The organism is Mesorhizobium sp. M0106, from assembly GCF_040322715.1.
GTDB lineage: Bacteria > Pseudomonadota > Alphaproteobacteria > Rhizobiales > Rhizobiaceae > Mesorhizobium.
The window spans coordinates 1-50,621 of sequence record NZ_JAMYUA010000043.1; the positions used below are offsets into that span (position 1 = coordinate 1).

A 50,621-nucleotide genomic window follows, 5' to 3' on the forward strand; every position below is an offset into this window, starting at 1 on the left:
TTCGGGCAGCACTTCGCGGATTGCCGCCCTGAGCCCCGGATGGTCGTCGGAGACGACGAACTCGACGCCGGCGAGCCCGCGATTCTTGAGCCCCGTCACGAACTCGCGCCAGCTCGAATGGCTCTCCCGGTTGGCCAGCTCCACGCCCAGGACCTGGCGCCGGCCCTCCCAATCCACGCCGATCGCCACCAGCACCGCCTGGCTGGCGATCACGCCCGCCTCGCGAGCCCGTTCATAGCGCGCGTCCAAGATGAGATACGGATAGCTTTCCTCGAGCCGCTGCGTGAAGAACGCCTTGAGCGCCTCATCCAGCCGCATCGTCGCCTCGCTCACCGTCGAGGCCGAGAAAGAGTGGCCCCACAATTCCTCCGTCACCGCCTTCACCTTGCGGGTCGAAACGCCTTGTACGTACATCTCGACCAGCGCCGACACCAAGGCCTTCTCCGAACGCTGATAGCGCTCAAACAACTCCGTCGAGAACCGGCCTGTCCGATCCTGCGGAACGCGAAGTTCCAGCACCCCAACCCGCGTCACCAGCTTGCGCTCGTAATACCCGGACCGGTAACTCACCCGCTCCGCCGTCCGCTCGCCTTTCTCGGCCCCGATCGCCTCCGTCATCTCGGCTTCCAGAGCCTCCTGCACGACAGTCTGCAATACCTGGCGAAAGCCGTCCTCATCCGACAGCAGCAACGCTTTCAACTCGCCCCTGCTCAGTTTAACTTCTCGATTGGTCATGGCACTTCCCCTTCCACGGGAATCGGTGATTGCAACGTCACCACCGTGCCATGGCCGCTCGCCCTTCAGAGCAAGCGCCGTTCTCTCTCCAAAACTTTTTGCAGAACCTTCAGCACACTATCAGATCGTACTTTCTGTCAAGTCGGGGCCCGCTGTTTGCTTCACCTCGTCCGAAACGCCGACCGATGTGCGCACCGCAGAGCCGGAGCTGTCATTCGCCTGGTCCTCATCGCGCGCCGCGATGTCGCAAGCGACATCATCCTGACCAAACGCCGGCAGCCGGTTTCAAGCGCCCGCTTTGCGGGCGATCCTGCTTTTAAGGCCGTCAAGGTTTTGCCACCGATCGTGTGCCTGAGCGTCTCCAACTTGCCGTCTCGAAGGAGGCCCTGTAGCTCACGGAGGCGGGTCCTGCTTTTCCTTCCGCCGTCGCAGCGAACTCTATTTTGCACATGTTAGGTTTTTTCAGCGACAGGTCGCATCAACCCGAAAATGGCCGTGGCGTATGTGAACTTGGCCACGGTTCGAAAGGGCGCAGAGGTCGAAGTACAGCACTCGTTGGACGGAAACCCGGTCGTCTGCGTGCACCGAAGCGGTTACGATTTGCCGCGCCATGCACAGGTTCAAAGCGCATTCTGAACAGAGCTCAGCATCGCCGTGATCGCCTGTTTGTACTTTGCGAACTCGGGCGACGTCTGCCGGACCTCCGTGGTGGTCGTCGTCTGCTGGCCCGCCGTGGTTGTGGCTGGGCTCAGCTTGCGACCCATCTTTCTTTCGGCCCAGTCCGCGACATAGCTGGCGGTCTTGCCCGTCAGAAAGGGATTGGCCTGAATGACGGCTGACCCGAGCACGGCGCTCAATTGCGCCGAACCCGATGCCGACAGCACCTGATGCGCGCCCTCCATGCCGAGAAAGTGGCAGAGATAGAGCCGGCCGGCTGTGATCTGGTGGCCGCGCGCCCGAAGATAGGCTTCGCCTTCTCGCGCCAGATTGCGAACCATCTCGCGCGAGATCGTGGCGTCGTATCGCAGGGCGAGCAGGTCGGCAGTCGAGAGTGTGCGTGCAAGTTCGGGGCGGTAAGTGTTCATCATCCGGATCCAGGTCTTTGTGATGAATTGGCCGGCGCCGGTCGCTGAAGAATTTGGGTTCTTGGCACGGGCGCTGCCGCCACTTTCGACATGAACGATACGGTCGGTGAGCGTTTCCACGGCGGAAAGATCCGAAGCGACCGCGGTAACCGTGCCCAGTGGGTCGATCGCCGCGCCATTCTGATAGAGTTCGAAATGCAAATGCGGTCCGGTCGAAAGGCCGGTGGTGCCGATATAGCCAATGATATCGCCAGCCTTCACCTTGGTGCCGACGCCGCCCTCGATTGCGAATTTCTGCATATGAGCGTAGCGCGTCTCGCGCCCGTTTCCGTGCGAAATCTTGACCAGATTGCCATAGCCGCCCCCATCGCCCTGGAAGCTGATTTCGCCATCGAAGGCGGCTGCGATCGGCGTGCCGACCGGCGCCGCCCAATCGACGCCCTTGTGGATGCGAACGGTGCCTAGAATTGGATGCTTGCGCGGCCCGAAGGTCGAGGTCAAGACCCCGTTGACCGGTGTGACCATGCCGTTGGTGACCGTCAGCGAGCGGACCTGATCGTCGCCTGTCACGCATGCAAACTGGCCATCGCCCTGCTGGAAGACGAAACAGTCGAGACTTTTTGTCGTGCCCTGGACACCCACATATAGCACCCGCCCGGCGCCTTCGTCCTTGCCGCGCGGCGTCTGCGAATAGATCAGTACAAGACGCTGGTCCTCGCTTGCGAAAGCGTCCAGATCCTGTCCTCTCGACAGATACATGATCGCTTCGCCGATCACGCCGGTCGGAACGCTGTTGCGTGCCGCTGTCGAGTAAATCGCGTCGAGCAAACGATACTGCCTTTTGTGTGCGCCTTCTTCCGGCGCACCCGAGTAGTTGAACAAATCTTCGCGTACCCAGGGATCAGCCCCCGAGACGAACACGCCTGCGGCATCACGCGTCAGCGTCCCGACAAAAACGTTCTTGGCGTAGATCGACACCTGCATGAGGGACATTGTTGTCGTCTCGCGGTTGGGTCGGTATCCACGCAGGGCGACGACATAACCCGGTTCCAGGCCGTCCCGGCTAAAGAGCGCCTTCAGGGCCTCGCCTGCCAGCCTGGCATCGTCGGCGGAGAAATGCGCATCGAGCGCAACGCTGTCCAGACTGCGACTGTTGAGGATCTTCACGAAAGTGTCTTCGGTGGCCTCGAACCGCTGATATTCATTCGTGACAGTTGCGACGCTGGTGTTGTTTTCGATCTGGGTCTTCTGGAATGCGGGAAGGGCTGCGTCGCCTGCATCGATTGTTTCACCCCAGCCGGCTTCGGGATCATCGGTGTCGGCCTGTTGATCCGAAGCCGGCGCGAGCTCACCCGCGCCAGGAGATGGCTCAAGATCGTTCTGCAGATCGCTGGAGGGCGCGGGGGCGGTCTTTCGTTGCGCCTGGAAGAATGCAAAATCCTCCTGCGTCGACGGTATCGTCGTCATGAATTTTTCGCTGGCGCTAAGCATGACGTCGGACAGGAACTCGATCTGTGGCGAAACCCCTGCCGGGTCGAGTTCTGCCGGACGCGGAATCACGCGGCCTTTCGTTGCTGCGCCGTTATCGGGTGCGAGCGTGATCCACATAGGATCCCCCGCCAAGCCGATAATCGCAGGCACATAGACAGATGCATCGGCCGGCACATCGTCGGCTCCTTCTACCGCGCGCAACTCCTCGTCTTCGTCGCCAAATGACCAATAGTCCGCGGTGAGGTAGAAGCCGACGGCGATCGAACACAGGAAAATCAAGGCCAAGCCTGCAATGAGCCGGCGCCAAAGTGCGCGCCGGCGAAGGGCGGCGCGCGCCTGCTTTTTCGCCTTGAAGCTGGTGTCGATGGCGTGCGTCACGGACTGCTTCCGGTCAGGAAAAACGTCCACCGCACCTGTTCAAGCGTATCGACTTCAACAAATCGCGCCGCGATATGGCCGCGCTGCCAGCACTCGTCGATGCCGCGTATCGAGAACCGTCGACGCTCGATGCACATTTCGGTCGACCCGGTCAGGATCGCGTGGCCAAAAACGTCCGTGGCGTAGATGTAGATGAAGCGGTTCGTCAGTTCGTCTCGAACGACGTTTACGCACTGATTCGCGCCGATCGTCCACCAGCCATCGGTCTGGTCGGCATTGTCGATTGTCTGGCCGACGGCGAGGTTGACGACGTCGAGTGTCTGATTGCAGACCGTGAATTCGGCGCGCGCTTCATTGCATGAGAGCACGGCCAGGAGTGCCGCGCCCGAAACGACCGCAAGCCTCATGCGGCCTGTCAAGATAAACAAGGCTCGAAACCGATCGCGCTGCTTTACGGGCAGGCCGTCAGACGAGCGGGGCAAACGCGAGCGGCAGAGTTCCATTGCACGCCATACTACCCGCCGAGTCGGAAATATTTGGCATTGGCCGAGAACTGAGATCCGTTGGTCTCGATTTCTTCGAGAATTTTGGGCAACAGTTGCGAGGCCGGCATTGGCGTAGAAAACGCAGCCGCCTGAATGTCCTGGGGGCCGGTGATCACCATAATGATCTGCGGTACGGCCTTGCCTGCAGCCCTGTCGGCGGCGCCGAGGCCGATCGGGATGCTGAAGGTGGCCTTGTCCGACTGTACGACCATGCGGTCGTCGAGGTTGAACATCATGCCTTTGTGGTCGATCAACAGCACGCTGGAAATGAGCCCGCCATGCGTCACCAGCGTGCCGCTGATCGGCGTACCGTTCGGCACCGATGTTCGATCGAGAACCAGCTGCGGCTTGACGACTGCAGTCTGGCCCAGAAAGCGCAGGAAGTTGGTGACTTCGCACTGGGGCGGCTCGATGAGGCGCACGCTTATGTCCGGCTCAACGTGGAACTTTGCCTGGAAATCAGTCAACATTTGTTCGAATGGATGAACCGCCGTTCCAAATCCTTCGATGGCCGCCGTCTTGTCGGTTATCGACGTGACGGCCGCATAGAAACAGTCGCCGCCGCTGAAGTCGCGAACCCACGAGACCCGTTGCGCTACGTCGTCGATGACCGGAGGAACTTCCAGCTTGGGCACGTTCAAGGCGACCGTGGCCTGGTCTGGCTGTCTGGCGGCCGGCTCGTCGGCCTGCTGCCCCTTTTCGCTCATCGCATCTGCCTGGCCTGCAGCCGGCTCGGGAAAGGGCGCGGCCGATTTCGCCTCCGCCGGCTGGCTTGCCTGTCGTTCAGGCTTTTGGCTCACCGCGACATCGGGCTGGGGGGCTGGCGGCGTTAAAGCTTTTTCGGCTGGTGGAGCGATTGGAGCGATCTTGCCAAGCGGGGGAGGCGTCTTCGGGCTGCCGCCGGCCGCGATGTCGGGCTGAACTGCCGGCGACATCTTTTCGGCCGGCGGCTGTGCCGCGCTTGCTGATGATTTCGGTGTTTCCCTGGCTTGCAGGGGGATCTTGGTCTCTTCCGGCTGCGGCTTTTGGCTCTCCGCGACGTCGGTGCGCGGCGCTGACGGCGATGACGTTTTTTCGGCTGGTGTTGGGGCTGGAACGAGCTTGTCAGGCGGCGGAAGCGTTGTCGGGCTGGCGTTGGCAGCGGTATCGGGCTGAATTGCCGGCGCTACGTTTTCGGCCGGCGGCAGCGCTGCGCTAGCTGATGGCTTCGGGGCTTCCCCGGTTTGTGGGAGCATCTTGGGCGACGCTGCCGACTGCTTTTGAGGCACAGCCGCCTCTGCCTGATTTTCAGTTGGCGAAGCGGTGGTCTGCGTTTGCGGCTGCGCGGGTGGAGCTACCTCTGGCGGCACATTGTCCGTCGCGACCGGCTTTGATGCCTCTGGTGCGGGCTCTGATGGTTCTGGGGCGGACAACGATGTCGTGCCTGCGCTCGGCGTGGTAGGCGTCATAAAACCGCTGACATAGAGGCCAGCAACCGCGCCGAGAGCCAGTGTCGCGAAGGCAGAAATCGCGATGGTTCGGGTCTTTGTGGATTTTCCAGGCCCGCCACGCGCGCCCGCGCGGGGGGGGGGGGGGCCGGGTGAAGCCCGCGGTTCCGACAACACCGCAGGCCGGAAATGCGGGACGACGCGCTGCCCACCTGAACATGCCGTCACAGGCGCGTCACGCCCCAAATCATAAGAAGGCTGGGCCTTGAACTCAGGCGCAAGGGTTTGCCCCGCTCGTGGCAAACCCGGCCGATCGCGGATCGGGACGAACGTTGGTGGCGTTGTCCCTTCGTCCTCGTCACGCGTCATTCTGGCGATTTCCGCCATGCTCACCGGGCGGTCTCGCGGATCCGGCTGCAGCATGGCTTCAACAATGCCACGAAAATCGTCCTCGATGTCGGACAGGTCGGGCACGGTCCGGCGCTTTTCGATGATCTCGAATTGCGACCCGCTCATGTCGATCGGCTTCCCGCGCAGAGCGGCAACCAGCACCAGCCCCAGGCTGTAGATATCGGATTGCTCGCTGACGTCGCCGCTGTACAGCCCCAGCTGTTCGGGCGAAACGTAGTTGTACTTTCCCGCGAATTTTCCGCCGATCAGTGTCTCCCCGCCGACGGTCGCCGATCGCGCAATACCGAAATCGATGATCTTGGCGTGGTCGACTCTACCTCCTGGCAAGATGATGTTATCGGGCGAGAGGTCGCGGTGAATTGCTCCCGCTTGATGCACGGCGCTCAGACCCGACGTGAGGCGATGGCAGAGCTTGCGTACCTCTTCAGTCGCCATCGGGCCACGTCGCATGATGTCGTACAGCGACTCGCCGTCGACAAATTCCATGGCAAGGTAGGGACGGCCGATGCCTGGATCGATGGTAAAGACGTGATATCGCACGACCGCATCATGCGACAGGTGATTGAGGATTGACGCTTCCTTGCGGAACAAGGACAAGATCGTCGGGTCGCGGGCAAATTCGGGCAGGACGATCTTGATCGCGACGTGGTCGCCAGTCTGGATGTTGTGGCCACGGTAGACCTCGCCCATGCCACCGAATGCGATCCGCTCGTCAAGTTCGTAGATGCCGCTGAGTTGCGTGCCGACGGCGGTATTGGCCAGCTGCGGCGATATTCGCGTCTTGTCGTCGGCGCTCATCAGCCTCAACCCTCCGCTCTGGACAGATCAGGGTAGGGGGGGTGTCCGTTGTGCCCGTTTGCGAACTTCACCAGCACAATGGTGACATTGTCTGTTCCGCCCCGCGCCAGCACCATTTGCAGCAGATTTTCGCAAGCCGCCTGAGGCGTCGCAGACACCACCACGGCCCCGATCTCGGCGTCGGTCAAATGCGCCGTCAGCCCATCTGTGCACAACACGAAGATGTCTCCCGGCATAATTTCGCCTTGCTGGAAATCGATGACGATTTCGTCGCTGACGCCGACCGCATGCGTGATGACATTGCGGCGCGGCCAGGTGAGCGCCTCGGCTGCGCTGATCATGCCGCGATCGAGAAGTTCCTGAACTTCGGTGTGGTCCCTCGAGATCTGCGAGATCGAGGCATTACGGACCAGATAAACCCGGCTGTCGCCCGCCCACAGGCAGGCAAATCGCCCATCCATCGCCAACAGGGCGGCAACGGTGGAGCCGATGGTTATGCCGCGAGATTCGGAGATCCTGCGGATCTCGGCGTTGGCGCGGCTCAGCCTGTCTTCGAAGCGCGCACGAAGATCCGGGGCGGAACTAGCAATGCCGATCGTGGCCAGATGATCGACAATGCTGGCTGAAGCGACCTCTCCGGCTTCATGTCCACCCATTCCGTCGGCCACCACCCACAGGCCGGTTCGTGGCTCGACTAGATAGTTGTCTTCATTGTGCTCACGGACACAGCCATTGTGGCTCACGCCGAAGCTTTCAAAGGAAAGGGCGACATCGCTCACCTTGCCACCAAGCGCTTCTCAAAGCGTCCTCTGCGGCGCACCTTCAGGCGCTCGCTGCTGCCACTTTGCCACAGGCTGGAATATTAAAGTATCGAAATTTAGCTTTGAGCCCGTGACGCGGGATCGCAGCAGCTTTGGCGCCCTAGTTGCACCAGGTGAGGCTCAAATCCTCTCAAAACGCCTTCGGGCAGCTGAATGCGGAAAGTGCGGGAAGTAAGAAGGGGCTGGGTCCGGAACCGGTCTGGATCGTGTAGCTGACGTCGCGTCCGCCGATTACGAAGCGCGCCTCAACAGTGCCGTGTTTGCTGGTGATCGTGGCCTTGTCCAGCAACCTCTTGAGCGACCACGGCCCTTCGAAGCTGATAGCGGATTCGCGGCCCGGCATTTCCGGCATCAGTCTCAGACTGGCGGATGCCGAGGCCGCACCGCTCGGCCAGGACACAGTGCTTGGCGTGTTACCCGCCTGATTGCTCTGGACGATCTGGCCATCGACGTCGAGCACCGCAGTATCTGCATCACCGTTCAGCGAGAACGGGGTAAAGGTCAGGTTGGCCGACGGCATTGACCCACCCGACGGGAAAAATGCGCCGCGGATTTCAGCAGCCAGCTGAAAGTTTTTCAGCGTCGACTTCGACAGGTCGCGCCCAAAGCGCGCATCCCGTTTCCAGCTCCAGTCCTGGCCGCTCATGTCGATCAAGGAAGCAAGGTTTTGTGCGAAGAACCGGTCCATCAGGCCGCCTGGAGAGAACAACTTGGCGAAGTCCGCCATCGCAACATCCTGGGTACCATCGCCGGCGAAGGGGTAGCGGCCGTTGACCGCCTCCTCGCAGGGCTGCGTGACGGCCTGGTCGAGCATCTCGTTCAAATTCGTCAAGGAAATTTCAGCCGCGTTGCCCTCAAATTCGTCTGCAGTTGCGTTGACCATTCTGCCGAGTTGCTTGGGCAGACGCGATGCATTGGCGCGAAGAGTGGCTATCTGCAGCTGCAGGTTGGCGTTGACACGTTCCGTCTGCAAGGGGACCTCGGTTGCCAGTTGCAGACTCTGATGGATGTCGCGAAAATTCTGGGTCAGCGCATCGATGGGTCGGTGTCCAAAAGGACCGCTTACCAGAGCCTGGAAGGACCTGAACTGCGCTTCGATGTTTGCCCCAGGGCTCTGGCGAAATTTCGCGGACCCCGTACCGGCACGGCTTTGCGACTTTGCGGAGCTAATTTGAATGCCGATGCGAGCCAGGCCCTTGGCCATGTCCGCGACATCCTGGTACTGGCGCATGAGGGTGCCGGCTATCACCCCAGTGCCCGAGTCTTCGCCGGAGACAGGGTCGCGCGCCAGGGCTGTTTCCTCGGCAATCGCGGTAAAAAGCTGTTCGATCGGCGAGCTTGGTGAGGCAACGGCGGAAAGCGCGACATAGTTCGGCTTGTCGTTCAGCATGGCTTTGAATTTCAAAGCATCGAGAACGCTGTTCCACGCGGCTGCGAACTCCTTGCCGTAGCGATCGAGAAGTTCGGGGCCGAGCTGGAGCAACTCCTGATCGATCCCGCCTTGCTCGCCGCCACCGCCCAGGACCCACTGGTCGTCGACGAGTGTCTGCGCAATGCGCGAAAGCTGTCCGAGATAAAAGTTGTTGAATCCGGCATGGGTGTAGAGACCGGGAATACGGAGCTTCGACAGATCGCCGCCATCGACGCGCTCGAACACAAGCTGCGCTTCCGGCCCGCCTTTTTGCGAAACAGAAAAATCGTCCAGCGCAGCCGCGTACACCGCCGACTTGATCAATGCGGACGCACGATCGGTAAGGCTCATGCGCCCGAGTGAACGTTGGGCGGCTTCCACAAGCGGCTGGTTGAGTTCGAAAACCGGATCATAGGCATCGTCCAACGCAAGCATGGCGCGCAGGTGCTTTTCGAGCTGCGCACGTCCTTCGCGGTTGCTCTCGCCTGGATACCGGTTCTGTTCCCAATCCTGCTTCATCCAGGAGATGATCAATGCGTCATCGACCTTGGGTGCCTTGCCGCCGAGCATCAGGTAGATCTTGAGCGGTTCGTAGAGCGCGGCGGGCTCAGCCATCGTCGCCTGGACGCTCCGCTCCGCCTGAACAAGCAGACGCGACCGCAACATTCGTTCCAGTGCTTGCCGGTAGGCCGTTGTCGATGCCGAAAGAAGCCTTTCCCGCTGGCTAAGGCCGACCGTTTCCTCGATCGGGGCCGGTAAGTCACTGGTTTCAAAACCGGCCGGCATGTTGCGCAACTGGTCGAGCGGCCCGATGACGTTTTCAAGGTCGACATCGGTGACCGTCGTGCTCTTGGGCAGAGCGTCGGCTGTCTCGCGATATTGGCTCGTCGCCTGCGTCGTGGAGGCAATCAGCGAGCGGTTGGCCATGAAGCTCATCCCGAGCGCGCCAAGGGCCGCTGCAGTGATCAAGGCTATGATGCCAAAGCCGCCATATCTGAGGGCCGCTGCCCGCCTCTCGCTCGCTCGGTCATAGGAAACCCATCCGGATTCGGCGAAAATGACATCAGTCAGGAGATCGTGCAAAAAGAAGCTCTTGCCGGTCCCGGACAGGTGGGGGCGGGAATTGTTGCCGAAACTGCGGCCGATTGCGCCCAACACTTGATCGATCGGCGTTCCCTCTTGGGTCCCCGACGAGAAGTAGAGCCCACGCAAGCTGATGTTCACTTGGCTACGGACCGGATCGAACAGGCTGGTCACGAAATTGGCAATTCGGCCCTTGAGCGCGTAAAACTGGGCCGGAAAGTCAAAGATCGATATGCGCGAGACCGGGTCAGGCTCTTCCTGCAGGCGATCAGGCATCTCGTCCGCCAAGCGGATCGCCAGTGCATCGAATTCGGCCGAAGCCTCACCGGCCATGTTCTTGTTGCGGTCCGTGGTCTGGAATGTCGCGCCCCAGACCTTGCGCCTGCGCGGCTCCTCGAAACTGCCGAAATAATCCATGAAGCCGGCAACAAGATCGGCCTTGGTGAACAGCAGGTACACCGGAAACTGGATTTTCAGCGTCTCGTGGATCTCCCTCAGGCGACTGCGTATTTCAACGACATGGGCGTCAAGCTGCTGGTCATCGAGGCTGATGAGATCGGCAAGGCTGATGGCCAGGATAACCCCGTTAATCGGTTGTCTGGTGCGGTGTTTTTTGAGCAGTGACAAAAACGCAAGCCAGCTCTTGCTGTCGCTTCCAGCATTGGAATCCTGCGTGGTGTAGCGTCCCGCCGTGTCGATCAGCACAGCCTTTTCGGTAAACCACCAGTCGCAGGAGCGGGTGCCGCCAACACCGGCCACCGGCTGGGCGTCTCCTGAACCGGCAAGCGGAAAATTCAGACCCGAATTGACCAGTGCCGTCGTCTTGCCGGCGCCCGGCGGGCCAATGACGATGTACCAGGGAATGTCGTAAAGGAAATTGCGCTTGCCGCTCGACCGCTTGAGTGCTGCGATGGCCTCACTCATGCGCGCCTCGAGCACCGGTGAATCGTCATTGCGCCCGTCGTTGCGGGCAATGACCGTCTCGAGCGCTTTTTGCGCCTTTCTCACATGCCAAGCGCGCACTCCGTAAACGACGGCCGCGGTCGCCATGATCGTGCCGATGATTGTCGCACGCAACCAGACAGGTCCCAGCGGCCGGATATCGGCGAAGCGTATCAAAGGTCCAGCAAACCAGATCGCCGCCGCAAAACCGGCCAACGCGGCCGTGCTGAATATCCGCGGCAGCCAACGCATCATTGGCGTTTCCCACCGGCGGTGTTCACAGCGTTTCCTCCTTGAGGATCATCACGTCGACACGGCGGTTCTTGGCGCGGCCCTCGGACGTCGCATTGTCGGCAATTGGCTCATCTTCGCCCTTGCCCTCGGCGGTTAGTCGCGAGGGATCGCTAAGCTTCGCGGCGATCATTGTCTCAACAGCCTTCGCGCGGGCGACCGAAAGGTCAAAATTCGATTTGAACGTGCTTGATTTCCGTGGTTTCACATTATCCGTGTGGCCAACGATCGTGATTGGCCCTGGCTCGTGCTCAAGGGCTGCGGCAATCTGTGTGGCCAGTGGCAGAAAGTCGGGCTTCACTTCGGTCTTCCCTGGCTGAAACAATAATTGATTGTTGATCTCCACTACGATGAAGTCGCCTTTTGTGCCGATGGTCATCCCGCCGAGCTCGACTTGCGTGGACAGTGCTGAGCGGATGCGGTCGATCTGGCCGGTCACGGCAGGCGAGGCGGCTGTCACCGGTTTGGCGAGTGGGGGTACCACACTGGCGCGCTCGATCGTCACAGTCGTCGAGGGATTGAGCGCCAGCAATTGTCTGGCTGCAGCATCGCCTTCATCGGTCATGAACGCCCGCAACGTGAAGAACGCGGCCGTCACCAGGGCTGACGCCGCTGCAGCAACTCCCCAGAGCGGCAGGCGGGTCGAAGACGGCACCATCATAGCGGCCATGCCTTGCCAGCGGGGGGAGATGTCCTCTCCGGCGCGGGCCCTGAAGTAGCGAAGCGTCTCGTAGACGTCGCGCCGCACAGGTTCGAGACTGGTATCGTCGCGCGCCAGGCCACGATACTGGCCCTCAAATCCCAGGGATAGGCAGACATGCATCAGCTCGAGCAGGTCTAAGTGTGGCTCAGGATTGGCCAGCACCTTGTTCAGTGCTTCGTAAAAGCCGCCGCCGGTGGGCTCGATGTGAAAGAACCGCGACAGCATACTGTGCTGTGCCCAGGTGTCCTCGCCGGCCCAAGGCAGGTTGCCGACAAGATCGTCGGCAGTTTCGCAAAGGGCAAACTTCGCGATCCGCGCATCCTCTTCGGCAACCCCTGACTTCTCCAGCGTCCAGTCGAACCTCTCGATCGCCTCGGCGATATGTTCGGCCAATGGAGCCGCCTGTCTTTCGACCGGCACGAGCCTGAGATGCCCGAACAGGACGAGCAACGGTGCTGACCCAGCGAGGATCGGATTTGCCGTCGAATATTTTACCGTGTCGGCGGCGCCGAGCAGCACCTCCTGCTGAATGCTCGGCCTTGACCCGGCCGCCTCGGCTTTGGCCGCTGTACCGGACGATGGTCCCTGATAAAGAATGGTTCCGGATGTCCAGTCCGGCGGCATATGCCGACCTATGTCAGGATCGAAAACTGTCGATTCCTTGACATGCGGGGGCGCGACGGTCTTCGCAATCGGTTCGTTTGCGGCTGGTTTCGCATTCTGCCCGCGTCGTGGATTGGTGCGGATGACGGTCTTGCGGACCGGGCCGAAAGGATCGTCCTTCGAGCTCATCGCCGATATGCCGCTGCCGTGCAGTGTCCGCGCTCGCGTGCGAGAGGCGCCAGATCTTTCCTGGCTGGATAGGGCAGGCAATGGTCCTTCCGGCAAGGCGGTCCGGAGCTACAAGAAACAATGGCGCCACAATGTGACATTTGCCGCAGACCCCCAGGTCAATCAGGCTTACCCGCTTGGCGAACTGTCGTATGTGATCGTAGTCCCAGATGTTGTCGATTGGAACATGATGCGGCGCGCCGATGCGTTTTTCTTCGTCTGCTAAAGCGCCGCAGTCTGTTGGGCCGGTCTATTTTTGCTTGTCAGCTTTTGCATAGGCTTCGCCAAAATAGGCCAAGAATATATCAAGCATGCCGTTTTCGTGTGGTTCCTCCATGCTCCTCCACGTCCCGACAAACGCGTCCCATGCTTGGGCCTTCTTCGAGGTAAACGATGTCGGCGGGAGCTTTTTACCGATCGCCTCCGGCGAAAGGTCATCAAGCAGTCGCGAGAGCGCTGCTTGCATGGCGGCATAGGTGGCAAATTCGTGCGCCTTGAGATCGCGGAATGCGTCCTCGACGCTGTGCCTGGCATCGAGATAGCCGGCCCTGCGCCGCGCGAACATGATTTCGAGTATGTCGTCGGTGCTTGGGACAAATTTGAGAGGATTGTTTTCAGCGGAGCTTATCATCGTCCGGTGTGGGCTCTTGGCCAATGTCTTTGCAGCCGCACGTGCCTTCAGCAGCATGGCCAGTTGCTCGACCACCGTGCGCAGCACCGCGCCGATTTCGGCAGCGACTTCATGCGGATCACGCAACTGGAACAATTCCGGCGAAATGCCTGCGGCGATTGCAATTTCCCGCAGCACCTCGTCTGTCGTCGAAGGCAAGGTTGCAGGCGGCGACGATGTCGATGGCGGGGCTTGCCCGAGCCATCGCTCTGCCGAACTGAAAAAAGGCTCGCCTCCGGAATCGGGCAGCCGATCGGCCGCGACCGGCATGTGTCGTTGCGTCGAACCTCGGTCAGCCTCCGGATGACCTGGCGTTGCGTGCTCGTTGTCAATCGATACAAGGATGACATAGCGGCCGACCAGGAGCCTGTCGCCGTGGTCTAGCCGGCGCGGACCGGTGATGCGTTGGCTCGATCCATTGATGAAAGTGCCATTGCGCGAAATGTCGTGCAGCCAAAACGCGCCTGCCTCGTATCGGATCTGGCAATGCCGGCCGGAGATGAACTTGTCAGGGTCGGGCAAGATCCAGTCGCAATGTTCGCGCCCGATTTTGAAGCTGCGATTACGCGATCTGTAGCCGGGCGACACGCCAGCGGGCAGGGCATCAACGTTGCTGATCTGCAGACTGATTAACATGCGAAATCGCCTGTGTGATCGCTGGCGGCCTTGCCGACAGGATACTCCATGTTTTTAGCGTGGCTAATCCCAATATTCGCATCCGAGTCGGTCCTATTCGTGGTCAGCTTTGGCCTGCACAACAAACATGTGGTACGCTCGAAATGGACTGGCAACCATCAGGGTTTGATGTGATTTCGAGTTCCTGATTAGGATCTTCAAATCCACTGGGCTGGCCGCCAGGCCGAGGAGGGGCACGACCCATGCCAAGTGAACAACGTGCCACGGTTGTGCAAACGCCAGTTGGCGCTGAACTGTTGACCTTTACACATCTCGTCGGGCGCGATGAGATCAGTCGTTGTCTGGCCTATACGGTCGGGTTCGTGAGCCCCAGCCACGATATCGATCCGCTGGAGATGCTGGGTGGCCCCGTCTCGATCGAAGGTGAAGCCGACCCCCAGCGCTGGTTCAGCGGCATCGTGTCGGAGTTTCGCCTCACCCGGATCGAGGATCGACTGGCCTATTACGAAGCAGTCGTCAGGCCATGGCTCTGGTTTCTCGGCAATACTACCGACTGCCGTATTTTCCAGAACATGAGCGTCATCGAAATCGTCGAAGAGGTTTTCTCGAAATACAGCACGGCAAAATTCGAGAAACGCCTGCAAGGTTCATATCCGCCGCGCGAATATTGCGTGCAATATGATGAGACCGATCTGGACTTCGTGCAGCGGCTGCTCGAGCATGAGGGCATCCTGTATTTCTTCGAGCATGGCGAGGGCAAGCACACGCTTGTGCTCGCCGATGCCATGAACAAGCTCAAGCCGGCGACGGGCTACGAGAAGGTGCCCTATCACTTTGAAGGGCAGGGCTCCCGGCGCGATGTCGAATACATCACCGAATGGATTCCGGGCAGCTCCGTGCGGCCGGGCGCCTATGTCCATACCGACTATGACTTCAAAAAGCCGGGCGCCGACCTGATGGCCAAATCGGCCCAGCCGTTCAGTCACAAGCTGGCTACGGGTGAAAATTACCGTCAGCCCGGCGCGCATCTCGAAGTCGGCCGCGGCGACAGCCTGGCGGCAATCCGGCGCGAGGAAATCCAGGCGGTGCACCAGCGCATCGCCGCGGTTGGAACCGTGCGCGGCCTGTATTCAGGCTGCACGTTCAAGCTGGACGGTTTTCCGCGCGAAGACCAGAACCAGGAATATCTGGTGGTCAGCGCCGAATACAGGCTGTTCGATCCGGGCTACAGAGCCCTTGCCGATGTCGAAAGCGAAAACTTCAAGGTGATCCTCGGCGTGGCCCCGACCGCCTTGGCCTATCGCCCGCCGCGGGTCACGACACGGCCGATCATGCGCGGCCCGCAGACGGCGACGGTGGTCGGCCCGTCCGGCGAGGAAATATTCACCGACAAATATGCACGGGTGAAGGTGCAGTTCCACTGGGACCGTCTCGGCAAGAAGGACCAGAACAGCTCCTGCTTCGTGCGGGTTTCGCAGACCTGGGCCGGCAGCGGCTGGGGTTTCATCCAGATCCCGCGCATCGGCCAGGAGGTGATCGTCGACTTCATCGAAGGCGACCCGGATCTGCCGATCATCACCGGCCGGGTCTACAACGCCTCGCAGATGCCGCCCTACGGACTGCCGGGCAGCGCCACGCAATCCGGCTGGAAATCCGACTCGTCGAAAGGCGGCGGCGGCTACAACGAGCTGATGTTCGAGGACAAGGCCGGCTCCGAACTGGTCAATTTCCAGGCGCAGAAGGACCACAACCTTCTGATCAAGAACGACCGCACCAAGCTGGTGCAGCACGACCAGTCCGACCGCATCGACCACGACGCCAAGCACTCCGTCGGCCACAACCTCGACGAGGACGTCGGCAACAACAAGACGGTCAAGGTCGGCGTCGACCAGACGACGGATATCGGCTCGAACGATACCGAGACCGTTGGTATCAACCGCTCGCTGACAGTTGGTTCGAACGAGACCATCGGTATTGGGTCCAATTCGACCGAGACGATCGGCGCAAATCACACCCAGACGGTCGCGATCGTCCAGACGATCACCGTTGGCGCGGCGCGTGTCGATACAGTGGGTGCCTCGGAGACGCGCAGCGTCGGGGCGGTCCAGACGAATACGATCGGGGCGACACGGTCGGTGACCGTAGGTTCGGCGCAAAGCCACGACATCGGGGCTTCCGATAGCTGGAACATCGCGGCCGGGCAGACCGTCAATGTCGGTGCCGATCAGAGCGTCACGGTTGGCAGCGCCCAGACTTTCAGCATCGGTGCGGCACGCAGCGCGAGCATTGCCGCGGACGACTCCACAAGCGTCGGGGGCGCCCATACGCTGGGTATCGCAAAGGGTAGCGGGATCAGCATCGGCGAGGACAGTACCATCAAGGTCGGCAAGAAACTGGTGATTGACGCAGGTGACGAGATTTTGATCCAGACCGGATCGGCGAAGATCATGATGAAAAAGGACGGCACGATCGCGATTGAGGGCAAGGATATTTCCGTCAAGGCTTCCGGCAAGATCAACATCAAGGCATCGAGCGACATCACCATGAAGGGCTCGAAGATCCATGAGAATTGAGGGCGACGATGGTTGAGGTCAGGACGATGGTTGAGGTCAATGAGCGCATCGAGGGTGTCGTCATCGGTATCTTCCTTGGCTTCGGCGAGGACGCGCCTTTGGTGGTGTTTGCTGGTAATCCGGAGGAAGCCGCCTTGCCGGCACGCAGTCTGTGCGATTTGTCCTCCGACATGATCGGCTCCGAGGTGGCACTGCTTTTTCAACAAGGCGATCCGCGCAGGCCGTTGATCGTCGGCCGTATCGTTGAGCCGATACGCTCCGCGCCTCCCGCGCACGTTGTGCGCGACGGGGATCATGTGCGGATCACCGCCAACGACAGACTCGAGCTGCGTTGCGGCAAGGCGACAATCATCATGGAGAGCGATGGCCGCATCACAATCCGCGGCGGTCATATCATCAGCCACGCCAGCGGCGCGCAGCGCATTCGCGGTGGCTCGATCAACCTGAATTGATGGCCGTCTCCTGATGGCGTCGGGGAGCGCTCAGCTTATCGCGTCGCCGCAACGCATAGCGGTCGAGGTGGTGCGCCAGCATGTGGAGCAGGCGGCGTTTCTGTGGGCGCAGCGCGACACCTGGTCCCTGGAGGATCCGCCCGACGAGGCCGTGATTGCCGAGATTGGGCAGCGCCTCGAGATCAACCTCGACGGCCTTCGTATCGCCGGTAGCGCGGCATGGCCGTTCGTGGATCGCCAGCTTGCGGACTTCCCGGACAAGGGCGAGTTCTTCGTCGCCGGCTGGATGGCGATTGAGCAGGAGGACGCAAAGCGGGTCGACAGCACGATCGAGGCGGCGCGGCAAGCTGGGGAACGCCGAGGTCTGGTCGGTGCATTTTCCTGGCACAAGCCACAGAAGATCGGGAAACTCGTGCGGGACTGGCTGGGTGCGCATGATGCGCTTCTGCGCTACCTCGGCGTTGCCGCCTGCGTCGCACATGGTGTCGATCCGAAGCGGTTGCTTGAGCGTCTCGTCCGCGACCCGGATTCGGACACACGTGCACTCAGCCTGCGACTGGCTGGAAAGCTGAAACGCACGGATCTTGCGCAGGAGATGGAGGCTGCGATGCAGGCGGAAGACGATGCCGTGCGGCTTTGGGCGGGGTGGGCGTTGACGGAACTCGGCTCTGGCGATCTCGCGCGCGCCGCGTTGCGCAAGGCGGCAACCGCCGGCACTCCCGGCGCGCTGGCCGCTTTGCGCGCCGCTGTCAAGGCGGGACCGGAAAAGGAGGTGCGCGTCTGGCTGGGCGGACTGATGAAATCGCAGGCCACCGCGCCGCTCGCGGTGCGCGGCATTGGCATGCTGGGCGACCGGTCCGTGCTGGGGTGGCTGGTTCAGCAAATGTCTCAGCCTACCCTTGCTATCGCAGCCGTGGCGGCGTTTTTGGAGCTCTTTCCGGAGGCTCGAGGGGAGACCAAGCTCTTTAGCAGCGATCCCGCTGACGCCGGTACCGCATTCGTCGAACATTTCGGCGATGATTTGGTCACCTTGGCGATTGCTGAAAAGGTTGAGATATGGTGGCGTGACCAGAATTTGATGCAAGCATAGTTTAGTTCATGTGTAAGGTGTGCTAGTAATATAAACGTCTATTCAATCCGTCGTCCAAAAAAATACTTCCTACCGATTTCGAAGTGATCAATGCTTACATTCTCGACGATGTCATCAAGAACGGCTGCTGCGCCAAGTGGATTGAATATGCCTTGGTTGAAGCAAGGTGACATGTTCCAGCCTGTGGTGGCTTCGACCTTGCGTCTCATCGGAATGAAAAGCCCTCCAAGCATTCCTGCCTGAGGTCCTGTGACATGCTGATACATTTCTTCAATCATCTCACGAAGATTGAATGGTTGGCCTCGCCAAAGATAGATATCCCGCGCGAATCGTCCAGATAGCTCATTGTATCGATCATTGACCGCTTGCTCGAAATCGTTGGTCTGTTCGCCGTGTTGTTGCGCCAATTCTGCATAGCGACCGCCGCGCTTGATCAAACGCTCACGTTCGGCTGGGTCCGGCGTAAATTTCTCGGCCAGCGCCGCGATAGCTCCGCCTGGGGGCTCCATCAAACGAGCGATCGCCAATCCGATTCGAAGGTGTTGCCGTCGGTCGGCGACTCGCCGCCATGCGTCTCGCATTAAAGGAACTAGGGCCAAGTTGCCGGAGGCGCCAGCGGCATCCGCAGCAATGGGGAGCACGTCCAAAGGCCCTTCTTGTAGTGCGCGTGCGATGAACTCACGTTCGTTGACCGAACCAGCATCAGCCATCAGCGCAAAACATGCTTCGGAAAGATTTTCATCCACAGGAGGCAATAAAAATTGAGTAAGTTTGTTAAGTGATTTATAGTGACCGGACTTGCAGCTTTCTAGCGTGTTGACGAATAGTTGCCAAGGGTCGCTCGACGAAGAGTTAGATCCAAATCCTTCTGGAATTTGAGCGCCGTAAAAGTAGCCGTATGCTATCCATGACATTGTACCGAGTAAGAATTGAGGCGTCGGAATATTGTTCATTTTAGCTTGTACCGTCAAAGTGTGTGGTTCAACGCAGTCTCATATCCAAATTGCTGAGCATCAGCTAAGATCGTCCCATCCAACTCCTTGCATGCATCGTCAAATACAGGGGAGGTGTTTGGGCCGGTCGGGCAACCTCCAGCCGATCGCGGCACCCGGTGCGCGATCATTTTGGCGCCCTTCCAAGAGGGTGGCCTGAATGGATTGTCATTTCGAGCAAAGTTCTCATAGTGTGTATCAATCCCTTCCTTTTCCAAGGGTGTGATCCGATAATACTTGGAGCAAGGGCCATCCTTCGGGGGCATTTGTTCGGGACAAAGTTCTCGCACACCTTGAGCATCATTTAGTCCTTTCTCACCCTGCGCCCGCTGTTTTGGTGTCAACTTCAGATTCTGTAAACTCTGCTTGCCTCCTTTCCCCGTAACGCTACGCAAACCGGTTTCGCTGGGGTTGTAGAACTCTTCTTCGGTAATTGATTCACCTCTCAGTTGGGCCGCTGAATGAGCGAGGTTGCCGCAGCATTCGCAGATCATCGACCGTTGCTCACCCTTTGCCCCTCCGTCGCCTGTGCTCTGAGTCTCCGCCGTGACAAGTGGAGCCGTCGTCGTCGCCTCGGAAGCGTGGTTGCTTGTTGTGATATCCAAATGCCGGCAAACGTTCTTGCCCTCAAACTTCACATCCATGCACCATGCTTGGAAATAGGTCTTGCCCGTGATCTGGTGTGTCACGACGTTTGCGCCGAATGTGCGGGTCGCTGCTTCATCGCCCAACACCGATTCCTTGTAGTACGACTTCTGCGCGAGCGCGGCGCCTTTGCCGCCGATTTTCACCGTGGATGAAGCAGACTTGAGATTGTTGGAAAATGAGGTGTCCGGATAGGGGATCGGGATCGGCCCGGCCGGCGGCGATGGCGGCGACATGCACACGTCAGGGAAGCGCGCGATCGACTTGTTCATGCCGTTCTCGGCGGCAATTTCCCACATCCCGGCAAAGACGTTCTTTGTCATCTTCGCTCCCGTTAGGCCGAAACCACGGCGGCAGCTCGGCCGCCGAATGCCATCGAACTACCATGCAGAGCCGCGAGGTCGCCGGGCGCATAACCGCGCTTGAATGCTTCCTCCGCCCAGGCAAACTGGATCAGTCCAGCCGCCGATCCACAATCGCCCATACAGTCCGCCGCGTGCCATACGGGCTGTTCCGGGCGCGTCTTACGCATGTTGCGCATCTGTGCCAGCACAAGCTCCTCGAATGCATAGGATTCGCCCCCAACATCGCTCAGTCGGAACGCAACCTCGTGCATCTGGACGCCTGCCTCGCCAAGTGCGGCTTTCAGTGCCGCGCTAAGGCCATCCGCCCGGAACGGTTCCTCATTGCTGGCGGTTGCCGTTTCGACGGCGAGGCCCAGCCCTTGCAGCCGCAGAGACCCGTCAACGATCGGCCGTTTGCTGACGACCAGAATGCAGGCCGCCTCGCCGGGGATGAGGCCATCCGTCACTTCGCTCGTTTTCAATCGCATCCGGCTGTCGAGCCAGCTGAGCGAGCGCGCGTCGATCAGGCTGTCGATCGCCATGATGAGGCAGGCTTCCACGTTACGCTCATTCAGCAGCTTGCGCGCCTGTTCTATCGCAACAAAAGCCGAGATTTGGCCATAGGCGATCTGGAACGTGCGCGAGCCCACCAATGGCCTCCCGCCCGGCACCGCAAGCCCCGACAGAATTCCATTGATGCGGGCGCCGGGCATGCCGGAGTCGCGCGTACACAGGAGGAACGGCATCTCGCCCCAAGGGAGCAGGGCTGCGATCTTTTCGTCGATATGCTCGACAGCGAACCGGGCCAGTGCCTGAAGACGGCTGCGGCCGCGCGTCTCAGGCAGAATTGCGTCGACCACAGCGCCGCGAATTGGCTGACCGCCGTTGTCCCGGTACGGCAACTCCTCGAATACGGAGATCCTCGCCCGCATCGCGGCAATGGCACTTGCCGGCGTATAGCCGACCGGGCAGACGAGACTGATGCAGGAGATAGCGGTCATCTTTTCTTGCGCGCGGCCAGCGCCGCCACAGCTTCCTTCAAACCGGCGTAATGCGGCTTGGCATTAATCGGCTTCGGCTCTCTGCCCACCTGAACCTGCTGCAGTTTCACGAATTTTCGCGGCAGCTTTACGCCCACCCGTCCGACCAGAACGATCCTCCCCTCATGCGGCATTATGTTGAGCGTGTCCGGCGCCGCCACCTTGTGCTCGGTCCTGTCGTCGAACATGAACCGTACCGGTACCGACATCGCCGGCAGCTTCACCTTGAACGTGCCGCCCTCGTTCATGCCCAAGCAGCCGAAGACCATGCCTTCGCCGAGCTTGTCCAGCCATTGGTCCTGGGGCGCCGCCTGAAAGTAGCGGTCGTCGAAATCCTGCGGCAGGAATGGCAGGACGTTCTCCATCCAGTGCTTGTCATAGGTACCGGCATAGCGCGCGCGTTCCTTCGCAAAGCGCGGCACCGGCCCGAAGCCGATGGGGCGCGGCCGGTCGTTCCAGATGCGCATCCGCGATTGGGGATGCTCGACACAGGGCAGCGGTGTGCCGTCAATGTTGCCCTGGCCGACAAGGTAGCCGCTGCCGATCGGGTTGACGGCATCACCGCGATGCTTGGTCGGATCGGGATCGGTTCGGTCGGTACCTCCAAATGCGAGATGCCACGCCAGCGGAATTGAAATGAACGGCGTCGGCCGTGAAGCCTGAATGCCGAGCCCGCCTCGAAACCAGCGTCTTTGTCCGCTGACCACCGCGCGCTTGTCCAGTCCCGGCCCAACCAATCGCACTTCGATCGCTTCCGCCTGCCGCCCTTGCGGGGCGACGGCCATCGCATCGAGCAGAACCTCGCATTTCGGCTTGACGGGAGCAAAGTCCGTCTCGACGCGAATGGAGGTGATCTCCGGATCGCCATAATGGGTATCGGCATAGACGAAGGGCGACTGCTCCTTGCTGGGCGTGCAGTTTCCGTCGGGATCGACATCGAATGTGGCACGAATGACAGCCACACAATGTTTCACGCAATGCTTGTCCTGGTAGGGAAAGGTCTCGGCGAGAAACGGCGTGGTGTTCTGGCTGACGAACATCAGCTGGTCTCCCAGCTTGCCGCAAAGATCTGCTCCAGCGTCGCTTGCGGTGACCTTGGATCAATGTCGAAAATGTCCGAATGCGAAGTCCACATGACCATATCGCCGATCACCTCTTCACCCGGTTCGACGGTAGGCACGGGCAGGGCGCCCAGCGCTGTATCCAGTTCCTCCGGCGTCAGCTCGCCGCTTTGGGCGGCGATGGCGACCTTTTCGATCTCGGCAAACCATGCGTCGGCATAGGCAAGCTGAACGGGAGCCTCCGAAAGCTGCGCGACGACGCTCAACGGAAACCGCCTGCCAACCCTATCGACGCTCTGCAAGATAATGCCCGCCGACGCGCCGACAAAGCCCGGACCCGTTAGGAACCGTAGCGCCGTGCCGCGCGGCCAGGTTTCCGAGCCCATCAGCGGCACGATGTGCTGCGCCAGCCAGCGGTCCCAGACGCGCACAAAATCCCCGGGCAGCCGCCGCGTGACGAAATCGCCGGTGGCAGGCATCTTGCCGTAAAAGCCGGGCAGGATCATATCTGCGGCGGACATGAAAATTTCTTGAACATTTGCAGGTTGTACGGGTTTTCGACGCTGGCGGCCTTGAGCTGGAAATCGGCGTACATGCCTTGGGTGCCAAGGCGCAGGCTGTAGACGTCCGACAGCGAGGTGCCTGTGAAGCGACCGCTGCGCAACATTCTCAGCCACGCCCAGCTGCCGGTCTCGTTGAGCAAGATTTCGGGCGAGCCATCGATCGGCTGGAAGGCAAGCGAGATGACGCCCGTGCCGTCCTTGCCGGGCCACGTCATCGGCTGCGGCCTCGTTGCGTTGTTATAATAGACGAGGTTCTGGCCATCGAGGTTGAGTGTCACGCGCGCCACATTGGGCGACAGATCCTTGGGTTCGAGCGTGAAGCTCATCAGGGGGCCAGTACCGCCGGGAAAGAGATCATCGCGGATCCGCCTTGCCTGTTCGAACGCGGCCAGTGCCGAAGGATCGAGGCCGAAATCGGCGCGCCATTTCCACGGCTGCGCCGACGTGTCGACATAGCTGATCAGGTGGTCGTTTATGAAGGTGTCGATCAGTCCTGCCGGTCCGAACAGGCGGGCGAAGTCGCGGACATTGACGTCGACGGCGCTGTCAGGGCTGAAAGGATATCGGTTGTTGAGTGCCGCCTGGCAGAACGGCAGGATGTCGGCTCGCCAGATGGCGTTGAGCTCCGAGGTGACCGCCTTCTGCGTCAGCCCGCTGGTATCGCCGGCAATCCCGCCCAACCAGTCGTCGACCGGGTCGGGCAGGATCTGCGCCTGCCTGGCAACCGCTCCAGTCAGTTCGGCGAGGCCGCCCTGTTTCTTGATGGCGTCCTGGGGATCGGGATTGGCCGTCACCGTCTGCAGCACGTTGGACAGTGCGGTGAGCGCGACAATGGCGGCGTCGAGCGCCGGCGGCTGGCCGTCGACCTCGGCGATGGCACCCTTGAGCGGCTTGAAATGCTCGGCCACCAGACTGCCGGTAAGATCCACTTCGTCGGCGGAGCCCGCACGCGGCAAAAGCTTTGCTCCGGTTTTTACGATCTTGCCAAGCTTGCCCAGCTTGCCCAGCAGTTTCGAGCCACCTGCCGCCGCCTTGTCGTTTGCCGGCGCTTCATCGGATCGCGTAAGCTCGGTCTCCTGAACCACCGCGGTGACCAGGCGCTTCAGCGCGGAGTCGGCGCTTGAAAGATCCTTGAGGTTTTCACTGGCGACGTTTAGGTCGGTCAATGGCGCCAGCCTCATGTCGCGCAGGAAGCTGTCCCACTGCGCAATATAGTCGTCATAATAAAGTTTCAGAATATCCTCTGACAGCGCCGACACCGAGGTTTCGGAATTTTCCGAGCAACCGCCGGCGAACACCGCCCGGTCGAGTGCTGCCTGGGCGGCGACATCCTCGACCCGGTCGAGAATGGCCTCATGGAAGCCGGCATAGGTGAACGCTCCCGAAATGCCGACCCGAAGCGTCTTGTCGGAACGCCGCGCAAAGACCTTGGCGCCGTTGGGGCCGGCGAAGTTGGCAGGAATCCATTCCTTGAGCGCAGCCACCGCCGGGTCGGCCAGCAGCTGCTTGTAGGCACGCGCCGGCAAGGAAATCGTGCAGACGGTTTTCAGTGCCTCTGCAACCAGTGCCTGGTCCGGGGCGATATAACTGGCGTCAACCGCCATGCGACGGATCGCGGCAAGCTGGTGCTCTTCGGCGTCAGCTGTCGGAAAGGGGGCAGCCGCGGCGAATTCAGGCAGACTGTTGACCCACCAGCTCTGGGCGAAGTCTGGATCCATCTGAGAAAGGCCGGTCATCATGCGATAGGTCTTCAGCGCGCCAAGCATGAACTCCGGATCGCGGATCTGCCGCCACATCGTCGCTTCGAGCAGCGCCACCATGTGCGGCTCGAGAACGTTACGCAAAGCATGGTCGTAAGTGTCGGTCTGTGCCCGCACCAGTTCCGCCGAGGCTGATGGCCCCAGCAAATCCTGTGCTGCGCCAGGAGGCGGGGTGCGGGCATTTGCGACCTCATCCATCGCACCGAGGGCGAGATCGATGGCAGGCTGTTCTACGGATGCCGGGTTTGCCGCGGCCGAGGTCAGTGGCGTTTGCAGCGCCTCGAACTGGCTTGCCTGGGCCGTGATCGCGTTGCGGTTGTCGTAGTAGGACCAGGTAAATAGGCCGCTGACCAGCAGGGCGGCTGCGGCACATGCGGCGGCCGCGCCACGCCAGATCCAGGCGCGGCGGCGTTGCGCCAGCGGATCCAAGGTGCCTAGGCCGGCTTCCTTGAAGATGACTTCTGTGAGCAGGTTCTTTAGGAAGAAGCTGCGTTTTTCGACACGCGGCGCGGCCAACGCCCGGCGCGGCGGAAGGCCGAAGGAGGCAGACAGCGCTGCGGTCAGCCGATCGATCGGCGCCCCTTCCTGGGTCGCCGACGTCAGATAAAGGCCACGCAGCCAGGCGGCCTCCTCATACCGGCTTTCGCCGAACATCGCCTCGATCAGTACCTGGATCGGCTCGGACAGGCTGGCGAGTTGGGCGGGAAACCTGAAGATTTCGGCGCGGGCAGCAAGCTTGTCTTCGTCCTCCAGCCGGGGCACCAGCCGCCGCTCGAGCTCGGTTGCTAACGTCGCGATTTCCCGCTCGATGGTCTTTGCATCGACATGCGCGTCGAGTGCGAACGTAGTCCCCCAGACCTGCTCGCGCGCAGCCGTCGACAAACCGCCGAAGAAAGGCTCGAACCCCTTGATCAGGTCGGCTTTTGTCAGCATCAGATAGACCGGAAGGCGGATTTCGAGGCGGTCGTTGAGCTCGGCCAGCCGACGGCGGATCTTGCGGCCATGCGCCTTGATGGCGTCGTCGCCCTCCGAAAGCACATCGATCGAAAGCGCGACGATCACCCCGTTGAGCGCCCGACGGCCCCGGTGCTTCTTCAAAAGGTCGAGGAAGCCCAGCCACTCCACTGCGTCGACGTCGGGTTGGCTCTCCTGTTGGACATAGCGGCCTGCAGTGTCGATCAGAACCGCACTCTCCGAAAAGAACCAGTCGCAATTGCGCGTGCCGCCGACCCCTTGCAGGTCGTCGGTCAGGTCGATCGGAAAATTCAACCCCGACTGGCGCAAGGCCGTGGTCTTGCCGGTGGCCGGCGGTCCGACGATCACGTACCAGGGCATCTCGCGCAGGAACTTGCGACCACCCAGTTTGCGGCGCTTCAACTCGGCCATGACCTCGCCGAACTTGGCTCCGACGGCAGCGACATTCTCTTCGGAGGGGCTGAGTGGCTTGTCTACCGCCGGCGCGGCGATTTCGGCGACGAACATACGGTTGGCACGGATCGCCCGACGCTGGGCGGCGATCAGCCAGATCAGCCAGAAGATGACCAGCAGCGCGATGATGACGATGCGCACATTGTCGGAGGCGAAAGGGTCGTAGGGTCCGACCCTGACGATCGGCCCGAATACCCAGATCACAAAGGAAAGCAGTGTGATGCCAATCAGTGTCCACAGCCAGCGCGATGTCAGGACCGCCCAGAGGAAGCGCAGGATGAACATCTCACAGCCTCTTTTCCACCAGCACCTCAACGCGCCGGTTCAGGGCCCGGCCCTCGCGCGTGCCGTCGTCGGCCACTGGATCCGTGGCTGCCCGGCCCTCGGAATGGACGCGTTCCTGCGGCACTCCGTTTTGTACGAGCATGTCGGCAATGGTCTGGGCGCGAGCCTCTGACAGTCGCTGGTTGGTCGACAGCGGATTGGTTCTTTGCAGAGGGACGCCGTCCGTATGTCCGACCACAGTGATGTTGCCGATCAGGTCACGATTGGCGAGGATCACCTTGGCGATCGAGCCGATCAGCGGCTCGAATCCTTCCGTCAGTGTTGGCCGCGACGACTGGAACAGTTCGGGGTTGGAGGCCTGGATGACCAGCTTGGCCAGCGAAACGCTCTCCGTGCCGCTCAGAGCCGATCTGAGATTGCCCGGCGCCCCGGCCTCAAATTCGGGCAGTAGTGCAAAATCCACAGTCTCCGGCGGCGGGACATCGACCGTCGGCGACACGCGGCTGATGTCGCCACGGGTCGGCGGCGGCAAGGCGCGGACCAGCGCTGAAAGCTCAACCGCCTGGCTGCTTAGTCCCATCGAGAGCCCGACATAGGTCGCGGTGGCGATGACCGCCGCGGCCAGGGCCATCACCCAGATCGGAACGATGAAGCGCTGCGGCTCGTCGGATGCGATGACGCCTTTCCAGTTCGGCGACAGCGGTGCATTCTCGGCGTCGGCATCGCGCAGGAAACGTGCCGCGGCCACACGAACGGCATTGAGCGAGCGATCGCCCGACCGGCCGGGCACGCGATACTTGCCGCGAAAACCGAGTGCCAGGCAGTCATACTGGAGTTCCAGCAATTCGCGATCGCGGTTCGGATGGCGTTCCAGTTCATCAAGCCGTGTGAAGAACTGCGTGCCGGCGTCGACGTCGCCGCGCAACATGACCACAAGCGGCTGACGCGGCCATGCGCTGGCCCCGCCCCAGGGCGTGTTCAGGGCGAGATCGTCGAGCAAGGCCGCCACCACCCATGCTGCCTGATCGGCCCGTTCCATCGACGACCCCGCCGCCATTGCCGTGTCGCGTGCCCGAACCAGTTCTTCGAGCAGCCGAGTGCGTAACACTTCCGGATTCTCCGGTGGCAGCGCGCTCTCAAGCTCCGGCGCAAACTCGAGCAGGGGCGCGAAGGCGTTGACAAGGCCGTTCGGGTGGGTGCGCGAGCGTTTTACCGGCCCGCCCGGCAAGGATGCCGCCATCGGTCGCGGCATCGGCGTACCGGTCAGCCTGATGCGAGTGCGTTCGCGATCCTCCGACAGTCCGAAAGGATCATCCCGGCTCATGGTTTCACCTGTTCACCGAATAGCAGTCCACCTGCGGTTCGCTCGGCAGTACACCCGAAACGCCAATGACGAAGCCTGGGGCACCGAGCAGCGATGCCCAGTGCTCGCTTTTCTGGTCGAGCTCAAGGCACAGCCGATCGCCGTCGTAAGGAATCTCGCGCGGTTGCGAATGAAGCGGTTTCAGCGGGATGCCGGGCAGGCGGGACTTCCACAGGCCCTCGAACTCATCCGCCGAGCCCACGGTCGCCTGGTTGACGAATATCTTCCGTAGCGCGTCCTCCGACAGTTCCGAACCGACCCGGATGACGATCCGGCTGGCCACCAGCAGCTTCGGATTGTCGATGCGGATTTTCCAAACATTGGTCGAATGGCGCATGACGGGCAGCGCGCGCGATTTCGGCTCGATGTAGCGCAGGCTCAGGATCAGTGAGCGCAATGCATCCGCCAGCGCCGAAAACGGTAGGCCGGGCGCCATGTGATCGTAAGCCGGCAGCTCGCCCAGTCGCCGCGCGCTCGAGCCGTAGGTCGCCATCGAACCGGCTAGCCCGGCCAGTTCCAGGTAGAGTTCGGCCGGATGGAAAACATCCTGCGCCAGCATATGGGCCAGTCGCGGACGCGCCGCGTTGGCGAGGTTGAGCATCAGCAGGTCTTCGACGCTGCGCCCTGGCCCGCCCATGACCATCTTGCCATGCGCCTCGGCGATCTGGTCAAGGCCTGTGACGACTTCCAGAAGCAATTGCCGGTACCAGGCCACTGCACCAGTAACCAGGGCCGGTGGCAGGAACGTCTCGTCTAGCGAAACGCCGCCATCGGCACGAACCCCCTTGATGCCGGCTATCGGCAGGGCGGTATAGCCGCCGACCGATTTGCCGGGTGCAAGCAACAGCGATTGCGGTCGGGCGATTTCGATTTCTTCGGGATCTGAACCGCCCTGGACGGCATCGCGCACCGAAACGATCCGTCCATGATAGCGCGCACCGCTGGGTGGCGCATGCGCGGGATCGAAGCCAACGCCGCCGGCCGGCTCGAGCGGCAGGGCGACCAGCACCGGGCCGGCGCCTGTATCCGGGGTGACCGGCAGCGGACGCGGCGCGTCCATGAGATCCGGAATGGAGAAGGGGGTTCCGTCGGGGAAAATGCCTCGTGCAGACAGGATCGAGATCTGGCCGGCATCGAGCAATGCCTTATCCAGGGTCAATTGCTGAAAGCCGAACGTGTGCAGCTGGCCGGCCTGCAACGCGCCGCGCACAGTCGCCTCGAAGAAACGGTCCTGCTGCTGGAAATGCTGGGTCCGCAGAAAAAGGCCCTCGGACCACAGCACCCTGTTTGCATCGCTCATCCGGCTACTCTCTGCATCGAGCCCCCATGCCTTGGCCGTCAGGCGGAAATGCCGCCGCTGCCGAGTGTGACATTGGTCGTAAAGTTTGATCCGGGCGAAACCGATTTGGTCGTCCGCCAGTTTCGCCCGCCAGGCTCACGGATGAGTGCCACGAATCCCAGGGCGGTCGCATCCGGTTCGACCGTAATGGTCTTGGTCGCAGTTTTTCCAGGCGCGACGGCAATCTGGTCGGATCCGATGAGATCACCTGCCAGTGCCGAGCCGGCATCCCCCTGCAAGGCAAAGTAGTCGGCAGAGTTGAACTTACCGGTGCTGCGTAGCCGCATGACCAGCACCGTCACTGGCCGGTCGCCGCCGCCTGGTCCAGGGTTCATGCCGGCCGCTCCTGTCAGCTTGACCGTGATGACCGACGGTTTTGGCGGCCCGGCGCTTTGACAGGCCGTAAGCAGCCCGGTCGCGCCCAAGGCAACGATAAATTCGCGTCGATCGATCATGTCTTACTCCTCCTCATATGCATCCCGAAAATCGGCGCCGATTTCGCCGAGAAAGCTCTTTTCCGCGCTCTCGGCGATTTCACGATGGCGTTTCTGGTAGAGCTCCCACAGCTTGGCGCCGCGCCCGCCCGACAACAGCGTGCCGATCGCGGAACTCGATTTCAGCTCTTCTTCGATGGCTGCCGGCTCAAAACGGTCGACCATCCGCCGCAAGGCAGCCTGCACGCCGCGCCAGGCGCGCACGTGATGCTGTGCCAGATCGCGAACCGCATCCGCGATAGCCGCTTCGCCGGCGAGAAATCCGGGGCTGCGTTCGGCGATAAGCGTCACGATTGCGTCGTCGACCGTCGGCAGAAACTTGAGTGGATTGACCTCGGAGGCTCCGACCATTGTCTGGGCAACGCGGGCATTTCCCTTTTCTTCGGCACGCTTGCGCAGCAGCTGCATCAATCCTTCCATCATAAGGCGGTATTCGCGGCCGAACTTTTCCATCTCGGCGACGGCGTCGCGCCCGGGAAAATCGGCTTGCGCGACACCCATACCGCGCAGGAATGCGGTGCGAAGCGCCATGTCGGCGTGCTGCCTCGCAGGCGGCTGGCGGGCGGGGCTGGCGGCTGCGCCTGCCCGTATTGGGGGAGGGGCATCTGCCCCTCGCACGGGCACGTCCCAGGGATTGGCCGCTTGCTGTGGCTGGGCGTCGCGCTCGCGCTGCCCGGTTGAGCTGGCGCCGCTTCCCGGGTTGGGCGCTGCGGCTGGACCAAAACCGAAGTCGTCGTTGAATTCCGGCAGCTTTGCCGTCGCAGGCTCCGTAGCGCCGTTGGGGAACGACACCGACTCGAGGCCAAATGGGTCTGTCTGCTTGGGTGCGCTGGCTGGTTCTGGATAGTTTGCGGTGCCTTTGGATACTGGTGTTGCGATCGGATCGAGGCTGAACGGGTCGTCGAAAGCAGGCGAGCTGCGCTGTCTGGAATTGGCGCGTTCGAACGCACCCGGGATCGGCTGCTCGAACGGGTTCGGCAGCTCGGCTGGACGTGGCCGCTGCGGCTCTTCTTCCACGGCGGCTGAAAAGAAATCGTCACGGCCGATGCTGACCGGCGCCCGAGACGCCAGCGGTGAGCGCTCCGGAACCGGCGCTGCGGCTGCTGCTGTGGCTTGGGCACTCGACGTCTGCAGATCGACATGCACGATGTAATCGCCCAGTCTCAGCCGCATGCCATTGCGAAGACGCGTCGACTTGCCGGCGCCGAGCGGGCTGTCGGAGTCGTCTATGAACAATCCGCTGCTCGACGTATCGGTGACGAAATATCCGTCGCGCCCACCGCTGATCCTGCAATGGGCGCGCGAAACGAACATGTCGGGATCGTCGATCTGCCAGCCGGCGTCCGCGCTGCGGCCGATCACCAGTTCCCCCTCGTCAAGCCGGGTCTGCCGTACCGCCTGGGTGCGTGGCCCTTGCTCCAGCGTCAGCAGCAGACTCATGCCGCGACCTCCGCCCCTTCCTGCCGCCAGCCGACTAGTGTCCGCAGCCGCATGTCGTCAGCATCGCCCCTTTCAGCGGGCCGCGCAAGCCACGCGGTCCGGGCGAGTTGCACGGTTCCAATACGCGGCGGCGGAACGGCATCGCGCGCCAGCACGATGCGCAGATCGACGTCGAGCGATGCGCCGACCATGTCCCTAACGGCTTGCTTGAACAATTTGAGGCGTTGACCGCCCGGCAGGAACGCCTTGAACTCCTCATAGCCCAGCGGGCCGACGCGGAGCTCGATCCTGCTTTGACGGTTGAAGACGCGCGGACCGATCGTCGCTCCCCGACCGAGCCCTGCGTAGGCTTTGCCAACGCGGGTCTGGAGCGCGGCTGGTATGGTCATCCAGGCAGCGATGAACTCCCTGATCTGGACCGGCACCTTGAACGCCTCAGCCAGGAACAATGTCAGCCGCTCGGGGCCGTCGACCTGATTGGCAAGCGAAGCGGCCTGGCGCAGCTTCACTGCGTCCAGTTCGGGGTTGTAGGTGCCGGGAAGCCCTATTCCCGCCATGGCTTCAAGCATGGCGCGAACGCGCCCACCTACCGGGCGCTCGACCTGAACCGCCGGATGCGCATCCGCCCACGCCCTGTAATACAGCGCAATCATGCGGTTCTGAAGAATGTTGACGAAGTCCATGAACGTCGTGTCGCTGGTCTGCTGCGCATCGGCGCCGGTGAACCAGCGTTGCGACAGGCGATCGAGTACCCAGCGCGTCAAATGCAGGGGCATCGGACCTTCAGGCCCCATCAGACCAATGTTTGCGACCGTGACCCGAGCGGGCGCTTTGTCAGTCGCTTCGCGGAATTCTGCCAAGTCCTTGGCGAAAAAGCTGAGACGGACATGCTGCCCGAGCCGCGACGGCTCGCGCTGCGGCGGGCCGGAATAGCCGAACAGCCCGCCTCTTCGTTCGAGTCGCCGCAACAACTCGAAGAAGTCGAATGCATCCGACAGCTCTTCGGACCGGCCAGGCTTGTCTAGATCAGGTAGCGATTGCCGGGCGTCATGGGCCATGGCACATCCTCCTGCTTCTGCAGCAGCCATGTGCGGGTTCGCACAAAGCCGTTTATTCCGGCATGACGGGCAAACAGCCGTGCCAGCAAGGCCGAAAGCAGCAAGGTGCTCTGCCCCGCCAGAACCGATTGATCGACATGCAATGTCACCTCCGTGCCTCGTCCGAAGCACATCGGCCCATCGATCTGCAGCCGTTCGATGACCGACCGGGAGTCGATGCGCACGATCGAGTGCACATTGCGGGCGAGGCTCGGGTCTCCCCTGTCGGCGTAAAGCTCAAGCAGCGCATGCAGCGGATCGACGCCGCGACCTTCTTTTGCAAGGCTTAGAAAGTTGAGCGCGAGCTGCGCTACAAGCCGCCAGGCGAGATTGTCGGCTCGCGATTCACCCGCCGCGCCCGCCGGCAGCGCTGCGGGGATGGCTGGGCGAGGCGGGCGCAATGCGCCGAGAAGCCGGATCGTCTCGACCGGATCGCCGGCTTCCAGAGTCAAGGTAGGGTTGTCGTCAAGAATCGGCAGATCGCGGTTGGTGCAGAGCGCCACGACGTCGACGCGCTTCAGCGGCCGGTTCGGAGGACTTTCCGCGGGACGCGAAATCGCCAGGAAAACGTCGTCGCCCGTGTATGAAGTACGGGTGAGGCCGTCGCGCCGTTCCTCCTCCGTCGGGCGGCGTGGGCGCCGTTCGGTGGAATAAACCCAACCGCTGCCGCGGTTCTGTCCCAGGCTGAAGAGCTCCGGGATTGCGGCGTCGCTCCCCTCGCTGTCGGCGTCCTCGACGCGGATAACCCGATAGATTTCGAAGTCCCGCGCTCGCGTGCGGTCGGCATGCAGCACCTGCCGCGTCTTGCGTGGATCGAGCTCGACGACGTTGCACTCACGTTCGAACAGATTGATGATCGGCGTTGCGAAAAATTCAAAATCGGCCGCCGTCACATCGGCAACTTCAGGCACCGGACGCTTGAAGATGAAGATTATCTCGAGTTCGGCTGTGCATGTGCGCACGATGGGCTGCAATCCCGAAACCCGAGCATAATGAAAGCGCTCCGGCATCATGAAATATTCGCGCAGAAGACGGTACCCTTCGAAGGTCGGACGTGTACGAGGCATCAGCGCCTCGTCATCGTTGATGCCGACCATTTCAGGTACCGGCAACGGCGATATCGGGTTGGCCTTGCCTTCCGGCCGTGCACCAACGGCCGCGCAGGCGCCGAAAATCGCGTCGAAAAGCAGTGGTGCCTTGGTGCGCGCGGAAAAGTAGAGATCAAGCCGGTCGAGCGACAGTTCGTCGAGCTTGCGTTTTCCGGTACGAGCCAGCGTGATGCGAAGCGCCGCCTCGCCATCCACACCGCCGATCCGCGCGATGCCGGCTGCAGCCAAGGCGCTGCGATCCTGAAAATAGCCGACCGAGGTGATGGCAATCGGCCACAGCGTGATGTCCTGGGCGGTGGTGAACGTGCAACGCGTCGACAGGCCTGGCTGGAGGCTGGAAACCAGACGCGTATTGCGTTTGACGACATGGCCCCCAATCATTGTCTGGACCTGCTGGCCGGGTTTGAACACCACCACAGCCGTTGCCGGCGCCGGCGTGACAAGATCGGGATAGAGAACATCAAGGACGGCGCGCGAGAAACGCGAGCGTTCCGCATCGACCTTGAGTCGGGTCCGCGCGGCCAAAAAAGCAACGCCGTCAAGCAGCCGCTCGACATAAGGGTCCGGACAGGGGACCGTATCGAGTGAAAGGTTGCGCGCCACCGCGGGATGCATGTCGGCAAATTCTGCCGCGAGCGCGCGGATATGGGTCAGTTCCTCCTCGTAATATTCTACGAAGACCCGGTCCATCTCAGGCTTCCCTAAATTCGGTCCGAGCCAAGCCGTTATCGAGATTGATCGTGGTGCGCAGGCGCATGCGTTCGGGCGTGGGCGTCATGATCAACACCGCATCTATCTCGATCCTCAGGCCCACGGTTTTGTCGCCAAGGGTTACGGTAACCTTTGTTGCACTGTCCTTGAGACGCGGCTCGAAGGTGGCAAGCACCGAGCGGATCTCGCGCGCAAGGGCCTCGCGATCAAAGTCGCGGGAAGAACGGCCCGAGAAGGAAGGCACTCCGTAATTGACGACGCTGCGACGCACCTCCGGAAAATCGGCGAGCGACGGTGGGTTGTCCGTGGCCTGTTCGCTTTCAAGGTCGGAAAGCAGCGGAACGGCCTCGAAGCGCTCGGTATTGAACAAAGCCTCGACATCGCGCCGCACGGCTTCCTTGAGCACACGCGCCGACACCACCACGCCGCGGCTTTCGATTTCAGCGCGGTGCTGGCTCTGAAAGGCCAGGCGATGCAGACGCCGCTTCTGGTCGGCCGTCAACTCCGCGTCGGCGTCGATGAGCCGCGCGCTGGTCGCAACAAGATTGTCCAGCCGCTCCGCGCCAAGCTCGTCCTGCAGTGCCTGGCGCAGCCCGTCTATCTCGGAGGTCATACCCGGCAGATCGTTTACGAGGCGGTCCCATAGAGAGGGCTGGACGGCTTCGCGCTTTGCTCGCGAGCTGCCGCTACCCAGCGACTTGTCCGCGCCGGGCCGCCGGGCCTCACTTGCCGACATAGACATCCATTTCGATTTCGTCGTTGTCGTCGTAGACGAACTTTATTTTCTTGTAGGCAAAGCTGACCTCTTCCTCGATCAGGTCCTCCTCATCCTCGGCCTGCGACATGTCATATTCCATGATCGAGGCGTCGGTGAGTGTGACGACCAGGTAATCCTTGGTCTCGCCATCAATGGTCCGCCGTGCCGAAAACACGACTTCGTCCAGGGCCTTGTTTTCGAACAGCGCCTTTTTCAGGTAGGGCGAGGACTTGTCATAATGCTTGGTGAACTTGATCATACCCAAGGACACACGACCGCGGCGCGAGAGCGAGTTTGGATCATAGGGTGCGATCATCTTGTAATCGACGCCATGGATTTCGATTTCGTCCTCATGGCCATCACGAGTGCTTGGACCTTTGATATCCGGAACCTTTAGAAAGCCATCAATCTTCGTATTTGTGGGCATTGTCTTTCTCCACCGCTTTCAAAAACCAAGATGTTGTTGCTGCAAATCAAGTCTTTACGGACGGAAGTTCCGAAACCAGCCGGAGCGAGGCATTGATACCCTCCAGCTGATAATGCGGGCGCAGATAGAAGCGGGCATTGTAGTAGCCTGGGCGTCCCTCCACGCTGTCCACCTGAACCTCGGCGGCGGCGAGCGGGCGCTTGGCGCGCGCCTTGTCATCGGCAAAGGCCGGGTTGGCCAGCACATACCGGTTGATCCATTCGGTCAGCCAGATCTGCATGTCGGAGCGCTCCTTGAACGAACCGACCTTGTCGCGCGCGATCGCCTTGAGGTAGTGGGCAAAGCGCGAGACCGGGAAAAGGTAGGGCAGGTTGGCGCTCAGCCGCTCGTTGGCCTGCGCATCGGGGTCGACCAGCCGTCCCGCCCTTGTCTCGTCGTCCTGCAGCGAATGGGCGCCAATGAAGGCGGCGAGATCGGTGTTCTTTCGATGCAGGATGGGCATCAGGCCGAGCTTGGCCAGCTCCGCCTCGCGCCGGTCGTCGATGGCGACCTCCGTCGGACATTTCATCGCTATCGAGCCATCATCGGTCGGGAAGCTGTGCACTGGCAGGTTGAGGACCGTGCCGCCATTTTCGACGCCGCGGATCTGCGTACCCCAGCCATAGAGCTTGTGGCTGCGGTTTATGTTCACGCCCATCGGGAAGGCAGCGTTCATCCAGACATATTTATTGTGGTCGCCATGCACCTCCTCCTCGAAGGTGAAGCCCTTCACCGGAACGGTATCGGTGCCATACGGCAGCCGCGCCAGAACGCGAGGCATGGTCAGGCCGATGTAGCGTGCATCCTCGCTCTCGCGCAGCGACTGCCAGGAGGCATAGGCGGGGTTGGAGACGATCTGCTGCAGGTCCTGCGGATTCGGCAATTCCTGCCAGCTATCCATGCGGAACAGGCGAGGCGAGGCAGCTGCGATAAAAGGCGTGTGCGCTGAGGCGCAGATGCCGGAGATGTTGCGCAGCAGACCGACGTCGCGCGGGTGGTTGGAGAATTCGTACGCACCGATCACACAGCCGATCGGCTCGCCGCCAAGCATCGAATACTCGTCCGTGTAGACTTTCTTGAAGATCGGGCTCTGATCCCACATCTGGCCCTCATAATCCTCAAGCGTGTCGGCCAGCTGCTCCTTGGAGATGTTCATCACCCGGATCTTCAGCTTCTGATCCGTCTCGGTATTGTTTACGAGATACCACAGGCCACGCCATGTGCCCTCCATTTCGCGCACTTCCGGCGCGTGCAGGATCTCGTTGACCTGTTCGGAAAGCATCTTGTCGATTCCGGCAATCAGCGACTTGATCGACTTGATCGCATTCGACGAGATGGTCGTGGTATCGGAACGTGTCTGCGCTGCAAGTGCGAGATTGCGCACCAATTGCTGCAGCTTTTCGCTGTCGTCCTTCTTGACCTTGAAATCCTTCTCGAGGAGTCCGCTGAATTCTCCAAGATCGATGGTTTCCGCCTCGGCGACGGCGGCGGTTTTTTGCTGTTCGGCCATGGTCATTCCCCTGCCTTGTCGTCCGCCAGTGCCTGGCTGGCGATCTGGCCAAGAAGCGGTTCATTGTTCAGCAGTTGCGCAATACGCTTTTCGGCGTCGACGCGCCCGTCCATGAAGCCGAGAAGTTCCTCGAGTTGGCGGCGCATCTTGAGGATTTCGGCCAATTGGGGCACCTGCTCGGCAATCTTGTCCGGCGCAAAATCGCCCATCTTGGTGAAGGTAAGGTCGAGCGCCAGCTCCTCGTCCCGCTCGGCGCCTTCAGCCTGTGGCAGCGTATTCTTCACGCGGGCTTTCACGCGTGGTCCAAGTGCCTCCATGAAACGCGGGAAACGGTTCGCATCGGTCTCGACAAGGGAGCGGTCCAGTATCGACTTCGACGCTTCCTTGGTCTGCGAAGCGCCTGAAAGGTCCGCCATGACGGCCATGACGAACGGCAGCTCGATTGTCGTTGGACTGCCATAGGTTTCCACGTCATAGGCGATCTGCACCCGCGGCGCGCGATTTCGTTCGATGACCTTGGCTTTGCTTTCGGCTGGCATTGCTTGCTACCTTTCATCCTTCTGAGCCGTCTTCTTGGCATCGGGAACGCCGGCAAGAAGCCGGAACTCCTTCAATCCCGACGGGGCGAGATCTTCCATCAGTTCTACAAAATCCATATGCACCATCCGGCGCACACGGCGGGCGAGGTGGGGGATCGGGCTCGACGGTTCGGTGCGGTCATAAAAGGCGACGACGAGGTCCAGGCATTTTACCACGTCGTCGCGCGAAGAAATCCTGTCAGGGAGTCCGGTGCTCGAGTCCGCGCAGCCAGCCACACTTGCCATTGCATCGGCTCCATGACCGTTTCGGGCAGGCATTACCGGTTCTGCAGGCGAAGGGGACGGCTTTGCCGAGCCATTCGCCATCGCGCCGGCAGCCGAGTTGCGCTCGAGGGTTGTCAACAAACGCTGCAGGAACCGTTTTAATTCCGGAATGGTGGTCCCGCCGCTGCCTTCAAGGCGAGCGTTGAGGGCTGTCTCGACGCCTTCCAGTGCCGCGACCGCCGCGCGCGCATTGGCGATGAGCGACTGCATTTCCTCATTGGCTTGATCCGCCTGTGCCGCGCACCCGGCACGGACCCGATTCAACAGTTGTCCGTGCGCACTGACAAGCGCTGCCTTTTCGGCCGCATTCAATCCTGACGCTGCTTCTTGCAGCATGACGCGGTCGTCGAGCGCAGCGTGTTCCAGGTCGCGTCCGCTGATCGGCCCCATCGAGCGTGGCGCAAAGAAAGTCATTTGACGCAGGTTGGCCAGCAGCCCGTCCTGACCATTTTGAAGATCGAGCAGCGCGTTGATGCGGCGCAAGGCCGCCTCGCGAGGCGACGTGTTGGGCCGCAGCGCCGGGTGCATGGATTCCCAATGCTGGTCGAATGTCCGCCCAATAAGCGTCAGACCCTGCGCCAAGCCGGCCAGTCCCTGCTCGTTGGCCAGTGCGCGTGTGACAATGACAATCAGGCGCAGGTCGCGACCACGCGCGCGCAATTCCTCGGCCTTGGTGAGCACTGCTGGCCAGTCGACGGCAATGGTGCTTTGCGAGACCGGCCTGTTGTTGCCGTCATGGACAACCTTGACCTGGGGCTCCGTCAGGCGCTCCAGTTCGTGAAACGCCGGATCGTTACGCAAATCCTCTCCCGACGGATTTTCACCGTCGAGCGGAGCAAGCCAGAGTGCGATGTCGATCACACCGATCCCCCAGTCGCCGGCCTGAGGCCGACCTGCCCCTACGTTATCACACGGTTGCGCTTTTCCACAATTCAGCGAGTGCGGAAAAATTAACAAAGGCTAATGCAGCCTTGTCTTGATTGTGGAATCCGAAAGGCGTGATTGCCGAGCCCTGGACCGGAAATGTCGTGCCTGGGATGTCAGGCTCGTGGTTGTTTGCAGCCGGCGACGCAGGATCTTCCACCAATGATGGGAGCCCGCATAATCGGGGATCGAAACCTTTGTTCATCCCGCACTTTGTCAAGCGGCTGCTTATGTGGCAGGTTATCCACTTGCAGAGTGCAGGAGCACGTTCGATGGAACAGCGCCGGTCATCGCAGAGTTTCAAACGCAAGGAACTGGTCGGCAAGCTCAATCCTCTAGGATTGCGCGCCTTCAAGGCAGCGGCCGACAGTGCCAAGCTGCGCGGCAATCCTTACGTCGAACTCGTCCACTTCATTGAGCAGCTCGTGCTCTCCGACCGCTCGGATGTGCAAATGATGATCGCCGATGCGGGACTGGATGCGAGCCGACTTACGGCCGATATGACGCGCGCGGTGGACAAACTGCCTTATGGCGCAACCTCGATCGAAGAGTTTTCGGACCATATCTTCCACGCCATCCAGGAGGCATGGAATCTGGCAACACTGGAATTCGGCGTGGAGGAGGTTCGCAGCGCACATGTTCTGCTTGCTTGCCTGAAGACACCGGTACTGGAAGGCCTGCTGTCGAAGATCAGCGGCGAGTTCGACAAGATCGACGCCGACGCCGTCGTGGCGCGCTTCGCCGATGTCACGGAGGGCTCACTCGAAGCCGGCGCTGCGCCAACGGTCACCGCGACAGAGGCGCCGCGGCGGGCTTCGGGCGGGGATTCGGCACTGGCCCAATATGCCACCGACCTGACCCAGCGCGCCCGCGACGGAAAGATCGACCCGGTCGTCGGCCGCGATCCGGAGATCAGGCAGATTGTCGACATATTGATGCGACGCCGGCAGAACAATCCGATCCTGACCGGCGAGGCGGGCGTCGGCAAGACTGCAGTCGTGGAGGGTTTTGCTCTGCGCATCGCCAAAGGCGATGTGCCGCCCCCACTGCAGGGAGTGAGCGTGCGCATGCTTGACGTCGGATTGATGCAGGCAGGCGCAAGCGTAAAAGGTGAATTCGAAAAGCGGCTGAAGGCTGTAATCGACGAGGTTCAATCGTCCGAGGCGCCGGTCATCCTCTTCATCGACGAAGCCCATACCCTGATAGGCGCCGGTGGTGCTGCCGGAACCGGCGACGCTGCCAATCTGCTCAAGCCGGCGCTGGCGCGCGGCGAACTTCGCACGATAGCGGCAACGACCTGGTCGGAATACAAGCAGCACATCGAGAAAGACCCGGCACTGACCCGCCGCTTCCAGGTGATAAAGATCGACGAGCCTTCGGAATCGGTTGCCATCCTCATGTTGCGCGGCGTAGCCGGCGTTCTCGAACAGCACCACGAAGTGCAGATATTGGACGAGGCGATCGACGCGGCGGTCGCCCTGTCGCATCGCTACATCCCGGCGCGGCAGTTGCCGGACAAGGCGGTCAGCCTTCTCGACACCGCCTGCGCGCGTGTCGCCGTATCGCAGCACGCCACGCCGGCCGAGGTCGAGGACATCATGCGCCGTCGTCAGGCGCTGGAGGTCGAGCGCGGCATTATCGGCCGCGAGGCTGCAATCGGCATCGAGGTGGCTGAGCGGCAGGCACGGGTCGAGGCTGGGCTTGCCGAGACCGAACGCACGCTCGCAGCCGCGCAGCAGCGCTGGGAGCGCGAAAAGGCGCTGGTGGCCGAGATACTCGAACTGCGCGCCCGGCTGCGCGGTGACGGCGTGCCGCTCGATGCCGTGGAAGGGCAGGAGGCCGCCACTGAGACAGAGAGCGTGGAGCTGCCGGAGACCGAACAGTCCAATGCCGGGACGAAGATTCCGGCGGCAGGCGGTATCTCTCCTCCCGATCCGGCTGCCGATCTCGCTCGGCTGCGCGAACTGATGAGCGAACTGGCCGAGGCGCAAGGCGAAACACCGCTGATCCTGCCATCGGTCGACCGCAACGCCGTGGCGGCCGTGGTTCAGGACTGGACGGGCATCCCGACGGGGCGGATGCTGTCGAGTCAGACCGAGAAGGCGCTGCGGCTCGCGGCCACTCTGTCCGAGCGCGTTGTCGGACAGGATCACGCCATGGAGATGATCGCCAAGCGCGTGCAGACCAGCCGCGCCGGTCTCGGCGCTCCGGAAAAGCCGGTGGGTGTATTCCTGCTTTGCGGCCCCTCGGGCGTCGGCAAAACCGAAACCGCCTTGGCACTGGCCGAAACGCTTTACGGCGGAGAGCAGAACCTGATCTCGATCAACATGTCTGAATTCCAGGAGGCGCATACGGTCTCTACCTTGAAGGGCGCGCCGCCCGGCTATGTCGGCTACGGCAAGGGAGGAATTCTCACCGAGGCGGTGCGACGCAAACCCTATTCGGTGATCCTGCTCGACGAGGTCGAGAAGGCGCATCCGGACGTGCACGAAATCTTCTTCCAGGTCTTTGACAAAGGGATGATGGACGACAGTGAAGGTAGACGCATCGATTTCAAGAACACGCTGATCCTTCTCACGTCGAATGTCGGCTCAGAAGTGATCATGGACCGGACACGGAATGGTGCGGTCCGGGCAGGGCTCGACGAACTGGACGCCGCGTTACGCAGCCCATTGCTGAAAGTCTTCCCTGCGGCCTTTCTCGGCCGGGTGGTGACCATCCCCTACTTTCCGCTTTCGGATTCGATGATCGAAGCGATCACCCGTCATCAGTTCGCCAAGATTGCTCGCCGGCTGCGCGCGACCAACGATGCGGAATTGGTAATCGGCGACGGTGTAATGGATCTGGTCAAGACCCGCTGCACGGAGATCGAATCCGGCGGCAGAATGATTGACGCCATCCTAACCAACACGCTTCTTCCGGAACTGAGCCGCGGCGTGCTGAACCGGTCGCTCACGGGCGAAAAGATGACGAAGGTCACGGTTGGCACCTCAGGCCAAGGGTTTACCTATTCCTTCGAATAGGCCAGGCGAATTATGGCGGCCCCTTTCGGCCGACTACTGCATTGAGCTGATGTCCGCTAATTGATACCTGCGGCTTGCACGCGCTCAGCTCGCTATCCGAGGACAATTATCGCCGCCATCGCCTGCAGTTCTGCCTGCTGGAAAAGCGCGCAGCCGACCGGCGAGCGAGATGCGGTGCATAGCAGAGGGCATATGATGACTTTAGCAATCTCGCCCTCGGAAGCTGAATTTTCGTATGATGACTTCGATTTTATCTTGCGCCGGGAGTATGCGACGTCATGGCCCCGCAAAAGTTGGAGGACCCATGCAGCAGGTCGAACATCGAACGTCCCGCAGGTCGTTCGTTTCGGAGGTCGCAGATGCGCTGCGTGACCAGATCGAAGCAGGCTTCTACGCGCCTGGTGACAAATTGCCGACAGAACCCGCGCTTATGTAGCACGCGTTCACATCCTCGGCGGACAGGTTGGGAGCCTCAAGGCGCTCGGGCCTTGTCTTGACCGCCTGGTACCGATCACCAACGGCACGGAGCGATGAGCGTCAGCCGGCGCTCCAAAGCCGCCACCAACAACTGGCCCGAGGCGCCAGCGTCAGTTCGGATCGCCGCCACCTCGGCGTGAAGGACGGTGACGTTCACCCCGGTCGAAGGCGAATGAGAAATACTTCCGCATCTTCGCCGGCGCTACCGAGTTCGGCGCCGCATGGAAGAAGACCTCGCGCGCGGGCCGCGACTATCACTCGGTCAAGCTCGACGATCCGAGCTTCCCCGCTCCGATCTATGCGAGCCTAGTCGAGACCGACACCGAGGGCGAGTTCTCGCTCATCTGGTCCCGCCGCACCGGCGAGTGATCCGAGCTAACACGAAGCCCCGCGCAAGGCGGGCTTCGCCATGTTCAGGTTCGCCACTGCACCTCTATCTGGTGCAGCACGCTATGCTTTGACGGGGGCCTTGCGCGCCTTCTTCACCGGCGACTTGACTGCCGATGGTATTGTTGTCGCTGCCGCCGCGCGAGCAGCTCGTTTTGGTTTTTCTGCCGCAGCTGTTGCTGGCGCTGCCGTCTTGCGGCCCAAGCCTATCGATTTTGCCAGGGCCGAGCGGGTGGCCGCGTAGTTCGGCGCCACCATCGGATAGTCGGAGGGCAGGTTCCATTTCTGCCGGTATTGGTCAGGGCTCAGATTGTAATGCGTCCCAATATGACGCTTCAAGGATTTGAACTTCTTCCCGTCTTCCAGGCAGATGATGAAATCCGGTGTCACCGATTTCTTAATCGACACCACGGGCTCCAGTTTGACTGCGGCCGGAGCCACGGGCTTGCCGACCCCTTGCAAAGCGGCATGAGTGTCCCCGATCAGCTTCGACAACTCGCCGACCGGCAGAGGATTGTTCGAAACATAGGCGGAAACGATGTCGGCGGTAATTGCTACGAGATCAGCCTGGTCGTTTTGGTCTGGAGAAACGGTCATCGAGTTTTCCTCTTGTCTAATGGCGCGCGTTGAAATTGATGAGCTGTTTATTGCCAATCAGGCAAATAATTCGTTATTCCGCAACAAACCCTATTCCCCGCAAATATCAAGCCGGCAAGCTTCGCTTTCATCGCCTCCAAACAAGCTTGGACACGCTCGATGTCGACCCTGAAAGCGAGCAGCGGCTTCGGACAGCGCTGCCCTATTCCCGTGCGTACGGCACGCCGAGCATGGCCGGGGCGCTGGCCCGCGAGCGACGGATCATCAGCGCGACGATCGCCGCAACATGGGGCATCATCAACATATATTGGTAGGGAATGGCTATGCCGATGCCTTGGATTTGCAATTGCAGCGCGTCGAGGAAGGAAAACAGGTGATGTCACATAAACAGAGATGGGCTGTCGTTGTGACTTTTGGGAATGATTTCAGGCGATCACGCCGGCAGCAGCTTTCCATTGCGCCATGGCATTCAGGCGGTGAAGATGGATCTGAAAGGCGGAGCGTTTTGAACGGGGCGGGACGAAGAGATTGCGGACTGCAGAGAAGGTCGAGACGAAACTCTGGAGGCTCCCCGGTGATCGAAAGCCTTGCATCATCCGCTCTCGTTTTCGCAGTGGCACATGCGAATTCTCCGCTCTGTTGTTCAAGCCCTTGTGCGACCGGTGCTCGATGTCCATCATGACCTGACGCCGCGCTGCTCCATAGGAGCCGAGCTTGTCGGTGATCATGCGCTTCGGCACTTGGCCCTGCTTCTTCAACAGCCGTGTCAGCAAGCGCTTGGCGGCCTTGGTGTTGCGCCGGGTCTGGACGATCTCGTCGAGCACATAGCCGTCCTGGTTGACTGCCCGCCATAACCAATGCTTCTTGCCGGCGATCGTGATGGCGACTTCGTCGAGGTGCCAGATATCATTTCGACTGGGCTGCTTGCGGCGCAGGCGCCGAGCGTAGTCCAGCCCGAACTTCTTTTCCCACCGACGGATCGTCTCGTAGGAAACGACAATGCCGCGCTCCAGCCGCATTTCTTCGACATGACGCAGGCTCAGCGGAAATCGATAATACAGCCACACCGCGTGGGCGATGATCTCGGGTGGGAACCGATGCCGTTTGTAGCTGATCTGCGAAGTGTTCATCCCCCGCATCTATCGCAGCGATCCCTGACAAGCGGTTACCGTGACAACGCCGCTTCTGCAGGTGTGAAATGCCGGATTGTTTTTTGGGAGGCTGGGGGAAAGATCTTTTGTTGGTGCAACTGAAGCTGCCGTGACAATTCGAGAGAATCCGCGGACAACATCGACGGCAGGTGTTCCTGCCCGCTAGTTTGCATATATGTTTGTAGCATTGCTCGCCTCGAACTACGCAGTTGATGCAGATTTCATTCAAACTGCGCAGTTACAGTATGGTCCGATTCGTAAACATTTTACAAACGTTTAACCATGAGTGGAGTTGACCCGGGAGTTGACCCTCTGACACTGGCAGTTGTCCGCGGACAACCCGCGCGCGCTGCTTCCCTTAGATGTTGGGGTAGCCCAAGAGGCCGGTTATTTGGCGCATGCTGAGCCGCTTGACGGCCGCCCAGAAGTCCTTTGGCAGGTGGTATTGCGCACCGGAGACGCCGACGCCGCCTTCTGTGCCGGCGCCCGCCTTGAGCACGCTCGAGACGCTCGCGCGCACGCAAGCCGGCTGGGCCGGCGCCTGGCGCCAGCGGCTGGCGCTGAAATGCGCCGCCAGCATGCGGCTGGCCGGGCGCTCGGAGGACGAGGCCGCCTTGCGCGACGCATGGCATCTGCGCCAGGCCGGAGCCGATCCGGGCCCCGCCGGCGCCACCTTTGGCGCCTGGCGGCAGTTGGCCCGGGCAGCCGCCCGCCGCCAGCGCCGATCAGCTCGAAAAGATCGTCGACCAGCTGGGTCTCCATTGGGACGTCGAGGCGCTGACCGCGGTTTGTGAACACATCGACGACCTGGCGCGCTCGGGGCGGCCGGCGCCGTTCGCCGCGGCGGCAATCGCCGCTCACGTCGTCGCCATGCAGTCCGACGCCGAGCTTTTTGCCTGGCGGCTCGCCGACCTGGTGCTAGCGCAAAACCTGCGCTGGCCGCGCCCGCTGCCGCTGCTGATGGCACACGTTTTTGGCCCGGCGTTTCGGTCCAAGCCTGGCGGCGGCAAACGGATCCGGCCAGGCGAAAAAGGGTTCGAGCGGGCAGTGTGCCTGGCGCTGGCGCAGGCGGCGGCGGACGCCTGCCGGTTGGCCGCCGAGCTGTCGCGGCGCGCGAAGCGGCTCATCGCCGTCGCACCGAAGCTCAGGGCAAAGGGGGGCGGGCGATGTGATCCAAAGACTGCTCGACGACGGCGCCCTCTCCGGATCGCTGACGACCAAAAGACTGTCGCGGTTTGCGGCGCGGCGCCTGTTCGAGCGGCTGCAAAGCTCGAGGCGCTGCGCGAGCTCACCGGCCGCGCCTCGTTCCGACTGTTTGGACTCTAGCGATGGGCGAAGCCTCCGCCCGCCGCAAGCCGAACGAACAGCCGGCCTTGCTCGACACCGAGCTCGAACATTTACCGGCCGAACTGCGCTGGCGCGAGTGGATGGGCCGCGTCGAAGCGGTTGTCTTTGCGGCCAGCGAACCAGTGCCGCGCGAGGTGCTGGCGCGGGTCGTCGGCAAGAACTGCAATCTTGAGCTGATCATCGACGACATCCGCGCCGAGCTCGCCGGCGCCCCTATGAGCTGGTCTCGGTCGCCGGCGGCTGGCAGCACCGGACCAGAAAGGTTTTTGGCGATGCCATTCACGCAGCCTTCGGCACGGCAGCGGGCGAGGGGGCAAAAGAACTGCCGCAGGCGGAGGCGCTTGTCTTGATGTGCATTGCCTACTTCCAGCCGATCACCCGTGGCGAGCTCTCCAGCTTTTTCGGCAAGGAGGTGTCGCGCGACCTGATCGGCATGCTGCGCGCGCAGGATCTTATCGCTTCGGGTCCGCACTCGCCGCAACCTGGCGCGCCCTATACTTATGTGACGACGAAAACTTTTCTGTCGCAGTTCGGGCTCGACACGCTGCGCCAGCTACCGGATTTCGAGGCGCTCGAGGACGCAGGGCTGCTGTCGAAGGAGAAGCTGCTGGCCGGCGATATTCCAGCCGGGCTGGCGCGCGGGGAGGGCGACGGCTAGGGCGGTGTCGTTGGGGACCAAGCGCCGTGACGGGGGCGTCGTCGCGTTGCGATCCCAGAGATAGTCGATAACTCAGGACCAGGACGACTGGTCGTGCGGCAGCCGTTGATCGGGATCGTGAACCGCGACATGGTCGCCGTCGACAAGATTGGCCGGAAAGATAACCAGATTGGTACCGCCGGCGTGACGCAGCGACGGAAAAAGGATGCCCCGAAGCCCGGCGGTGATGACCAGATCCGCGAGCTTCCACGACGGCGGGATCTTCTTGTCGATGCGAGCGACCTGGCGCCAGGCACAATCCCACTCCTTCCACGGCCCATCCCAGATGTCCGGATCGAACCCCTGCGAAAGGTCGGCCACCTCGGCGAGCGTGATCTTGTAAGCGGCAAGGGTGGCGGGCGGGGTGATGCTGGCACCCTGCTTGTATTCATCAAGCGCCGTCTGGGTCGCACGCGACAGATAAAGTGCTTCGATGCCCGGCCGGTTGAAACGACCGCCGTCCATCGCCGCGCCTGCACCGCTGGTGGGCAGGAAAGCCCATTTGGGAGTCAGATAGTGATGGAAGATTTCGTCTGGACCCATGCGGGTGATCCTCACCCGCGCGCCCCATTCTCGAGATCCCGGATAAAGGCCAGAACCGCCTCGACCTGGCCGTCGGCGACGAGCTCGGCTGCGGTACGATGGCCATAGTCGGCGATCGGTTCATTGCGGTACCAAAAGATCGCCTTGTTGACATCGCCGGTGAGTTCCGTCGCCGCCGAGATCACCTTCACCATCTCGCGCATCCGGCCCTGCAGGCGCTCCGATGAGGGGTTGCGGAGCGTGTTGCGGTGGACACCGGTCAACTGGGCCAAGTTGGCCACCTTCACGCCAAGCGCCTGCGACAGGCGCTTCGGCGAGATATAAGGCGTGCGCGGCTCCTGCAGGCTATCGACAAAGCCTGAAATCACCGTGGAATGTGCGAGCTGTGCGTGGGCCATGACAAATCTCCGACCTCTCATATGCACAATATATGCACATTTCGACGCATAGCAAGTGGACGGAGGCCCTACTCCTTCCACCACACTGCTTGCCCTTCTTCATCCCCGTCGCGGTTGTTAGATAGCGGCGGCAATGCCCTCAATGTCAGCCGTAAGATCAGCTTTGCTGCTTCCCAACAGCAGACCTTGCAGGCAACGACGCTGTAGGTCGAAGTTGCGCCGCATGTCGGCCGTTGAAGTCAGACCTGCCATCCCATACAGCTCGGCGACCGAGGTCGCGGCCGCGCCATATGCCGGCCTTGAAATCGGGATGGACTTGGAGCGCCGGAGCGCCAGAGGTTCATCCATGGTGACCAACAGCGGGGGCTGACCACTCTCGCGGCTCTAGCACGGACCGGTGGGCTTCGACGCCGCGGGCCATCCGAAAAACACGCCTGGAGGATTGGGGGGCAAGGGGCGAGAGATGGGTAAGAGCAGAAATTGCCGCGAGACTCAGACGGCCCCTCGACATCGCTTTAGATATGTCTAATGTTAGGAGCGAGACGCCGGAAGTCTCCGCGCCGCTTTGGGAAGCGTCACCGACACTGCCGCGTAAGACCGAGTGAGGCGCGCAGTGTGATGCTGCCAAGTGTGGGGGCGCGGTCATGGACCGAAAGCTTGCTGCAATTCTTGCTTTGGACGTCGTCGGCTACTCCGCACTGATGGAGCACGACGAACAGGGCACGTTCGAGCGAGTCAAGCCGGTCGCAAGGAATTGTTCGAACCCGAGATCGCGCGCCACCATGGCCACATCTTCAAGCGTCACAAAAATAAGGGCAAACGTGACCAGCGCGCCAGAGACGTACAAGATCGTCCTGACACTACTACCGGAAGATGATGCATACCGGCTTCGTACCGACCGCTCCGACAACCGTCGACGAACGTTTGGAAACAGTCCCGTCACGGTCTCAGACATGCCTAACAAACGGTTATTCGATGTCGACGCAGCTCATTCGCTCATCGCATGAAGCGCGTCGTGCCTGACGATCTCGATGCTGCGCAGATTGAGCAGGCGGATGACGCCCTTGTCCTTCAGCCGGGTGAAAACCCGTGATACGGTCTCGATGGTGAGGCCGAGATAATCGCCGATATCCATGCGCGACATCGGCAGTTCGACCTGCCGCAACCCGCCCTGCCGCTCCGCCATGTCGACCAGGAACGCGGCGACGCGTTCGATGGCATTCTGGCGACCGAGGACCAAAAGATGTTCCTGCGCTCTCGTCAGGCCCTTGAGAGCCAACGGCAGCAGCTGACGGGAGATATCCGCACCATTGGTAAAGCGGAAGACACGGACACTCGTAGCATTGATGGCTTCGGCGAAGAAATGATGGGTGCTGTCGGCTTCGAAGCCGAATGTCTCTCCAGCCAGATGGAAGGCGCTTATCTGCCTGCGACCGTCCGCAAGCAGGCGGTAAACACGGACGGCGCCAAACTCGACCCTGTAGAAGGCTCCGGCCTTTTCACCTTGGGCATAGATTTCCGAACCGGAGGGAAAGAAGCTGACCGGCTGTAGCGGTGTCAGATCGAATGCCGCAGGCAGGCTCGACTGCACGGAGTGTGACGGCAGTGAAATTCTGGAGGTCGATTGGGCGTGCATGGCTGTTTTCCCGGTTGATCCGCGACGCAGCAATCGCGCGAATCCGCGGGTCGCGAAATTCGGTTATGTCCCTACGGGAAACTACCTAGCGCAGAGGCGCTAGCGGTCTGGCCCAGTGCTGCACAGGGCCTGGATCGTCAGGCCGTTGGGAGCAGAGCCGAACGGTTTTCGGGATGTACGATGCACAACCCGGGAGAGGAGGGGGCGCCGGACCGGCTGCGTATCCCACAATTGACAGCATCCAAATACAGCGACCGATGCTGTCACTCAGGGATATTGAGGTAAATCAACCTGCTTCCAAGCGAGACAGGCCAATATTCGTCCGTCCTTTTGTGGAGCTTTTGCAATGAGTCGAATTGGCGGTTTGCTGCTGGCCATGGTCATCGCCATACCAACGGCCGGAGTCGTTTTCTTGCTTTACAAGAACGAGCTTGGCCGCATGCGCGACGCCGCCAGCCGAGGTGGCGTGGTCGCCAACCTCGACATAGGCCCGATCGAATACGCCGACATTGGTGTGGGTACTGCGCTCCTATCGATCCACGGCGCCGGCGGCGGCTTTGACCAAGGGCTTGCCAATGCAGCAGATCTTGTGGGTGAGGGCTTTCGGATCATCGCGCCGTCGCGCTTTGGCTATCTGCGCACCCCCGTTCCGCAGGATACCTCTCCAGCCGCGCAGGCCGATGCGCATGCGGCGTTGCTATCCAAACTGGACGTACCCAAAGCGATGGTCGTCGGTGTTTCGGCAGGCGCGCGTTCTGCGGTCGAGCTCGCACTCCGGCACCCGGACAAGGTCACCGCTCTCATTCTGATCGTCCCAGGTCTTTATTCGCCCACCAATCCGGTCTCGATTGAAGCGAGCCGCGGCAACAAGTTCGCTTTCTGGGTCGTCAATGCGGGCGGCGATTTCGCATGGTGGGCCACGGAGAAGATCGCACCGTCAGTGCTCGTTCGCTTCCTCGGCGTTCCGCCAGCGCTGGTTGCGGCTGCGCCTCGGGCCGAACGGGACCGCGTCATGAGCATCGTCAAGAGCGTTGAGCCGTTGTCGCTGCGCTTCCCTGGAATCAACATCGACAGCACCCCTGCGTTGCATGAACTGCCCTTGGAAGTAATTACTGCGCCGACGCTCATTATTTCTGCGCGCGACGACCTGTTTGACACGCTACCGGCAGCTGAGTTCGCCGCAGCCAAGATCCCGGGTGCCAAACTGGTCGTCTACGACACTGGCGGACATCTTCTGGTTGGACAGCAGCAGGATGTTCGCATGGCAGTTCGCACGTTCCTAGCTGGCGCCGGCCTCATCCCGTCATCCGACGTATCAAGACAGTGATACCACATCCGCTTGGGGCGGTACCGCCTCACAGATCGTTCGTTGCTGTCGCCGATCGAAAGAACAATCGCAGGGGGAGAGGGCAGCGCATGGTGCCGGCGCTCGCCTTCGTAGCCGCTTGCGAACTAAAAGATTGATAATGATCCCAGGACTAACCGTTTCGTAGCCTACGCGCGGCTCCGATTTGTCTTTTGAATTGTCTTTCGGGATCACGCTGGATGTCTACGCGCGCTGGTGTACTCGCCGGATGGCGAAAGACGCAGCCGGTCATTTCGGAAAGACCGGTGCGCAGGCCACGGCCTGAGCCTCGGCCCGTCTCCCTGGCCAGATCAGGCCGAAGCGCTGGTTTGGAATGCTTTTGGCACCTTGGGTGACATTGGGTAAAAACAGCTAGTGGAATGAATGTGACGGTCGAGTCCGAATGTGGATTCCCGTCGGCGGTTTTGCGTGCGAGTCTTGAGGATGCGCACCGGG

The 50,621-nt window shown here is 61.3% G+C and carries 42 protein-coding genes and 6 pseudogenes; 14 read left to right on the forward strand and 34 right to left on the reverse strand.

Annotated elements, in window-relative coordinates; all coding sequences use genetic code 11:
• The 7 genes from NKJ55_RS28600 to tssL form a co-directional block, all read right to left on the reverse strand.
• Positions 1–735: IS256 family transposase (locus NKJ55_RS28600; protein ID WP_352452795.1), on the reverse strand; the 735-nt coding region annotated here is incomplete at its 3' end.
• 620 nt (positions 736–1,355) lie between these two features.
• Positions 1,356–3,689 (reverse strand): M23 family metallopeptidase, encoded by a 2,334-nt coding sequence (locus NKJ55_RS28605; RefSeq protein ID WP_352452796.1) that lies wholly within the window; start codon positions 3,687–3,689, stop codon positions 1,356–1,358.
• The gene (locus NKJ55_RS28610) at positions 3,686–4,096 is read right to left on the reverse strand and encodes a DUF1036 domain-containing protein (RefSeq protein WP_352452797.1); all 411 of its coding nucleotides are present in this window, start codon (positions 4,094–4,096) and stop codon (positions 3,686–3,688) included. Before NKJ55_RS28610 ends, NKJ55_RS28605 begins: the two co-directional genes overlap by 4 nt.
• A 107-nt stretch (positions 4,097–4,203) precedes the next feature.
• Positions 4,204–6,870: a serine/threonine-protein kinase gene (locus NKJ55_RS28615; RefSeq protein WP_352452798.1), complete on the reverse strand. Its 2,667-nt coding sequence runs from the start codon at positions 6,868–6,870 to the stop codon at positions 4,204–4,206.
• Positions 6,871–6,875: 5 nt separating this feature from the next.
• Positions 6,876–7,649 (reverse strand): PP2C family protein-serine/threonine phosphatase, encoded by a 774-nt coding sequence (locus NKJ55_RS28620; protein WP_352452799.1) that lies wholly within the window; start codon positions 7,647–7,649, stop codon positions 6,876–6,878.
• A 172-nt stretch (positions 7,650–7,821) separates the two neighbouring features.
• On the reverse strand, positions 7,822–11,382 hold the full coding sequence (tssM, locus tag NKJ55_RS28625; protein WP_352452800.1) for a type VI secretion system membrane subunit TssM: 3,561 nt from the start codon (positions 11,380–11,382) through the stop codon (positions 7,822–7,824).
• Positions 11,383–11,404: 22 nt separating this feature from the next.
• Positions 11,405–12,913 carry a type VI secretion system protein TssL, long form gene (gene tssL / locus NKJ55_RS28630; RefSeq protein WP_352452801.1) on the reverse strand — a complete coding sequence of 503 codons (1,509 nt, stop codon included), beginning with the start codon at positions 12,911–12,913 and terminating at the stop codon, positions 11,405–11,407.
• Between tssL and NKJ55_RS28635 the strand changes: the two genes are divergently transcribed.
• A complete protein-coding gene (locus NKJ55_RS28635; protein WP_352452832.1) occupies positions 12,867–13,178 on the forward strand; it encodes a hypothetical protein in 312 nt (103 codons plus the stop codon). The two genes, tssL and NKJ55_RS28635, sit on opposite strands and share 47 nt — an antisense overlap.
• 24 nt (positions 13,179–13,202) lie before the next feature.
• Here the strand turns inward: NKJ55_RS28635 and tagH (NKJ55_RS28640) are convergent, their stop codons facing one another.
• Both tagH (NKJ55_RS28640) and NKJ55_RS28645 read right to left on the reverse strand, forming a co-directional pair.
• Positions 13,203–13,892: a type VI secretion system-associated FHA domain protein TagH gene (gene tagH / locus NKJ55_RS28640; RefSeq protein WP_352452829.1), complete on the reverse strand. Its 690-nt coding sequence runs from the start codon at positions 13,890–13,892 to the stop codon at positions 13,203–13,205.
• Between the two features lie 144 nt (positions 13,893–14,036).
• Positions 14,037–14,258: pseudogene (locus tag NKJ55_RS28645) on the reverse strand (FHA domain-containing protein); the annotation flags it as partial.
• A gap of 242 nt (positions 14,259–14,500) precedes the next feature.
• Here NKJ55_RS28645 and NKJ55_RS28650 point away from each other — a divergent pair.
• Genes NKJ55_RS28650 through NKJ55_RS28660 form a run of 3 tightly spaced genes read left to right on the forward strand, consistent with a single transcriptional unit; the run spans position 14,501 to position 18,373 of the window.
• The gene (locus tag NKJ55_RS28650) at positions 14,501–16,831 is read left to right on the forward strand and encodes a type VI secretion system Vgr family protein (RefSeq protein WP_352452802.1); all 2,331 of its coding nucleotides are present in this window, start codon (positions 14,501–14,503) and stop codon (positions 16,829–16,831) included.
• A gap of 26 nt (positions 16,832–16,857) precedes the next feature.
• Positions 16,858–17,283 (forward strand): DUF6484 domain-containing protein, encoded by a 426-nt coding sequence (locus NKJ55_RS28655; RefSeq protein WP_352452803.1) that lies wholly within the window; start codon positions 16,858–16,860, stop codon positions 17,281–17,283.
• 13 nt (positions 17,284–17,296) lie between these two features.
• Entirely contained in the window at positions 17,297–18,373 is a 1,077-nt protein-coding gene (locus NKJ55_RS28660) for a HEAT repeat domain-containing protein (RefSeq protein WP_352452804.1), read from the forward strand.
• Positions 18,374–18,411: 38 nt separating this feature from the next.
• On the opposite strand, the gene NKJ55_RS28665 is transcribed toward NKJ55_RS28660, so the two are convergent.
• Genes NKJ55_RS28665 through tssA form a run of 17 tightly spaced genes read right to left on the reverse strand, consistent with a single transcriptional unit; the run spans position 18,412 to position 38,501 of the window.
• The gene (locus NKJ55_RS28665; protein ID WP_352452805.1) at positions 18,412–19,326 is read right to left on the reverse strand and encodes a hypothetical protein; all 915 of its coding nucleotides are present in this window, start codon (positions 19,324–19,326) and stop codon (positions 18,412–18,414) included.
• A 14-nt stretch (positions 19,327–19,340) separates the two neighbouring features.
• Entirely contained in the window at positions 19,341–20,333 is a 993-nt protein-coding gene (locus NKJ55_RS28670; RefSeq protein WP_352452806.1) for a PAAR-like domain-containing protein, read from the reverse strand.
• Between the two features lie 11 nt (positions 20,334–20,344).
• Entirely contained in the window at positions 20,345–21,355 is a 1,011-nt protein-coding gene (locus NKJ55_RS28675; protein ID WP_352452807.1) for a hypothetical protein, read from the reverse strand.
• Positions 21,352–22,434: a DUF2169 family type VI secretion system accessory protein gene (locus NKJ55_RS28680; RefSeq protein ID WP_352452808.1), complete on the reverse strand. Its 1,083-nt coding sequence runs from the start codon at positions 22,432–22,434 to the stop codon at positions 21,352–21,354. Before NKJ55_RS28680 ends, NKJ55_RS28675 begins: the two co-directional genes overlap by 4 nt.
• Positions 22,434–22,976, reverse strand: a complete 543-nt coding sequence (gene tagF, locus NKJ55_RS28685; protein WP_352452809.1) for a type VI secretion system-associated protein TagF — start codon at positions 22,974–22,976, stop codon at positions 22,434–22,436. Before tagF ends, NKJ55_RS28680 begins: the two co-directional genes overlap by 1 nt.
• Positions 22,958–26,491, reverse strand: coding sequence for a type VI secretion system membrane subunit TssM (tssM, locus tag NKJ55_RS28690; protein WP_352452810.1), 3,534 nt, complete (start codon positions 26,489–26,491; stop codon positions 22,958–22,960). Before tssM (NKJ55_RS28690) ends, tagF begins: the two co-directional genes overlap by 19 nt.
• 1 nt (position 26,492) lies before the next feature.
• Positions 26,493–27,815 carry a type IVB secretion system protein IcmH/DotU gene (gene icmH / locus NKJ55_RS28695; protein WP_352452811.1) on the reverse strand — a complete coding sequence of 441 codons (1,323 nt, stop codon included), beginning with the start codon at positions 27,813–27,815 and terminating at the stop codon, positions 26,493–26,495.
• A 4-nt stretch (positions 27,816–27,819) separates the two neighbouring features.
• A complete protein-coding gene (gene tssK / locus NKJ55_RS28700; RefSeq protein ID WP_352452812.1) occupies positions 27,820–29,154 on the reverse strand; it encodes a type VI secretion system baseplate subunit TssK in 1,335 nt (444 codons plus the stop codon).
• A gap of 38 nt (positions 29,155–29,192) precedes the next feature.
• On the reverse strand, positions 29,193–29,648 hold the full coding sequence (gene tssJ, locus NKJ55_RS28705) for a type VI secretion system lipoprotein TssJ (RefSeq protein ID WP_352452813.1): 456 nt from the start codon (positions 29,646–29,648) through the stop codon (positions 29,193–29,195).
• A gap of 3 nt (positions 29,649–29,651) precedes the next feature.
• Positions 29,652–31,127, reverse strand: a complete 1,476-nt coding sequence (gene tagH, locus NKJ55_RS28710; protein WP_352452814.1) for a type VI secretion system-associated FHA domain protein TagH — start codon at positions 31,125–31,127, stop codon at positions 29,652–29,654.
• The gene (gene tssG / locus NKJ55_RS28715) at positions 31,124–32,185 is read right to left on the reverse strand and encodes a type VI secretion system baseplate subunit TssG (RefSeq protein ID WP_352452815.1); all 1,062 of its coding nucleotides are present in this window, start codon (positions 32,183–32,185) and stop codon (positions 31,124–31,126) included. The genes tagH (NKJ55_RS28710) and tssG overlap by 4 nt, the downstream gene beginning before the upstream one ends.
• Complete coding sequence (gene tssF, locus NKJ55_RS28720) at positions 32,149–34,023, reverse strand: type VI secretion system baseplate subunit TssF (RefSeq protein ID WP_352452816.1); 1,875 nt, start codon at positions 34,021–34,023, stop codon at positions 32,149–32,151. Before tssF ends, tssG begins: the two co-directional genes overlap by 37 nt.
• Position 34,024: 1 nt before the next feature.
• Positions 34,025–34,780, reverse strand: a complete 756-nt coding sequence (gene tssE, locus NKJ55_RS28725; RefSeq protein ID WP_352452830.1) for a type VI secretion system baseplate subunit TssE — start codon at positions 34,778–34,780, stop codon at positions 34,025–34,027.
• Positions 34,767–35,228, reverse strand: a complete 462-nt coding sequence (locus NKJ55_RS28730; RefSeq protein WP_023678576.1) for an Hcp family type VI secretion system effector — start codon at positions 35,226–35,228, stop codon at positions 34,767–34,769. Before NKJ55_RS28730 ends, tssE begins: the two co-directional genes overlap by 14 nt.
• 46 nt (positions 35,229–35,274) lie before the next feature.
• Positions 35,275–36,777, reverse strand: a complete 1,503-nt coding sequence (tssC, locus tag NKJ55_RS28735; protein ID WP_023720342.1) for a type VI secretion system contractile sheath large subunit — start codon at positions 36,775–36,777, stop codon at positions 35,275–35,277.
• Positions 36,778–36,779: 2 nt separating this feature from the next.
• Positions 36,780–37,316 (reverse strand): type VI secretion system contractile sheath small subunit, encoded by a 537-nt coding sequence (gene tssB / locus NKJ55_RS28740; protein ID WP_352452817.1) that lies wholly within the window; start codon positions 37,314–37,316, stop codon positions 36,780–36,782.
• Positions 37,317–37,322: 6 nt separating this feature from the next.
• On the reverse strand, positions 37,323–38,501 hold the full coding sequence (tssA, locus tag NKJ55_RS28745; RefSeq protein ID WP_352452818.1) for a type VI secretion system protein TssA: 1,179 nt from the start codon (positions 38,499–38,501) through the stop codon (positions 37,323–37,325).
• 335 nt (positions 38,502–38,836) lie between these two features.
• On the opposite strand from tssA, the gene tssH reads away from it, so the two are divergent.
• The 3 genes and pseudogenes from tssH to NKJ55_RS28760 form a co-directional block, all read left to right on the forward strand.
• Entirely contained in the window at positions 38,837–41,587 is a 2,751-nt protein-coding gene (gene tssH / locus NKJ55_RS28750; protein WP_352452819.1) for a type VI secretion system ATPase TssH, read from the forward strand.
• A gap of 304 nt (positions 41,588–41,891) precedes the next feature.
• Positions 41,892–42,020: pseudogene (locus NKJ55_RS28755) on the forward strand (GntR family transcriptional regulator); the annotation flags it as partial.
• Positions 42,021–42,247: 227 nt separating this feature from the next.
• A pseudogene (locus tag NKJ55_RS28760) lies at positions 42,248–42,433 on the forward strand (DUF736 domain-containing protein); the annotation flags it as partial.
• An 81-nt stretch (positions 42,434–42,514) separates the two neighbouring features.
• Here NKJ55_RS28760 and NKJ55_RS28765 read toward each other — a convergent pair.
• The gene (locus NKJ55_RS28765) at positions 42,515–43,048 is read right to left on the reverse strand and encodes a Ros/MucR family transcriptional regulator (protein WP_352452820.1); all 534 of its coding nucleotides are present in this window, start codon (positions 43,046–43,048) and stop codon (positions 42,515–42,517) included.
• A 146-nt stretch (positions 43,049–43,194) separates the two neighbouring features.
• On the opposite strand from NKJ55_RS28765, the gene NKJ55_RS28770 reads away from it, so the two are divergent.
• Positions 43,195–43,362 carry a hypothetical protein gene (locus NKJ55_RS28770; protein ID WP_352452821.1) on the forward strand — a complete coding sequence of 56 codons (168 nt, stop codon included), beginning with the start codon at positions 43,195–43,197 and terminating at the stop codon, positions 43,360–43,362.
• Between the two features lie 111 nt (positions 43,363–43,473).
• Here NKJ55_RS28770 and NKJ55_RS28775 read toward each other — a convergent pair whose 3' ends face one another.
• The 3 genes and pseudogenes from NKJ55_RS28775 to NKJ55_RS28785 form a co-directional block, all read right to left on the reverse strand.
• Positions 43,474–44,178: an IS6 family transposase gene (locus NKJ55_RS28775; RefSeq protein WP_352452822.1), complete on the reverse strand. Its 705-nt coding sequence runs from the start codon at positions 44,176–44,178 to the stop codon at positions 43,474–43,476.
• A gap of 47 nt (positions 44,179–44,225) precedes the next feature.
• A pseudogene (locus NKJ55_RS28780) lies at positions 44,226–44,387 on the reverse strand (plasmid partitioning protein RepA); the annotation flags it as partial.
• Positions 44,388–44,557: 170 nt separating this feature from the next.
• Positions 44,558–44,779 (reverse strand): hypothetical protein, encoded by a 222-nt coding sequence (locus tag NKJ55_RS28785; RefSeq protein WP_352452833.1) that lies wholly within the window; start codon positions 44,777–44,779, stop codon positions 44,558–44,560.
• Between NKJ55_RS28785 and NKJ55_RS28790 the strand changes: the two genes are divergently transcribed.
• The 4 genes and pseudogenes from NKJ55_RS28790 to scpB all read left to right on the forward strand — a co-directional run bounded on the left by NKJ55_RS28790 (position 44,676) and on the right by scpB (position 46,204).
• Complete coding sequence (locus NKJ55_RS28790; RefSeq protein ID WP_352452831.1) at positions 44,676–44,993, forward strand: DUF1403 family protein; 318 nt, start codon at positions 44,676–44,678, stop codon at positions 44,991–44,993. The two genes, NKJ55_RS28785 and NKJ55_RS28790, sit on opposite strands and share 104 nt — an antisense overlap.
• Positions 44,875–45,462: pseudogene (locus tag NKJ55_RS28795) on the forward strand (DUF1403 family protein); the annotation flags it as partial. The gene NKJ55_RS28790 and the pseudogene NKJ55_RS28795, both read left to right, overlap by 119 nt.
• Positions 45,368–45,718 carry a hypothetical protein gene (locus tag NKJ55_RS28800; RefSeq protein ID WP_352452823.1) on the forward strand — a complete coding sequence of 117 codons (351 nt, stop codon included), beginning with the start codon at positions 45,368–45,370 and terminating at the stop codon, positions 45,716–45,718. The pseudogene NKJ55_RS28795 and the gene NKJ55_RS28800, both read left to right, overlap by 95 nt.
• Positions 45,627–46,204: pseudogene (gene scpB, locus NKJ55_RS28805) on the forward strand (SMC-Scp complex subunit ScpB). Before NKJ55_RS28800 ends, scpB begins: the two are co-directional and overlap by 92 nt.
• A 72-nt stretch (positions 46,205–46,276) precedes the next feature.
• Here scpB and NKJ55_RS28810 read toward each other — a convergent pair.
• The 3 genes from NKJ55_RS28810 to NKJ55_RS28820 all read right to left on the reverse strand — a co-directional run bounded on the left by NKJ55_RS28810 (position 46,277) and on the right by NKJ55_RS28820 (position 47,532).
• Positions 46,277–46,786, reverse strand: a complete 510-nt coding sequence (locus NKJ55_RS28810; protein ID WP_352452824.1) for an RES family NAD+ phosphorylase — start codon at positions 46,784–46,786, stop codon at positions 46,277–46,279.
• Between the two features lie 11 nt (positions 46,787–46,797).
• Positions 46,798–47,184, reverse strand: coding sequence for a hypothetical protein (locus tag NKJ55_RS28815; protein WP_352452825.1), 387 nt, complete (start codon positions 47,182–47,184; stop codon positions 46,798–46,800).
• Between the two features lie 117 nt (positions 47,185–47,301).
• Positions 47,302–47,532, reverse strand: coding sequence for a hypothetical protein (locus NKJ55_RS28820; protein ID WP_352452826.1), 231 nt, complete (start codon positions 47,530–47,532; stop codon positions 47,302–47,304).
• Positions 47,533–47,828: 296 nt separating this feature from the next.
• Between NKJ55_RS28820 and NKJ55_RS28825 the strand changes: the two genes are divergently transcribed.
• A complete protein-coding gene (locus tag NKJ55_RS28825; protein WP_352452834.1) occupies positions 47,829–48,191 on the forward strand; it encodes a hypothetical protein in 363 nt (120 codons plus the stop codon).
• Here NKJ55_RS28825 and NKJ55_RS28830 read toward each other — a convergent pair.
• A complete protein-coding gene (locus tag NKJ55_RS28830; RefSeq protein WP_352452827.1) occupies positions 48,173–48,820 on the reverse strand; it encodes a helix-turn-helix domain-containing protein in 648 nt (215 codons plus the stop codon). The two genes, NKJ55_RS28825 and NKJ55_RS28830, sit on opposite strands and share 19 nt — an antisense overlap.
• A 346-nt stretch (positions 48,821–49,166) precedes the next feature.
• Here NKJ55_RS28830 and NKJ55_RS28835 point away from each other — a divergent pair, with 346 nt between their 5' ends.
• A complete protein-coding gene (locus NKJ55_RS28835; protein WP_352452828.1) occupies positions 49,167–50,147 on the forward strand; it encodes an alpha/beta fold hydrolase in 981 nt (326 codons plus the stop codon).
• Positions 50,148–50,621 lie beyond the last annotated feature (474 nt).

Bases quoted from the DNA above. Each gene is read 5' to 3' on its own strand.
- tagH (WP_352452829.1), bottom strand. From the start codon at position 13,892: ATGCCGGTCGCGGCCGATCGGCTGCCCGATTCCGGAGGCGAGCCTTTT.
- NKJ55_RS28825 (WP_352452834.1), top strand. From the start codon at position 47,829: ATGGACCGAAAGCTTGCTGCAATTCTTGCTTTGGACGTCGTCGGCTAC.
- tssB (WP_352452817.1), bottom strand. From the start codon at position 37,316: ATGCCAGCCGAAAGCAAAGCCAAGGTCATCGAACGAAATCGCGCGCCG.
- NKJ55_RS28670 (WP_352452806.1), bottom strand. From the start codon at position 20,333: ATGACAAAGAACGTCTTTGCCGGGATGTGGGAAATTGCCGCCGAGAAC.
- NKJ55_RS28615 (WP_352452798.1), bottom strand. From the start codon at position 6,870: ATGAGCGCCGACGACAAGACGCGAATATCGCCGCAGCTGGCCAATACC.
- NKJ55_RS28665 (WP_352452805.1), bottom strand. From the start codon at position 19,326: ATGAACAATATTCCGACGCCTCAATTCTTACTCGGTACAATGTCATGG.
- tssE (WP_352452830.1), bottom strand. From the start codon at position 34,780: ATGTCGGCAAGTGAGGCCCGGCGGCCCGGCGCGGACAAGTCGCTGGGT.
- NKJ55_RS28785 (WP_352452833.1), bottom strand. From the start codon at position 44,779: ATGCTGGCGGCGCATTTCAGCGCCAGCCGCTGGCGCCAGGCGCCGGCC.
- NKJ55_RS28835 (WP_352452828.1), top strand. From the start codon at position 49,167: ATGAGTCGAATTGGCGGTTTGCTGCTGGCCATGGTCATCGCCATACCA.
- NKJ55_RS28680 (WP_352452808.1), bottom strand. From the start codon at position 22,434: ATGTTCGTCAGCCAGAACACCACGCCGTTTCTCGCCGAGACCTTTCCC.
- NKJ55_RS28830 (WP_352452827.1), bottom strand. From the start codon at position 48,820: ATGCACGCCCAATCGACCTCCAGAATTTCACTGCCGTCACACTCCGTG.
- tssH (WP_352452819.1), top strand. From the start codon at position 38,837: ATGGAACAGCGCCGGTCATCGCAGAGTTTCAAACGCAAGGAACTGGTC.
- NKJ55_RS28660 (WP_352452804.1), top strand. From the start codon at position 17,297: ATGGCGTCGGGGAGCGCTCAGCTTATCGCGTCGCCGCAACGCATAGCG.
- tagH (WP_352452814.1), bottom strand. From the start codon at position 31,127: ATGAGTCTGCTGCTGACGCTGGAGCAAGGGCCACGCACCCAGGCGGTA.
- NKJ55_RS28810 (WP_352452824.1), bottom strand. From the start codon at position 46,786: ATGGGTCCAGACGAAATCTTCCATCACTATCTGACTCCCAAATGGGCT.
- NKJ55_RS28635 (WP_352452832.1), top strand. From the start codon at position 12,867: ATGACGGTCTTGCGGACCGGGCCGAAAGGATCGTCCTTCGAGCTCATC.
- NKJ55_RS28820 (WP_352452826.1), bottom strand. From the start codon at position 47,532: ATGGATGAACCTCTGGCGCTCCGGCGCTCCAAGTCCATCCCGATTTCA.
- NKJ55_RS28765 (WP_352452820.1), bottom strand. From the start codon at position 43,048: ATGACCGTTTCTCCAGACCAAAACGACCAGGCTGATCTCGTAGCAATT.
- tssK (WP_352452812.1), bottom strand. From the start codon at position 29,154: ATGAGCGATGCAAACAGGGTGCTGTGGTCCGAGGGCCTTTTTCTGCGG.
- tagF (WP_352452809.1), bottom strand. From the start codon at position 22,976: ATGTCCGCCGCAGATATGATCCTGCCCGGCTTTTACGGCAAGATGCCT.
- tssG (WP_352452815.1), bottom strand. From the start codon at position 32,185: ATGGCCCATGACGCCCGGCAATCGCTACCTGATCTAGACAAGCCTGGC.
- tssL (WP_352452801.1), bottom strand. From the start codon at position 12,913: ATGAGCTCGAAGGACGATCCTTTCGGCCCGGTCCGCAAGACCGTCATC.
- NKJ55_RS28675 (WP_352452807.1), bottom strand. From the start codon at position 21,355: ATGACCGCTATCTCCTGCATCAGTCTCGTCTGCCCGGTCGGCTATACG.
- NKJ55_RS28650 (WP_352452802.1), top strand. From the start codon at position 14,501: ATGCCAAGTGAACAACGTGCCACGGTTGTGCAAACGCCAGTTGGCGCT.
- NKJ55_RS28730 (WP_023678576.1), bottom strand. From the start codon at position 35,228: ATGCCCACAAATACGAAGATTGATGGCTTTCTAAAGGTTCCGGATATC.
- NKJ55_RS28775 (WP_352452822.1), bottom strand. From the start codon at position 44,178: ATGAACACTTCGCAGATCAGCTACAAACGGCATCGGTTCCCACCCGAG.
- tssM (WP_352452800.1), bottom strand. From the start codon at position 11,382: ATGATGCGTTGGCTGCCGCGGATATTCAGCACGGCCGCGTTGGCCGGT.
- NKJ55_RS28655 (WP_352452803.1), top strand. From the start codon at position 16,858: ATGGTTGAGGTCAATGAGCGCATCGAGGGTGTCGTCATCGGTATCTTC.
- icmH (WP_352452811.1), bottom strand. From the start codon at position 27,815: ATGAGCCGGGATGATCCTTTCGGACTGTCGGAGGATCGCGAACGCACT.
- tssC (WP_023720342.1), bottom strand. From the start codon at position 36,777: ATGGCCGAACAGCAAAAAACCGCCGCCGTCGCCGAGGCGGAAACCATC.
- NKJ55_RS28815 (WP_352452825.1), bottom strand. From the start codon at position 47,184: ATGGCCCACGCACAGCTCGCACATTCCACGGTGATTTCAGGCTTTGTC.
- tssM (WP_352452810.1), bottom strand. From the start codon at position 26,491: ATGTTCATCCTGCGCTTCCTCTGGGCGGTCCTGACATCGCGCTGGCTG.
- tssF (WP_352452816.1), bottom strand. From the start codon at position 34,023: ATGGACCGGGTCTTCGTAGAATATTACGAGGAGGAACTGACCCATATC.
- tssJ (WP_352452813.1), bottom strand. From the start codon at position 29,648: ATGATCGATCGACGCGAATTTATCGTTGCCTTGGGCGCGACCGGGCTG.
- NKJ55_RS28610 (WP_352452797.1), bottom strand. From the start codon at position 4,096: ATGAGGCTTGCGGTCGTTTCGGGCGCGGCACTCCTGGCCGTGCTCTCA.